The sequence below is a fragment of the Methylobacterium sp. BI1 genome (assembly GCF_056680125.1).
In genome coordinates this window covers 2,862,501-2,916,564 of the sequence record NZ_CM155267.1, presented here as the reverse complement: position 1 = coordinate 2,916,564, position 54,064 = coordinate 2,862,501, and the positions used below count along the sequence as shown (strand labels likewise).

At 69.2% G+C, this 54,064-nt stretch carries 51 protein-coding genes and 1 tRNA gene (1 of these 52 running past the window's edge); 27 read left to right on the top strand and 25 right to left on the bottom strand.

From position 1 onward, the window contains the following. Positions 1–1,302, bottom strand: the 5' portion of a protein-coding gene (gene glmU, locus AC1MGR_RS13750) for a bifunctional UDP-N-acetylglucosamine diphosphorylase/glucosamine-1-phosphate N-acetyltransferase GlmU (protein ID WP_480231953.1). 84 nt of this gene lie to the left of the window's left edge; only the first 1,302 of its 1,386 coding nucleotides appear in the window; the start codon lies at positions 1,300–1,302; its stop codon lies beyond the left edge, outside the window. A 363-nt stretch (positions 1,303–1,665) separates the two neighbouring features. On the opposite strand from glmU, the gene AC1MGR_RS13745 reads away from it, so the two are divergent. The 4 genes from AC1MGR_RS13745 (at position 1,666) to AC1MGR_RS13730 (ending at position 6,386) form a co-directional block, all read left to right on the top strand. Beyond that, complete coding sequence (locus tag AC1MGR_RS13745) at positions 1,666–3,240, top strand: OpgD/OpgG family glucan biosynthesis protein (RefSeq protein WP_480231952.1); 1,575 nt, start codon at positions 1,666–1,668, stop codon at positions 3,238–3,240. 95 nt (positions 3,241–3,335) lie between these two features. Continuing rightward, positions 3,336–5,426 carry a glucans biosynthesis glucosyltransferase MdoH gene (gene mdoH, locus AC1MGR_RS13740; RefSeq protein ID WP_480234796.1) on the top strand — a complete coding sequence of 697 codons (2,091 nt, stop codon included), beginning with the start codon at positions 3,336–3,338 and terminating at the stop codon, positions 5,424–5,426. Between the two features lie 239 nt (positions 5,427–5,665). After that, positions 5,666–5,797 carry a hypothetical protein gene (locus tag AC1MGR_RS13735; protein ID WP_480231951.1) on the top strand — a complete coding sequence of 44 codons (132 nt, stop codon included), beginning with the start codon at positions 5,666–5,668 and terminating at the stop codon, positions 5,795–5,797. A gap of 382 nt (positions 5,798–6,179) precedes the next feature. Continuing rightward, the gene (locus AC1MGR_RS13730; protein WP_480231950.1) at positions 6,180–6,386 is read left to right on the top strand and encodes a hypothetical protein; all 207 of its coding nucleotides are present in this window, start codon (positions 6,180–6,182) and stop codon (positions 6,384–6,386) included. A gap of 205 nt (positions 6,387–6,591) precedes the next feature. Here the strand turns inward: AC1MGR_RS13730 and AC1MGR_RS13725 are convergent, their stop codons facing one another. Then, entirely contained in the window at positions 6,592–6,915 is a 324-nt protein-coding gene (locus tag AC1MGR_RS13725) for a hypothetical protein (RefSeq protein ID WP_480231949.1), read from the bottom strand. 666 nt (positions 6,916–7,581) lie between these two features. Here AC1MGR_RS13725 and AC1MGR_RS13720 point away from each other — a divergent pair. The 4 genes from AC1MGR_RS13720 (at position 7,582) to AC1MGR_RS13705 (ending at position 10,605) form a co-directional block, all read left to right on the top strand. Next, positions 7,582–7,773: a ribbon-helix-helix protein, CopG family gene (locus tag AC1MGR_RS13720; RefSeq protein WP_480231948.1), complete on the top strand. Its 192-nt coding sequence runs from the start codon at positions 7,582–7,584 to the stop codon at positions 7,771–7,773. Positions 7,774–8,023: 250 nt separating this feature from the next. Then, positions 8,024–8,704 carry a hypothetical protein gene (locus AC1MGR_RS13715; RefSeq protein WP_480231947.1) on the top strand — a complete coding sequence of 227 codons (681 nt, stop codon included), beginning with the start codon at positions 8,024–8,026 and terminating at the stop codon, positions 8,702–8,704. A gap of 1 nt (position 8,705) precedes the next feature. Beyond that, the gene (locus AC1MGR_RS13710) at positions 8,706–9,581 is read left to right on the top strand and encodes a hypothetical protein (protein WP_480231946.1); all 876 of its coding nucleotides are present in this window, start codon (positions 8,706–8,708) and stop codon (positions 9,579–9,581) included. A 28-nt stretch (positions 9,582–9,609) separates the two neighbouring features. Continuing rightward, positions 9,610–10,605, top strand: coding sequence for a metallophosphoesterase family protein (locus tag AC1MGR_RS13705; RefSeq protein ID WP_480231945.1), 996 nt, complete (start codon positions 9,610–9,612; stop codon positions 10,603–10,605). 60 nt (positions 10,606–10,665) lie between these two features. On the opposite strand, the gene AC1MGR_RS13700 is transcribed toward AC1MGR_RS13705, so the two are convergent. Genes AC1MGR_RS13700 through AC1MGR_RS13680 form a run of 5 tightly spaced genes read right to left on the bottom strand, consistent with a single transcriptional unit; the run spans position 10,666 to position 15,283 of the window. Continuing rightward, a complete protein-coding gene (locus tag AC1MGR_RS13700) occupies positions 10,666–12,810 on the bottom strand; it encodes a lysozyme family protein (protein ID WP_480231944.1) in 2,145 nt (714 codons plus the stop codon). 9 nt (positions 12,811–12,819) lie between these two features. After that, entirely contained in the window at positions 12,820–13,269 is a 450-nt protein-coding gene (locus tag AC1MGR_RS13695; protein WP_480231943.1) for a hypothetical protein, read from the bottom strand. Positions 13,270–13,291: 22 nt separating this feature from the next. Beyond that, positions 13,292–13,615, bottom strand: a complete 324-nt coding sequence (locus AC1MGR_RS13690) for a hypothetical protein (protein WP_480231942.1) — start codon at positions 13,613–13,615, stop codon at positions 13,292–13,294. 1 nt (position 13,616) lies between these two features. Next, positions 13,617–14,228: an ATP-dependent Clp protease proteolytic subunit gene (locus AC1MGR_RS13685; RefSeq protein WP_480231941.1), complete on the bottom strand. Its 612-nt coding sequence runs from the start codon at positions 14,226–14,228 to the stop codon at positions 13,617–13,619. After that, positions 14,225–15,283, bottom strand: a complete 1,059-nt coding sequence (locus AC1MGR_RS13680) for a hypothetical protein (RefSeq protein WP_480231940.1) — start codon at positions 15,281–15,283, stop codon at positions 14,225–14,227. Before AC1MGR_RS13680 ends, AC1MGR_RS13685 begins: the two co-directional genes overlap by 4 nt. A 506-nt stretch (positions 15,284–15,789) precedes the next feature. Here AC1MGR_RS13680 and AC1MGR_RS13675 point away from each other — a divergent pair. Next, positions 15,790–16,344: a hypothetical protein gene (locus tag AC1MGR_RS13675; protein WP_480231939.1), complete on the top strand. Its 555-nt coding sequence runs from the start codon at positions 15,790–15,792 to the stop codon at positions 16,342–16,344. Positions 16,345–16,672: 328 nt separating this feature from the next. Continuing rightward, on the top strand, positions 16,673–17,323 hold the full coding sequence (locus tag AC1MGR_RS13670; RefSeq protein ID WP_480231938.1) for a hypothetical protein: 651 nt from the start codon (positions 16,673–16,675) through the stop codon (positions 17,321–17,323). Between the two features lie 21 nt (positions 17,324–17,344). On the opposite strand, the gene AC1MGR_RS13665 is transcribed toward AC1MGR_RS13670, so the two are convergent. From AC1MGR_RS13665 to AC1MGR_RS13640, 6 genes are all read right to left on the bottom strand, one after another. After that, a complete protein-coding gene (locus AC1MGR_RS13665; RefSeq protein ID WP_480231937.1) occupies positions 17,345–17,620 on the bottom strand; it encodes a hypothetical protein in 276 nt (91 codons plus the stop codon). A gap of 412 nt (positions 17,621–18,032) precedes the next feature. Continuing rightward, a complete protein-coding gene (locus AC1MGR_RS13660) occupies positions 18,033–18,935 on the bottom strand; it encodes a DUF1376 domain-containing protein (RefSeq protein WP_480231936.1) in 903 nt (300 codons plus the stop codon). Then, positions 18,935–20,344: a replicative DNA helicase gene (locus AC1MGR_RS13655; RefSeq protein WP_480231935.1), complete on the bottom strand. Its 1,410-nt coding sequence runs from the start codon at positions 20,342–20,344 to the stop codon at positions 18,935–18,937. Before AC1MGR_RS13655 ends, AC1MGR_RS13660 begins: the two co-directional genes overlap by 1 nt. Continuing rightward, positions 20,341–20,571, bottom strand: coding sequence for a hypothetical protein (locus AC1MGR_RS13650; RefSeq protein ID WP_480231934.1), 231 nt, complete (start codon positions 20,569–20,571; stop codon positions 20,341–20,343). The genes AC1MGR_RS13655 and AC1MGR_RS13650 overlap by 4 nt, the downstream gene beginning before the upstream one ends. Further along, positions 20,571–20,774, bottom strand: a complete 204-nt coding sequence (locus tag AC1MGR_RS13645; RefSeq protein ID WP_480231933.1) for a hypothetical protein — start codon at positions 20,772–20,774, stop codon at positions 20,571–20,573. Before AC1MGR_RS13645 ends, AC1MGR_RS13650 begins: the two co-directional genes overlap by 1 nt. 4 nt (positions 20,775–20,778) lie before the next feature. After that, positions 20,779–20,991, bottom strand: coding sequence for a helix-turn-helix domain-containing protein (locus tag AC1MGR_RS13640; RefSeq protein WP_480231932.1), 213 nt, complete (start codon positions 20,989–20,991; stop codon positions 20,779–20,781). 745 nt (positions 20,992–21,736) lie between these two features. Between AC1MGR_RS13640 and AC1MGR_RS13635 the strand changes: the two genes are divergently transcribed. Both AC1MGR_RS13635 and AC1MGR_RS13630 read left to right on the top strand, forming a co-directional pair. Beyond that, a complete protein-coding gene (locus AC1MGR_RS13635) occupies positions 21,737–22,894 on the top strand; it encodes a tyrosine-type recombinase/integrase (protein WP_480231931.1) in 1,158 nt (385 codons plus the stop codon). A 78-nt stretch (positions 22,895–22,972) separates the two neighbouring features. Continuing rightward, positions 22,973–23,062, top strand: a tRNA-Ser gene (locus AC1MGR_RS13630). 242 nt (positions 23,063–23,304) lie between these two features. Here AC1MGR_RS13630 and AC1MGR_RS13625 read toward each other — a convergent pair. The 3 genes from AC1MGR_RS13625 to AC1MGR_RS13615 all read right to left on the bottom strand — a co-directional run bounded on the left by AC1MGR_RS13625 (position 23,305) and on the right by AC1MGR_RS13615 (position 24,356). After that, positions 23,305–23,508 carry a hypothetical protein gene (locus AC1MGR_RS13625; RefSeq protein WP_108036314.1) on the bottom strand — a complete coding sequence of 68 codons (204 nt, stop codon included), beginning with the start codon at positions 23,506–23,508 and terminating at the stop codon, positions 23,305–23,307. 170 nt (positions 23,509–23,678) lie between these two features. Then, entirely contained in the window at positions 23,679–23,855 is a 177-nt protein-coding gene (locus tag AC1MGR_RS13620) for a hypothetical protein (RefSeq protein WP_181259655.1), read from the bottom strand. Positions 23,856–24,095: 240 nt separating this feature from the next. After that, complete coding sequence (locus tag AC1MGR_RS13615) at positions 24,096–24,356, bottom strand: hypothetical protein (RefSeq protein ID WP_146180473.1); 261 nt, start codon at positions 24,354–24,356, stop codon at positions 24,096–24,098. A gap of 333 nt (positions 24,357–24,689) precedes the next feature. On the opposite strand from AC1MGR_RS13615, the gene AC1MGR_RS13610 reads away from it, so the two are divergent. From AC1MGR_RS13610 to AC1MGR_RS13600, 3 genes are all read left to right on the top strand, one after another. Beyond that, the gene (locus AC1MGR_RS13610) at positions 24,690–24,938 is read left to right on the top strand and encodes a hypothetical protein (RefSeq protein ID WP_480231930.1); all 249 of its coding nucleotides are present in this window, start codon (positions 24,690–24,692) and stop codon (positions 24,936–24,938) included. A 166-nt stretch (positions 24,939–25,104) separates the two neighbouring features. After that, positions 25,105–25,407, top strand: a complete 303-nt coding sequence (locus AC1MGR_RS13605) for a DUF6894 family protein (RefSeq protein ID WP_480231929.1) — start codon at positions 25,105–25,107, stop codon at positions 25,405–25,407. Between the two features lie 109 nt (positions 25,408–25,516). Then, positions 25,517–28,003, top strand: coding sequence for a DNA topoisomerase (locus AC1MGR_RS13600; protein WP_480231928.1), 2,487 nt, complete (start codon positions 25,517–25,519; stop codon positions 28,001–28,003). A 27-nt stretch (positions 28,004–28,030) separates the two neighbouring features. On the opposite strand, the gene AC1MGR_RS13595 is transcribed toward AC1MGR_RS13600, so the two are convergent. Further along, positions 28,031–28,156, bottom strand: coding sequence for a hypothetical protein (locus AC1MGR_RS13595; RefSeq protein WP_480231927.1), 126 nt, complete (start codon positions 28,154–28,156; stop codon positions 28,031–28,033). A gap of 471 nt (positions 28,157–28,627) precedes the next feature. Between AC1MGR_RS13595 and rocF the strand changes: the two genes are divergently transcribed. Continuing rightward, positions 28,628–29,557 (top strand): arginase, encoded by a 930-nt coding sequence (rocF, locus tag AC1MGR_RS13590; protein WP_108036320.1) that lies wholly within the window; start codon positions 28,628–28,630, stop codon positions 29,555–29,557. A gap of 12 nt (positions 29,558–29,569) precedes the next feature. Here rocF and AC1MGR_RS13585 read toward each other — a convergent pair whose 3' ends face one another. After that, positions 29,570–30,052, bottom strand: coding sequence for a hypothetical protein (locus AC1MGR_RS13585; protein WP_480231926.1), 483 nt, complete (start codon positions 30,050–30,052; stop codon positions 29,570–29,572). Positions 30,053–30,274: 222 nt separating this feature from the next. Between AC1MGR_RS13585 and AC1MGR_RS13580 the strand changes: the two genes are divergently transcribed. Continuing rightward, complete coding sequence (locus AC1MGR_RS13580) at positions 30,275–30,421, top strand: hypothetical protein (protein WP_181259656.1); 147 nt, start codon at positions 30,275–30,277, stop codon at positions 30,419–30,421. A gap of 42 nt (positions 30,422–30,463) precedes the next feature. Here the strand turns inward: AC1MGR_RS13580 and AC1MGR_RS13575 are convergent, their stop codons facing one another. Beyond that, positions 30,464–31,480, bottom strand: a complete 1,017-nt coding sequence (locus AC1MGR_RS13575) for a PAS domain-containing protein (protein WP_108036326.1) — start codon at positions 31,478–31,480, stop codon at positions 30,464–30,466. 247 nt (positions 31,481–31,727) lie between these two features. On the opposite strand from AC1MGR_RS13575, the gene putA reads away from it, so the two are divergent. From putA to AC1MGR_RS13560, 3 genes are all read left to right on the top strand, one after another. Beyond that, a complete protein-coding gene (gene putA / locus AC1MGR_RS13570) occupies positions 31,728–35,435 on the top strand; it encodes a bifunctional proline dehydrogenase/L-glutamate gamma-semialdehyde dehydrogenase PutA (protein WP_480231925.1) in 3,708 nt (1,235 codons plus the stop codon). A 144-nt stretch (positions 35,436–35,579) separates the two neighbouring features. Further along, a complete protein-coding gene (locus AC1MGR_RS13565; RefSeq protein WP_480231924.1) occupies positions 35,580–36,830 on the top strand; it encodes a metallophosphoesterase family protein in 1,251 nt (416 codons plus the stop codon). A 97-nt stretch (positions 36,831–36,927) separates the two neighbouring features. Next, complete coding sequence (locus tag AC1MGR_RS13560) at positions 36,928–40,380, top strand: AAA family ATPase (protein WP_480231923.1); 3,453 nt, start codon at positions 36,928–36,930, stop codon at positions 40,378–40,380. A gap of 31 nt (positions 40,381–40,411) precedes the next feature. Here the strand turns inward: AC1MGR_RS13560 and AC1MGR_RS13555 are convergent, their stop codons facing one another. Beyond that, a complete protein-coding gene (locus AC1MGR_RS13555) occupies positions 40,412–41,101 on the bottom strand; it encodes an OmpW family outer membrane protein (protein WP_181259657.1) in 690 nt (229 codons plus the stop codon). Between the two features lie 448 nt (positions 41,102–41,549). Here AC1MGR_RS13555 and AC1MGR_RS13550 point away from each other — a divergent pair, with 448 nt between their 5' ends. Then, positions 41,550–42,740, top strand: coding sequence for a GGDEF domain-containing protein (locus AC1MGR_RS13550; RefSeq protein ID WP_480231922.1), 1,191 nt, complete (start codon positions 41,550–41,552; stop codon positions 42,738–42,740). Positions 42,741–42,802: 62 nt separating this feature from the next. Here the strand turns inward: AC1MGR_RS13550 and AC1MGR_RS13545 are convergent, their stop codons facing one another. Together AC1MGR_RS13545 and AC1MGR_RS13540 are read right to left on the bottom strand one after the other, a co-directional pair. Then, on the bottom strand, positions 42,803–43,948 hold the full coding sequence (locus tag AC1MGR_RS13545) for a hypothetical protein (RefSeq protein WP_480231921.1): 1,146 nt from the start codon (positions 43,946–43,948) through the stop codon (positions 42,803–42,805). Positions 43,949–44,019: 71 nt separating this feature from the next. Next, a complete protein-coding gene (locus AC1MGR_RS13540; RefSeq protein WP_108036340.1) occupies positions 44,020–44,928 on the bottom strand; it encodes a LysR family transcriptional regulator in 909 nt (302 codons plus the stop codon). 126 nt (positions 44,929–45,054) lie between these two features. Between AC1MGR_RS13540 and AC1MGR_RS13535 the strand changes: the two genes are divergently transcribed. From AC1MGR_RS13535 to AC1MGR_RS13515, 5 genes are all read left to right on the top strand, one after another. Continuing rightward, positions 45,055–46,014, top strand: coding sequence for an NrtA/SsuA/CpmA family ABC transporter substrate-binding protein (locus AC1MGR_RS13535; protein WP_108036342.1), 960 nt, complete (start codon positions 45,055–45,057; stop codon positions 46,012–46,014). Further along, positions 46,011–46,865, top strand: coding sequence for an ABC transporter permease (locus tag AC1MGR_RS13530; RefSeq protein ID WP_480231920.1), 855 nt, complete (start codon positions 46,011–46,013; stop codon positions 46,863–46,865). The genes AC1MGR_RS13535 and AC1MGR_RS13530 overlap by 4 nt, the downstream gene beginning before the upstream one ends. A gap of 38 nt (positions 46,866–46,903) precedes the next feature. Next, a complete protein-coding gene (locus tag AC1MGR_RS13525; protein ID WP_108036346.1) occupies positions 46,904–47,683 on the top strand; it encodes an ABC transporter ATP-binding protein in 780 nt (259 codons plus the stop codon). A gap of 144 nt (positions 47,684–47,827) precedes the next feature. Continuing rightward, positions 47,828–48,745 carry a polysaccharide deacetylase family protein gene (locus AC1MGR_RS13520; protein WP_480231919.1) on the top strand — a complete coding sequence of 306 codons (918 nt, stop codon included), beginning with the start codon at positions 47,828–47,830 and terminating at the stop codon, positions 48,743–48,745. Next, positions 48,735–49,607: an alpha/beta hydrolase gene (locus AC1MGR_RS13515; protein ID WP_480231918.1), complete on the top strand. Its 873-nt coding sequence runs from the start codon at positions 48,735–48,737 to the stop codon at positions 49,605–49,607. The genes AC1MGR_RS13520 and AC1MGR_RS13515 overlap by 11 nt, the downstream gene beginning before the upstream one ends. Before the next feature lie 260 nt (positions 49,608–49,867). On the opposite strand, the gene AC1MGR_RS13510 is transcribed toward AC1MGR_RS13515, so the two are convergent. Beyond that, a complete protein-coding gene (locus tag AC1MGR_RS13510) occupies positions 49,868–50,089 on the bottom strand; it encodes a DUF6894 family protein (RefSeq protein WP_108036352.1) in 222 nt (73 codons plus the stop codon). Positions 50,090–50,430: 341 nt separating this feature from the next. Between AC1MGR_RS13510 and AC1MGR_RS13505 the strand changes: the two genes are divergently transcribed. Beyond that, on the top strand, positions 50,431–50,577 hold the full coding sequence (locus tag AC1MGR_RS13505) for a hypothetical protein (protein WP_480231917.1): 147 nt from the start codon (positions 50,431–50,433) through the stop codon (positions 50,575–50,577). A gap of 139 nt (positions 50,578–50,716) precedes the next feature. Here the strand turns inward: AC1MGR_RS13505 and AC1MGR_RS13500 are convergent, their stop codons facing one another. After that, positions 50,717–52,066 (bottom strand): HlyD family type I secretion periplasmic adaptor subunit, encoded by a 1,350-nt coding sequence (locus tag AC1MGR_RS13500; RefSeq protein WP_108036354.1) that lies wholly within the window; start codon positions 52,064–52,066, stop codon positions 50,717–50,719. Then, positions 52,066–53,823 carry a type I secretion system permease/ATPase gene (locus AC1MGR_RS13495; protein ID WP_480234795.1) on the bottom strand — a complete coding sequence of 586 codons (1,758 nt, stop codon included), beginning with the start codon at positions 53,821–53,823 and terminating at the stop codon, positions 52,066–52,068. Before AC1MGR_RS13495 ends, AC1MGR_RS13500 begins: the two co-directional genes overlap by 1 nt. Positions 53,824–54,064: the final 241 nt, after the last annotated feature.

The window sequence follows — 54,064 nt, the reverse complement described above, 5'->3', positions numbered from 1 at the left end:
GGCCCGGGAGACCGCCAGGGCGTCGTCCGGCACCGCGCCGGCGATCACCGAGCCGGCGCCCACGATGGCGCCCGCGCCGACGCTGACGGGGGCGACCAGGGCGGTGTTCGAGCCGATGAAGGCCCCCGCCCCGATCTGCGTCCGGTGCTTGTTCACCCCGTCGTAGTTGCAGGTGATGGTGCCGGCCCCGAGGTTGGCCCCCGCCCCGACCTCGGCGTCGCCCACGTAGGTCAGGTGGTTGGCCTTGGCGCCCGCCCCCATCCGGGCGTTCTTGACCTCGACGAAGTTGCCGATGCGCGCCCCCGTCTCCAGCACGGCGCCGGGGCGCAGGCGGGCATAGGGGCCGATCTGCACGCCGGCCGCCAGGGTGGCGCCCTCCAGGTGCGAGAAGCCGTGCACCACGCAGCCGTCGCCCACCGTCACGCCGGGCCCGAACACCACGTGAGGTTCCACGAGAACGTCCCGGCCCAACACCGTGTCGACACTGAAGAAAACCGTTTCGGGCGCGATCAGCGTGGCGCCCGCCGCCTGGGCCGCCCGGCGCAGGCGGCCCTGGATCTCGGCCTCCGCGACCGAGAGCTGGATCCGGTCGTTGACCCCCTGCGCCTCGGCCTCCGAGACCGGCACCACCGTCACGGGCAGGCCGTCCGCCACCGCCAGGGCGACGGCGTCGGGCAGGTAGTACTCGCCCGCCGCGTTGGCATTGCCGATGCGGTCGAGGAGGGCGAGGGCGCGGGCGCCCGACAGGGCCATCAGCCCGGCATTGCACAGGGTGACTTCGCGCTCCGCGGCGCTGGCATCCTTCTCCTCGCGGATCGCCAGCACGCGGTCGCCCTCGGTCAGCACCCGGCCGTAGCCGGCGGGCTGCGGCGTCTCGAAGGCGAGCACCACGACGGCCGCCCCCTCGGCCAGGGGCGCGCGCAAGCGCGCCAGGGTCGCGGCGGTGACGAGGGGCGTGTCGCCGAAGGCGATCACCACGTCGTCGTCCCCCGCCTCCAGGGCGGCGCGGGCGGCCAGCACCGCGTGCGCGGTGCCGAGGCGCTCGGCCTGGGGGTAGACGGCCGCGCCGGGCGCCAGGGCGGCGATCTCGCGGGCGACCGCGTCCTGGCCCGGCTCCACCACCACGGCGATGCGGCCGGCCCCGGCCCCCTGCGCCGCGGCGAGCACGTGTCCCAGCATGGTCCGTCCGGCGACCCGGTGCAGCACCTTCGGCAGGTCCGAGCGCATGCGCGTGCCCTTCCCGGCGGCGAGCACGATGGCGGTGAGGCTGCGCCCCGTCTGGCTGGTCGTCTGGTCCGTCATCGCGCGTTCCGCCGCTGGCCGAGTTCTGCTTCGAGCGAGTGCTCCCGGGCGGGCTAAAGCGCGGACGGGGCCGTTTCAAGTCCGGGACCCCGTCACGGCAAGTCCGGGTCCCGGTTCCGCCAAGTCCCAGACCCCTTCATGGCAAGTCCGGGACCCCTTCATGGCAAGTCCGGGACCCCGTCACAGCAAGTCCGGGACCCCGTCACGCAAGCTTTCACCGGGTCCGTGCGAACGGTCCGGAGCCCTTCGGCGTTGACCGCGACGATTCGGGACGGCTTAACCACCGGTTCAGGGCCCCGCATGGTAGACCGACCGTAGCCCCACGCCTTCTCCGCGCGTCCCCGCGCCGACCCGACGGACCCGATGACCCCGCCGAAACCGGATTTTCCCGACGACTCGTCCGCCGCCGGACCTTGCCGCCGCACCGTGCTGTGGCAGGTGGGCCTCGCGGTTTTTGCCGGCGGGCTCGCCGCCCTGCCGGGCGCCGCCGCCGCCGACGAGGCCCCGGCCCTGCCCGCCGACGGCACCCCGTTCCAGCCCGGCCTCGTCGCCGATCTCGCCCGAGCCCTGGCCAAGCGCCCCTACGCGGCCCCCCGCATCGACGACCTGCCGGACGCCCTGACCGGCCTCAACCGCGAGCAATACGCCGCGATCCGGACCCGGCCCGGCAGCGCGGTCTGGGCCGAGGCGGGCTTGGGCTTCACCCTGGAGCCCCTGCATCGAGGCTCGGTCTTCCGCTCCCGCGTGGCGCTCGCCCTGGTGGAGGACGGCGTCGTGCGCGCCCTGCCCTACGATCCGGCCCGGTTCGAGACGGAGGGCGTCGCCCTCCCGGCCTTCAAGGACGACCCCGGCTATTCGGGCTTTCGCATCCGCGCCCGCTTCCGCGGCGGGGACCTCAGCGACTTCGCGATGTTCCAGGGCGCATCGTTCTTCCGCCTCCTGGCCACCGGCCAGGGCTTCGGCGTCACGGCCCGGGCCCTGACCCTGCGCCCGGCCGACGCCAAGGGCGAGGAATTCCCCGAGTTCCGCGCGATCTGGATCGAGCGGCCCGGCCCCGGCGGCCCCCTCGTCCTGCACGCCCTGGTGGATTCGCCCTCCGCGGCGGCGGCCCTGCGCATGAGCCTGCGCCCCGGCGACGCCTCCCTGTGCGACGTCGAGGGCACGGTCTTCGCCCGCGCGGCCATCGACCATCTCGGCCTCGGCGGCATGACCACGAGCTACCTGTTCGGGCCCCACGACCGGCGCGGGTCGGACGACGCCCGGGCGGGCGCCTATGCCAGCGGCGGCCTGCAGATCCGCACCGGGTTCGGCGAGGCGATCTGGCGCCCGGTGCGCAACCCGGAGACCCTGCAGATCTCCTCCTTCGTGGACGAGAACCCGAAGGGCTTCGGACTGATGCAGCGGGCGCGCGACTACGCCGCCTTCCAGGACGACGTGCAGCACTGGGAGTGGCGCCCCTCCCTCTGGCTCGAGCCGCTCGGCGCCTGGGGGCCGGGCGCGGTGACGCTCCTGGAGATCCCGAGCGATTCCGAGTTCAACGAGAACGTGCTCGCCTATTGGCGCCCCAAGGCGACCCTGGCGGCCGGGGCCGAGATGCCCTTCAGCTACCGCCAGCACTGGTGCTGGCAGCCCCCCGAGCCGCCGCGCGTCGCCGTGGTCTCGGGCACCCGCAGCGGGCGCGGCGGCGACAACCGCCGCCTGTTCCTGGTGGACTTCACCGGCGCGGGCGTGGCGGCGCCGGGCGACCTCCAGACCCAGCTCAGCGCGGCCTCCGGGGCGATCCCGTCGCGCACCCTCTACCGCTACCCCGAGCGCGACACCCTGCGGGTGGCCTTCGAGCTCGATCCGAAGGGCGAGAAGTCCTGCGAATTGCGGCTCGCCCTGCAGCGCGACGGCGTGCCCCTCACCGAAACCTGGCTCTACCGTTGGACCCCGTGACCGCATCCACGCTCTCCCCCGACGCGCCGGCTCCGGCCCAGGCCGCGCCCCCGGCCCAGGCCGCGCCCCCGGCCCCCCGGCCCTTCGCCCCCGCGATGCCCCCCGAGGCGCCGCTGCCGATGCCCGTGCAGGACCTGGAGCGCTGGGACCCGGCCGACGGCCACCGCCCGGCGTCGCGCCACGCCAGGCCCTGGCTCGCCCGCGCCTTCGTCTTCGGCGGGGCGGCGCTGCTCACCGCCTACGGCGCCCTGCAGATGTACGAGGTGGTGGCGGTCTCGGGCGGCACCACGGCGCTGCAGTACGTGCTGCTCGCCCTCTTCACCCTGAACTTCTCCTGGATCGCCCTGGCCTTCACGGGCGCGATCCTGGGCTTCCTCGTGCTCCTGCGCGGGCTGAAGACCCCCGCCCTGCCGGAGCGCCTGACCGCCCGCACCGCGGTGGTGATGCCGGTCTACAACGAGGCCACCGCCCGCACCTTCGCGGGGGTCGAGGCGATGCGGGCCGAGATCGACGCCACCGGCCACGGCGCGGCCTTCGACTACTTCGTGCTGTCGGATTCGACGCAAGGGGACGCCTGGATCGCCGAGGAGCGCGCCTTCCTCGAACTCCGGGCCCGCTGGGGCGGCGCGCAGGCGCGGCTCTACTACCGCCATCGCGCCAAGAACCACCACCGCAAGGCCGGCAACATCGGCGACTTCGTCTCCCGCTGGGGCGGCGCCTACGACCACATGCTGGTCCTCGACGCCGACAGCCTGATGACCGGCCCCTGCGTGGTGCATCTCGCCGCCGCCATGGAGGCGGACCCGGATGCCGGCATCATCCAGTCGCTGCCGCTCATCATCAACCGCAACACCCTGTTCGCCCGGGTCCAGCAATTCGCCGCGCGGATCTACGGGCCGGTGATCGCCACCGGCCTCTCCGTCTGGTCGGGCCGCGACGGCAATTACTGGGGCCACAACGCCATCATCCGCACCCGCGCCTTCGCGGCGGCCTGCGGCCTGCCCGACCTGAAGGGCAAGCCGCCCTTCGGCGGCCACGTGCTCAGCCACGACTTCGTGGAGGCGGCCCTGATCCGGCGGGCCGGCTGGAGCGTGACCATGCTGCCGGCGCTGCCCGGCTCCTACGAGGAGAGCCCGCCCTCGCTCATCGACGTCGCCGTGCGCGACCGGCGCTGGGCGCAGGGCAACCTGCAGCACAGCCGCATCATCGGCACGGCGGGCCTGGCGCTCGCCTCCCGCCAGCACTTCGCCACCGGCATCGCCGGCTACGTCGCCTCGCCCCTGTGGCTGGCCCAGCTCGTGGTCGGTATCGCCCTCGTGTTCCAGACCGCCTACGTGCGGCCGGAATACTTCACCTCCGAGTTCGGGCTCTACCCGGTCTGGCCGCGCTTCGATCCCGTGCGCGCGCTCCAGCTCTTCGGCCTGACCATGGGCATCCTGCTCGCCCCGAAGGGTCTCGGCCTGATCCTGGCGCTGATCGACGGGCCGGTGCGCCGGGCCTGCGGCGGCGCGATCCGCCTCGTCCTGTCGAGCCTGATCGAGATCCTGCTCTCGGCGCTGATCGCCCCGATCGCGATGCTGATCCAGTCCGGCTCGGTGTTCCAGATCCTGCTCGGGCGCGACACCGGCTGGAACCCTCAGCGGCGCGACGACGGCTCGATCCCCTGGTCCGACATCGTGCGCCGCCACCGCTGGCACATGGCGCTGGGGCTGGTCACGGGGGTGGCGGCCTTCGCCATCGCCACCTCGCTGTTCCTCTGGATGTCGCCCACCATCCTGGGCCTGGTGCTGGCGATTCCGATCTCCTGGGCCAGCGGCCAGCTCGGCCTCGGCTTGGCCCTGCGGCGGCTCGGCCTGCTGATGACCCCGGAGGAGCGCACGCCCCCGGCCATCGCCACCCAGGCCGGCGCCCTGAGCCGGCGCAACGCCGAGGCCGGCCTCGACGACGCGGATGCGCTCGCCGCCCTCCACGCCGATGCGGACCTCGCCGCGGCCCACGCGGCGATGCTGCCCGAGACCGCGCCGCGCCCGCGCGGGGTCATCGACCCCGACCGGGCCCTGGCCCAGGCCAAGGTGGTGGAGGCGGAGGCCCTCGGCGAGGCCCGGGCCTGGCTGACGCCGAAGGAGCGCATGGCGCTCCTGCACGACCGCGCCCTCCTCGACCGCCTCGGCCGGCTGGCGCCCTAAGACCCACCGCGGGCCCGGCGCTGGCGTGCCGCCGGGCCCGCGGTGGGGTTTTCGTTTCAATCCCGGCCGCTCGTCACCGCGACCGGGTCCCCACACCTTTGCCTCTGGCATACCAAATGAGAGGATGGGGCGTTCCACCCAGGAACACCGAGGAACACCTTCCCCCGCCCGGCCCAGCCGCGGCGGGTTTTTCGTGCGCCGCGTTCGCGGGCGGGGCCGGCGGCGACGCGCGCATCGGGGTGCTCAACGGCATCGGGGCGCTCAACAGCATCGGGGCGCTCAACAGCATCGGAGCGTTCGACGGCGAGACGCGGCTGGGCGATGCCCGGATCGAGCCGAAGCCCGAGGCCGGCCCCCGCGGCGACGGTTGACGCCGCCCCGCGGGCGGCCATAGACAGGGTCGCCGATTGCTGAGGTCGTAGATCGGTCGCAACGGGCCATGTCCCGCTGCTTCGGCGGAGGCACGTTCGTCAGCCTCTGCAAGGGTTTGGAAGGGTGGCCGAGTGGTTTAAGGCAGCGGTCTTGAAATTCGCTCCCGGCCATCCCGCCCAATCCCAGGCAGCCAGGTAACGTGTTGTCTTGATTGCCTAAATCGGACCGCAGGCGTTCTCTCATCGTTCTCTGTCCCTGCTCGTATCAATGAGTTGGGTAGCAAAAGCGGTAGCAACCGCCCTGCCCCGTCGAACCTGCAACCAGACCGTTATGAGCGGTCGGCTCAGGCGCACATTTGATCGCTTCGACGGTTAGCCCTCCATGAGCCTCGGCTGGCTCACGCGAGGTGATCTGATGGCACCCCGAACTGCAGCTATCGTCGCTGGTGCAGGGTGCGCTCTGATCGGGCCGCTGGCGGCGTACGCCTTCACCAAGAACCCAGCGGATCAGCTCATCCTGTCCCTGTTTATCGCCGGGTCGGTCGTGGTGACGGTCCTCATCCTCGGCCTTCGATCCCAGGATGATTGAGCCGGTGTCCTCCGGCGCGGCATCTGATCGCCTCATCGAACGAACAGCCGCGACGGTGCTTTCCTAGAAGTCGGTCTGAGGATCGACCGTCCACGCCCCTATGCCCGGCTTCTCCCCCGTTTCTGGGTGGGCGTGGACGACATCGTTTGATGAGCGGATCCTGGGAGCGCCGAGCTCGTCACTGCTCGGGCGAGCCATGCAGAGATCAGGCGCATAGGTCTTCGTCTGCGAGTAGACACATGCGGCTGATGGCCGAGGCATGGCCGCTGAAGCGAGCCTCGATGTAGGCCTCACGGGCGATTGCTCGTGCCATGATTCGGTCTTCGCGGCCCGAGGCCAGCCAAGCGGCTTCTAAGACAACCTCAGCAGCCTTCGCCTGCGCCTCCAACCTTTCGGCCTCCCTGCGGACCAGGGCGAGCAATCTCCGAAGGCGAGCCACCTCTGTGGAGGGTTCTGCGGCCAGACGCTTGGCCTTGGTCGTCCGGCCAACCCGGCGCCCGTCTTTTGTGGCGAGCTTGAGATAGGCCATCACAGGCTCCCCTCTCGCCAATTGCAGCCGACTGCACTCAGAACGAGAGCGGCACGTGTCGACGGCTGTGGCAACTCCTGCCATCGAACCGGATGCATTGGGAGATGAAAGTCCGAGGCCCCGGTGTTGCAGGGCACGAAACGCTCGGCATCCTTGAAGCCTGGAAAGAGCTCCATGCAGAGCAGCCGTCGCTCCATGAAGAGCCACTCGTTGTAGGCGGTAAGCGCTGCTTCTGTGGTTGGCTCGGCCACCGCCTCGGGGCTGCCGATGAGAGCCACACTGCCGCCGATCAACGGAAGCGAGGCTAAGCCGGAGAGGAAGCCCCGGCGGGATGCTGGACCGGTCATACGCCTGCCCTCTCGAGCAAGGCGCCATCGGCAGCAAACTGCTCAGCGATGCGGCCACGAAGGGCGATGAGAGCGCGACGCTCCTCCTGATGCTGAGCCGCAAGCACATCGGAGGCGGGATTGGCGCGGTACCGCACCGCGCGAATGGCCAGACTCACCGGGCCGAGGTGTGGTTTACGCAGGCGAGCGCGTTCACCGGCACAGGCCGGTGTGATAGGGGCTTGGGTAGCCATTTTCGTTCCTCAGAAACGGGTATGGTCAGGGCCGTGAGGGAAGTTGTCGCTTCCCTCCGGCCTGTTTTACGGTTAAACCTAAAAGCATGCTGATGTCAATTCCGGTTGAACCGAAAAAGCGAGGCAGGCCGGCAACCGGGAGGGATCCGCTGGTTGGGTTTCGTGCACCTCCTGAGCTGCTTGCTCAGCTGGAGGCCTATGCGGACCGAGAGAACTTGGCTCGCTCTGAAGCCATCCGCCGCCTCGTTGAGGAGGCCCTAAAGGCCAAGCGGTCATAAGCTCTCTGGTCCGGTCGGCGCTGCTGCACGGGGCCCATAGCTACGGCTGCAGTAAGGATCTCGATCATGCTGCAGGCGATGCAAGCCACGTCAGCCCCCTCGGTGCGAGAGAGACCCCCAATTATCTCAGCGCGTAGGCAGGTGACAGTCGCGGATGCGCAGCCCATATTTCCGTGGATTTTGAAAAAAACTGGGGATAACCCTGCTACGATCAGGTGCGCCCCTTGCGCCCATCAGGCTCAATGAATCCATGCCGGAAAAATTCGACCCAGTCTTTCTTCCATCGTCCCTTGAAGAAGTGGTTGCGCAGATCGCTGCGCTTCCCCTGAACGCGTATGACGTACTGCGAAGTGAAGTGAGAAGCATTCGCGGGTTCGAAGCCGATAAAATTCGCTGCGACACACTGGCAGAAAAACTACCTCTTTCGGCAGAAAACATAGCTATAGTTTTGAGTGCTCTTTCATTTTTATACACAAGATTAAATTCAATTTCTAAAGAATCTAATATCGACGTTACTATTAGCAGAATGCTTGAAGATTTCAATCTTGAGGGATTCGATTCGAAGGTTAAGGCTGACGCAGCTTACAGATTGAAGCAGCTCCTGGCGGCAAGTCCAGACATTGATCGTTCGAGAAAAATCCGAAGATTAAAGAATGGATTCGTTAAAAACGCTACTGCGTTCGCATCCTTCATTGATGCTCGACCAGATTTTGATGATTCAAACGACACGATACGAGGCTTCGTAAGCATGGCGCAGTTTCGGATCAGTACCGACTCACAAATCGAGTCTGAAAAGGAGTTCGTATTCCAGATCGATGAAGCGGGCTTAGCATCTATGAAGGCCGCGATTGAAGACGCCGAAAAGAAGCTTCAAACGATTTGCCGTGCAGACGCTCTTGTTGCGCCGCTTTACAAAAATAAGTTGATTTGAAATGGACAACTTCGAGGAGATGCTCTCAGACGATGCCGCCAGCTACACTTCAGATGTAAGTACTGAGCATTATACCCCTTCGGGTTGGAGCTCCGAAGTTTTACAAACGGCGCGTGCGACTGCTGAAATAAGAGGAACACATAGATCCTCTTGGTGGCTAAATGACCAAAACGTTAACCCTATCTCTAAATGGCTGAAAGTCGGCCGTAAAGTGTTCGTGAGTGCCGTTGCCGAGCGCGGTACTGGCTTCATCCTAAACACAAAAGAGGACCATTCAATAAGAATCGTTACTACACATCATGCGCTGGAAAAATTTGGCCTTGATCCCGGAGTTCATCAGTACTCTTTTGATTTCTTTAATCCTTTAATTATTGATGCGGCAGACATTCTCTACGGCACCGCTTCGAGCGTAAAAGTCTTTGAGGGGCAAACCTGCTTCTATCCATCAAATTCATTAGTTGAAATGTGGTTTGATGGACTTTCAAGTTACATCGGAAAATCGCGCCGCGCTGAAAAGATAAGGTCTATTCTCCATGAGCCGTCCCCTGAAGAACTAATCCAGACGTTTGCTGCCAAATTTCAGCGCATGGTCTCGAGTATCGCTTGGCTTCAAGTGGCTGGCGATGCCGACGTAGAGGTGTGGTCGAACGGATCTGAATTTTGTTTTGATGTGCGCCACGCTTTAATGGAACGATTTCATGTTGATCCAAATACGCAATCTAAGTTCCTATTTTTGTTACATTTAGAATTAAAAGATTACTTGATAGGAGGTGGAAAACTAGAAGGCGCCTGGGGCAGCTTAGTGTTAGAAGAGCCAAAAATCAAGCTTTGCCCCAATAGGAATAACGCAACAAAACTTCCGGCACTGGATTTTTAGGTATTGGCCTTAATAACGGTGCTTTGGAATGCAATATCTTCGTCTTCTTCATATTTCAGATACACATTTTAGTGAGTATCCAAATAGGATGAATGTACGAAAGATATGGTCAGACCCTGCCTCTTTATCTGTATCTAGACCTAACCGAAAACTTTCCCTTACAGCGTTTCCTTCAAGTTTTGATATAGACTTAGCTAGAGGTCTCGCTTCATTTATTCATGACGTAGGTTCAAATTTAGATCTGATAATCCACAGTGGAGATTTAGCCACAACTGGGATACCGAGAGATTTAGATGCGGCCTTTTCTTTCATTGATGCAAAGCCCGACAATTCGTATATGGCCAACGGGCGCCCAACTATTGGGCGACATTCAGGTAAATTGTTCATTTGCCCTGGAAACCATGATAGATACAAAGATAATTTTGCCGATCCATGGTGCCTTAACTTCGATCTAAAATTTGGCAAATACTGGAAAACCGCGACCTTCGATATAGTCCACAAAATAATTCCGGAAGACAAGCCCTTGGTTTGTCTGATAGCGATTGATTTTTGTCTTCGATCTTCTGCCGATGCAGAGAGTCCAGTGCATATCAATCGATATGGAAGAGGCCGAGCATACTCTGATACTATCAGTCGGCTAGACGATTTAACAAAAAACTTGAAAGAAACTTATGGATCAATAAAATTTATCTGGGTTGTGCACTTCCCACCTTTCCCTGAATGCCACAGCTATGAGTTACTGATTGATTATGATCATGTTGTTGAGTGCGCTCACAAACATGATGTGAGCATGCTTTTGTGTGGCCATCTACATAAAGAAGGTTTTTCTAAAACTAAATATGGCACACCAGTAATATGCGCCGGATCAGCATGTGCGGTGGAAGAGGCTCCTAATTGTTGGGTCCATCTTTTGGACTTGAAAATATCCGATGCCGGGGACTTAACTTTACGCCGAACTGATTATCGCTGGAATGATCTGGACGGCCAGTTCCAAAGCTTAGGACCAAATATAATTATTTCCTAAGATATTATATTTGACTAGTTGATAGTGGAGACACAAAGGCAAGATGGAATATAGCGATATTTAAAGGCTAGTCGTATCCATTTGCCGACTTTTCGAGACGTTCACCTCCTTGAAGAGGTCGTCCATGGAGGCGCGGGGCTTCGTGCCGGCCGGGAAGCCGTGAAGGGTGATGTCGAGGGAGCCCTTGCCGGCACCAACACTGCCGGTTTGTGGCGCGTGGAACTCCTGAGCACGACGCATCATCTTGTCGCCTACCCGCTCACCAGATCCGACTGCATCCGAAATTTCGGCCGCCGCAACTCGGCTCCCTGGCATCGTCGAAGCGCGTGGATCGACCTGGCTCATCAGCTCGACGGCACGTGCGAGACGCTGTCCACGCAGGGATGCCCACTCCTGCCCTAAGCCAGTGGCGTTCGCGCCTCGGCCACGAGCCAGCTCCGCACCCATGCGGTCCTGCATCTTCTCATCGAAGAGCTCGTCACCCTTCAGACCCATCCTCCGCATCAGGCCGCGCATGGTCTGCCCAACGATCTGGTAGCGGCCGAGCGCTGAGGAGTTCGGATTTCCTGGCTGCCGGCGCATGTAGTTGCCGAGGACGCTGATCTGATCGAGCGTCATGCTCGTGAGGTTCTGCTCCTGGCGCCCAGGGAGGTACCGTCCATAGCCGAGCGAGGTGTTGTAGCCGCCACCAGCTCTATGAGCCGTCCCTTCTGACTGGGCGATGTGATCTAGTACATCCTTGTAGGCGCCTGGGTTCGCAGTGACAGCCGGGCCGCCGCCCAGCGTGGGGATCGGTGCCGCTGGCGAAATAGCGGAAGCACCATAGCCGCGACCAGAACCGCCTCCGGTGACGTTAGGGTTGCCGCTGCCCGATCCGCCTCCGCCCCCATATCCGCCGCCAAGCGTCGGCAGCGGTCCGCCGAACCCGCCAAGGCCGGGACTTCCGCCGCCACCACCAAGGCCTCCCAAGGCGGTCTTGTGGATTAAGGCTCCACCTCCGCCGGCGACGCCACCGTAGGCAGAGGGTTGCGCTGTTGCCCCACCGCCGGACCGAAGCTTCTCGAGCTCGTCGCCGACGCGCTTCAGCTCCTCTGTCATTCGGTCGCGCTTGCGCTGGTAGTCAGGCGCGCTCGGGTTGGCGTCCAGAAGCCGACGCTGCTGCTCAATGGAGTCGCGTCGGCCCTCAAGCTGCTGCCGGTTGGCTCCACCACCGCTACCGAGGAGCGGGGTGAACTCCTTGTTCTTCGACGGATCGCCGAGACCAACGAACTCCTTGAACTTCTCGTAGGTGCGGACGATCGCTTCGAACTCCTGCACCGTGGTGCGGGCGAACTTCCCGATCTCCTCCAGCTGCTTCGAGAAAGCCGCGATGGCATCGGCAGAGCTGAACTTCTCGACCAGCCTGGAAAGCTCTTCGAGAAGTGGAGCCAGCGCCTGGGTGCGGAGGCCATCCATGTTCTCGCGCACTCGGCTGAGGGCGTCCTCGAAGCGCTGCGCAGCCTTCACCTGTGCGTCGGTTGTTGTGCCCTGAGCCTTGAGGATCTCGTCCATCACCTGTCGGTAGCGGCCGGTCAGCTGGCCAGCGACAGCAGCGATCTGGTCCGAGCCGAGCACCATCTCGACCACCTTCCGGCGCTTCACCGGGTCGCCGATCTGCGAAACCCGTTCCATGAAGCCGTCGAGCGCGGCCTTCATGTTGGGGGCGTTCACCAGTTGCTCGACCAAGTCACCGAGCCCCATGTTCTGCAGCGCGATGTAGTTCTCGCCATAACGCTTGCGCATCATGCTCATCTCGTCCGAGAACTTGCGTACCCCAGCCTGCATCGTCTCAGCCGAGACGCCGAAGCGTTCGCCGAGGGCTCCGAAGGCGCGAAGTTGGTCGACTGCCAGTCCTGTCTCCTTCGACATGATGGCGAGTTGCTGCGTGCCCTTGGAGAAGCCGCCGAGGGCTGCCGTGATGGCCCCTAGAGACACACCGGTAGCGAGGCCAGCCACTCCCAGCCCCGACAGCACTGGCGTCATGCTCTGCAATGCCGTGTTGGCCTTGCCGATCGAGCCGTGGAAGCCGTCGAAGTCCTTCTTCAGATCCTTGCCGGCCTGGGTGCCTGTACGGGCGGCACGACCCAGCGCCGTCTCCAGCTTCCCGAGCGGACCCGTGAACTGGTCTTGGACTTCCGCGACAAGGCGCAGGCGGTCATCGGCCATCAGGATGTCCTATCGAATGGAGACGGTGCCGGCGCTCGCCAGCGTGCGAGGCGACTGCTTGGCGCGAGCATCCGTGACGGGCACCACCTGGTCGAAAAGTCCGGAGTTGTCCGTCGGCAGAAAGGTCGGATCCGAGGCCCATTTGTCCGCTCGGGACGTCCCGGTGCCGACGAAGAACTTGGTCGGGTCGGACTGGCTGAGGGCCGCTGCGTTGAGCGATGCGGCGTCCTCAGCCGCGATCGGCACCCAAGCTTGCCGGACGATGGCGCCCCAGATGCGCCGGCCGGTCACGTACTCATTCGGCAGTCGGATGCTGCTCGCAGAGTTGGAGCCCAACGGAGCGCCAAGGTAGGTCCAGGCCGCGATCGGGACGTCCTTCACGCGGACGAGGCTGCCGTCGCCCTTGGCTGCGAGTGCAGCCAGGTCGGCAAAGGTGTCGGTGGGCCAGTTCTCAGCCATGGATTGGCTCCTCGGTTCAGGATCAGGCCGGCATCCAGGCGACGCGGTCGCCGGAGGCGCAGACGATGTTGCGGTTTTCACCGGCACGGATCAGCATCCGGGGTCCGGCGTTGGCGTCCGGGTTGGCACCGATCGCGACGAAGGAGTCGGTAGATGGCGCGATCTCGATGCAGGGCTTCTCGCCGCCGGGGTTGCTGCCGGGAGCGGCGTTGCTGGTGACGCCGGCCTGGGTCAGCGTCTCGGACCAGAGGATGCGACCACTCAGGATGCCGGCACCGCCGGAGAGCCCGACGCGCCCCGCAAGCTCGATTTGGACGCACGCGATGTGGATGCCGTTCAAGGCCATGTCAGTTCTCCTCTGAGTTGGGGATCACGGTATCGGCGAAGCCGACCTCGACGGCCTCGTGGCCGATGAAGGCGCGCTCTCGGTGCATCTGCTCGGCAAGCCATCCGCGGGAGCACTTGCAGCGGGTGCCGAGGATGTCGCGGATCTGCGCATCGCCTTCGGCAAGGGTCTCGGCCATGACCTGCAGCCGCGCCGACGTCAGCGGCCAGCCCTTCGTGTCGGTGATGCGGGAGTCGTGGATCTCGAACCGCGCCGACTCGGCGATCTCGATGCGGTCACCGGCGCAGGCGATGATGGATGCCGCCGAGGCCGCAAGCCGCGGTATACGCAGGGTGACGTGCCGCGGATCGCACTTCAGGGCTAGGTACATCGCGATACCCTCGGCAAGGCTGCCGCCGGTGCTATCGATCTCGACGACAAGAGGGGCGGTGCGCGGCCACTCGGCGAGAGCGGAGCGCAGGCTGCGCGCGTTGCAGCTGCTGCCTGGGTCGATGGTGCCGCCGATGCGGATCACGCCGTCCTGCAGCAACGTGGCAGGTGCCGGCTTAGCGAGCGGCGCCCAATCCATCCGGATAGTGCCGTCAGCCTCCTCAACGCGGCGAGCGGTGATCATGCCGTCACCTGCAAGCCAGAGAGGTGTGCACGCTCGGCTGTCAGCCAATCGTACAGGCTGATGCCGAGGTCGACCCGCTCGCGCGCTGGTCTTGCATCCTCATCCCCATCCCGGCGGATAGGGATGCGGCGGATCTCGCCAGTGTCAGCATCACGCTCGATACCCTGCCCAGGCGAGGCCGAGAGGAGTCGGGAGATGATGCCAGCCTCTCGGCTGCCTTCTCGGTACGCCAGCTTCAGCTCTACAGCGCGGTCAGCAACCGGAGCAGGAAGCACGTGCCCGCCGGCTTCGATCTCGACCCTGACGTTGTCGACGCCATTGTAGGCGATCGGCTGCAGGACGAAGACGATAGCCTCGGCGATGCGGATCGGGACCGGCGGAGCCGGGTGCGGGATCGGCATCGACGCTGGCAGAGTACCGGTCCGAATGCCCTCAATGCGCGCTCGGAGCGCGGCGATCATGGGGGCCGCGGCATCGGCCGGGGTTGTCACCCGGTAACGCCCAGCGGCAACGTCCAGGTGCCCGACCGGAGGATTGTAGAGGTCGGGAAAGACGACATGCTGAACGAGGGCGGCGACCTGGCTCACAAAGCTGCCGGGTCCGCTCAGCGGGTCGGGATCAATTCCGACGAAGGCTTCAGCGCGCATTTCGCCGTACGCTACGGCGAGTGCGTGTGATGCCGCATCCACCTTGGCGACGGCAGCCTCAATCCGGTCGACCTGCTTCGCACGCTCTACCGCCACACGCTCACGCTCGATCCGGTCCCGTTCGGCTGTGACCTTCGCCTGAGCCTCGACGACCATCTCGGCGAGCACCCGAGCAGCGTCCTCCAGCGCCGCCTGGTCGTCTGCCGTCTTGCGGCAGACCTCGCCAGCACGCTTCAGCACCGCGGCGTCGGCGCCATCGGTCTCGATCAGCAGGCGGCGCTGGTCGGCTGCGGCAGCCCCCGCCTTGGCGGTGGCATCGGTGAGCCGTCGCAGAACGCCCTCCCGACGGTTCGTCAGGCTGGCAAGGTCGGCTTCCGCCACCTTGATCGGGTCGCGGCGAAAAGCCATGCGAATGGGCTCCAACGAGGGGACAAGGGAACGGCGCCGGCTAGGTGGAGAACCCTTGCCGGCGCCGCCACGCTGCTCGACCGGCACATGACCAGGACCGGGAGCGGCATCTGAAATGGGAGAAGTTTGCGTATCCATGCCCTGGAGTGTCAGAGCAGAGCGCCAGCCGATCACCTGGGAAAAACAAGAAAATCAGGACGCAAACGCGACTGAGCGTTGTTCAGCGTTTCTGGGCGCGTTGAAGGATGCACGTTACCTGGTAACGGCAGAGGAAACGCTGAAACGCCTAAGGGGTAACACTTCAGCCTCTGAGCAGGGTAACGGTTTTTAGCAGCTATCACAGATGCTTAGCTGTTTTTCGCACCGTCAACCGTAAACTGCGTTACCGGGTTTTGGCGGCAGAAACCTACAGAGAGGCCCAGGTCGCGCTTACCCTCGATAGGTGGGGGCCCTTAGAAGGACCCCAAGAACGCGGTATTCACGCCTATCTGCTGTATGCTCTGAGTATGACGCCAGCGACCTACGTTTCTTCAATCGTCGTTCCAACCTTGCAGGAGGCGCTTGCGGCTCGCGGCGAGCGTCGGCGGGTCTATCTCGCCTGCATCGCAGTCTTCCACGTCATTGATTACATCGCAGCGGCTCGTGGAGTGAGTACGAGAGTGGTCCGTGAGCGGGTGAAAGCAGCATGTGGCGTGGACTTCGTACTCGTCCAAGGTGTTAGCAACGGATCGAAGCACGCTGGCGGTGACAAGGGGCAATGGATAGCGCCAGGCTCAGAGCGCGACGTTAGACCCTTTGGTTTTGGTCCTGAATGTGCTGGCTTAGACGAAGGTCGGTGGGACCATCCTGGTCTTGCGGTCTCTCACGATGGGAGTGAGTATTTTCTAGATCAGGCAGTGCAAGTCTTGCTGCTCAAGATGTGCGCCTTGTTCCCGGCAGAGATCGGGGCGACGGACGTGTCGTTCATAGACCCAGGCATCACCTATTTCCCGCTGGCGCTTGAGGAAGGCAACAGGAATTCGCTGCTTGATGGCAACGGCGAGCTGCCGGCTGCGGATTGAGGCTGCCCCCCCCTTACCTTGTGACATGGCCGCGGCTCCCGACACCTTGTCCCTACCTTCACTTGTAAGGTGAGTAGGCATTCACCAAAGTGGTGCTTCGGCAACGCATCGAGGGGTCACCGTGAGTTCAGAACGTCCCATTGGACAGCGTTTCTCGCACGTGTATCTCACTCCTCAAGCCGCCCTGCCAGACAGCCAACGAATGCGAATAAGGCTCGTCACGCTTCTATGCGACTTTGCCTACGTGGATTTCGCCAAAACGCTAACTAGAGAGCTTGGGGTTACTGTACCTGGAGCGGGCCTACGGGATTGGTATTGGCGCGAATTCATGGTCGACGCCGATCTAAGAGATGTGCTTGACTTAATAACGATCAGATTTCGCTCTTTCAAACGTGTAGAGGATGTTGTCCGAAGCCCAAACCCGTCATCTGCTAGATGGATATCCGAAGTAAGACGCATATTTTCTGAGGAAAAACTGCACTATACAATTGATGATTCCGCAGGAGTACACTATTCCGTAGATGTTGAATTTGCCCGTAATCAGACTTCCGCAATTGCTGCACTTCAGTCGGCTCGGTACAGCAATGCCCGCGATGCGTTTCAAAACGCTATGACAGCTTTTGATTCAATACCCCCTGATGGGAAGTCGGCCGTCCGATCTGTCTTCTTTTCCGCTGAGGGTCTTTTCAAACTGATGTTTCCAAAGGCAAACTTGCTGGGAGGCGCCACGGTGGATACTTACTTAATTCCACAAATAAAAGAGATTTACGCGGGAGATGCGGCGGCTTCGATTAGCGCAACGGCAATGGCGCGAAGCTTCCGAGAGTGGATCATATCCGCGCACAACTATCGACATGAGCCTGGCACTGAAGAACCGGCGCAGGTTCCAATCAACCTCGCGATTCTCTTAGTCAGCCAGGGAGCTGGCTTCATTAGATGGCTTGCCGAGATCGATTTGCATCGGTCTACGGCCGGCTGATTGATACGCGACCTTTGTAATCTAACGTAGAGCCTCGCGATGCACCCACCAGCGGCCTGCGCCACGCTTTGTCACCCACTCGGGATGCTCGCGAGCTAGCCGTTTCACCTTCTTCCGGGCCGCGTCCTCAGTGATGCCCCACGCTGCTGCTGCGATCTTGAGCGAGACGAAGACGTCACGTGAGATCGGCGGCAGAGGATGGATGTCTGCTCCAGCCAGGATTGCGGCGATTGTGGATGCCTTCGAGAGATGTGTTGCGAGGTCATCCTGAAGGGCTTGGCGCTCGGCGTCAGTCATGGCTGCGCCTCCGATGGTAAGCACCTCACTCGCCGTGTTGCATGGCGTGAAGGTTCCGCCCCACCGTGGAGCGCGTCTTCGGTAAGCCCTTGATCCAGCACGACGCAATTTTGCGTTCTGCTCTCAAGTGGCTTGGCTGAGGGTTTCCGCCGGGTAGGGCGAAAACCCTGCTGACCGACAGATTTGCACCCGATCCGGTAGAAACCCCAAATCGGGGGAATCAATCGATGAGCTCCCCCGATTTGGGGAGCGCAGAACGTCGGTTCCCAAATTTGGGGACCGGACAGGTTGGCTGTAAGCCATTGATCCTGCTGGGCTGAAACTTCAGCCAGGCTGCAGATGCCTAACCCATTGATTTCGTTCGGCACGGAAGCGTGCTGACCGTGAAGGCCTGAAAAGTCATGGCTCGACATCAGCCAGCCCTCGCCAGGAGGGTCGTGTCACCCAACTCGGCCAGCAGATGCGCTGGGACTTTGGTCGCCGGATCGTCCGGAGGCTTGGTGCGATTGGCCAAGGTCCACTGCCCGCCAGTGCTGTGCCAGCGGCGGAGGTGAGCGCGCCAGTCATCGTCCGACAGACCTGCGAGGTAGCTGTCGGGACCAGAGGGCTTCGCCTCGACGGGCTCTGGCTGGTAGTCGTTCCAGAGACGGTTCCGGAGCCAAACTTCGGCAGTTTTAACATAACCGGTGCCTGCTTTGCCGATGCGCGCCTGCTCGGCAGCATACGACTTAGCCGCGGCTATGATTTGGTCTGGATCTTCGCCTCGCTTCAGCGCTGCGAGCCACAGCTTCCGAGCTTGGGTCGGCTTGAACGGCACGTCTCGTGACGGGTAGGCAGCCCTGAACTCCTCGAACCGATCTGGGTCCGTCCCCTTGGGGACTACAGGGGTATATGTAGCTGTAGCTGTAGCTGGTTTCGGTTCGCTTTCGTTCTGCTTTCCGTTTTCAGAACCTGATGCTTTGCCCATGTCGTTATCTGGCAATGACTTAGGTCGTCCACCGAGCCTCCCGGCAGCACGCTTCTTCTCGATTTTACCCGTGACGAATTCGTGTTCGCGCGCGACCTGATCGTTGACCCAAGCGCCGTCTTTTAGGGTCCAGAGCGCCATCACCGGCGGCTTCAGCGTAGCCCAGCGCTTCAGGGAGATCCCGAGCATTCTGGCAAACTGGGCATCGTCATCAGGCAGGCAGCAGCCGGGCGAGCGCCAGGCGTAGATCTGCAGGCGGAAGTGCACGCCTTGCTGCTCTAGGGTCAGGTGGGCGGTGTCGGCCAAATAGCCGTCAACGCCCACCGGCATGGTCGGAAGCCGGTGCATCAGCGCGCCTCCGCCAGAACGTTGCAAGCGATGTCACAGAAGCACTCGATCCGGATCGTGGGCCCGGAGCGCTGCTTTAGGATCTCGATCTCCAGGGTGTTGAGGCAGCGGGCGAGACGATCCTCCTCCACGTCGCTGCGGTCGGGCTGGCGCTCCAAGTAATAGCTTTCCCGAAACAGGCCGAGCACGACGTCCGCATCTTGCTCGATTGATCCGCTGTCACGCAGATCCGAGAGCTGCGGGCGCTTGTCCGGTCGTTTCTCTACTTCTCTGTTGAGCTGGCTGAGGCCGAGCACCGGGATGCCGAGCTCCTTCGCCAACCCCTTCAGGCCAATGGTGATCTCCGTCATCTCCTGCACCCGATTGTTCGAGTGGCGCTTGGATGGCCGAATCAGCCCGATATGGTCGACGACGAGAGCCGTGAACGGGATGCCCAGCCGCTCGGCCTTCGCCTTCATCTGGCGGGCCCGTGCAGCGATCTGACTGAGCGTCAGGCCAGGCTGCTGCTCGATCCAAATCGGCAGATCGGCGCAGACTCGCTGCGCCTCGCGAAGTCGTACTATTGCCGCCTCGGACAGCCCGCTTGCCTCGGCGATCGCCCGATAGCTGATCTGGCTCCACTCTCGCGGATTGTAGGCCAAAGCTGAGAGTACACGCTCGGACAGCTCCTCGGCGTTCATCTCAAGCGAGATCATGCCAAGCGCGCCACGGTGGCACGCTGCTGCCAGCGCTATGTGAAGCGCGACGCAGGTTTTGCCCATGCCTGGCCGGCCGGCCAACACGACAAACTGACCGGGACGCATGCCGAGGGTCGCGTTGTCGAGCTTAGGTATGCCGTAGGGCACACCCAGGACGCCCTTGCCCCGCCGGGTCTGGTCCACCCGCGCAAGCACGCTGGCAACGCCATCGCTCAGGCTGACCCGACGCGCACTTTCACTGAGGCCAGCGCTGGCAACCTCGTCCAGGGCCTCGATCATGCCGCTGGCATACGCGGTCGGGTTGTGCACGCCCCCAGCTGCCATCTCAGCCGCAGCAGCCTGGGAGATCTCCAGCACCCGGCGCATCCGTGCTGCATGAGCAATCATACGAGCGTAGTCGGCTGCGCCGCTCACCGTGGTTGATTCGGAGAACAGCTTGATCAGGTAGGCCCGGACCGTGGTGCCGCCGATATCTGCGTTGCCGAGCGCTGCATTCATCATCAGCAGACTGATGAGCTCGCCGGCATCCCGGCGCTCGCACATCACGCGGAAGATGTGCTGGTGCACGGGATCGCAGAAGTCCCCAGCGCTGACATGCTCCAGAGCTCGCTCCAGCGCGTCCGGGCTCTGAAGGATGGCGCCGAGGAGGCCTTGCTCGGTCTCAAAGGCATTCGGGGGCACCACGTCGGGCGCCATGGTGGACCCCGTCATGGCGTCACCTCGCGCGCTGCGGCCTGCAGGGCCAGGATGAGCTCGGGCAACTTGGCCCGGGTGAGGCAGATGCCGGCCTTGGTAGCCACGGGCTCGCCCCGGCTGGTGCGTGGCGCCGAGAACACCCGCATGTCGACCAAGGCGTAGCCATCATGGATGGCGACGCTAACCCGGATCTCCTCCGAGTTGTTCTTCCTGATGCTGGCGATGGTGCGAAGGTCGTTCATCAGCAGCTCCCCGTGTTGGAGGAGCCATAGGCGTGCACGGCAATCGCTTCTGCTACCGCCGGGCTGAGTTTGTAGCGGCTCAACAGGCGCCGCTTCTGGATTTCGATGGGCTTCTGTGCCATCTGGAAGCTGTCAGCGCCCAAGCAGACATTTTCCAGAGCCCTCGCCATTCCCGTGGCGGGGGTTCTGTCGTTCTGGGCCATCTCGTTACGCGGCTCCCTGCTGGGAGAGCGTGGGCTGATCAAGCAGCCGATCAAACGCCACCGTCGGTACCAGCAGGCGGCGCCCGATCTTGATCGTCGGGATCTCGCCCCGGCTGGCTGCCTGGTAGGCCGTGTTGCGGCTGAGGCCCAAGCGCCGGCCTGCCTCCTCGACGCTGATTGTCCGACGCTCAGACTGAACGGGCTCACTCGGCTTCATGATCGTGCTCCAAACCATATTACGATATGAAAGATGATAGTCGCCCATCCTTGACCGTCGCAATCCGTCGTCCTACGATTTGTAAGATAGTTTTGACGGAGGGATTGATGGGTAAGCGAGGGCCGGCGCCAAAAGGGGACTACGTTGGGCAGACCGCTGTGCTCTCGACCCGAATCACTCCGGAGTTGCGCTCGCGCTTGGAAGCCGAAGTAGCCAAGAGCCCAAAGAAGACAATTTCGAGTGAGATTGAGTATCGCTTGCGTCGATCGTTCACTGAAGACGATCAGATATGTGAAGCTTTCGGGAGTAGGCACAATTACGCTCTGATGAGAGCTATCTCGATGGTGTTGGAGATCTGGCATAACCCTGCTGATCCCCTCGCTGATTGGAGAGATGATCCAGTCGCCTACGATCTTATGTGCAGGAAGGTCGAAGGTGTGCTGAAGGCAATGCGTCCTGCTGGGGAAGGTAGGACGCTGTCAGAACTTGAGCAGGTGCTTGCCGATGCCTCTGTCAGAGGGCATCCGGCCCAAGTGCTGCAGGCGGTGCAGAACGCTAAATCTGCCCTCCCCTTGGCCGGACCTCGCCGAGACCAGGTGCTCTCGCGGATCAAGACCGACTTGGGGCCCCTGATTGACCGGCCGCGAATCTTCGAGGGAACTGCTGACCAGCTTCGTGCTGAGGCTGATCGTTTGGAGCAGCCGGCGCCGAGCCCGAAGAAGCTGAGAGCGAGGAAGGCAGCCAAATGAAGGGTCACATCCGCGAGCGTTCGCCTGGCCGGTGGGCCATCATTCTTGATGCCGCGGATCAGGAAACTGGGAAGCGCCGGCGGAAGTGGCACTCGTTCACCGGGACGAAACGGGAGGCGCAGAAGGAGTGTGCCCGGCTGATCACCGAGATGCAGGGCGGCGACTACGTCGAGTCCGGCAAGGAAACCCTGGCCAAGTTCCTCGACAGGTGGCTCGACCACATGCGCTCCCAGGTCTCTCCGCGAAGCCACGAGCGCTACACCGAGTTGGCTCGAAAGAACGTCGTTCCCCTCCTCGGCAGCGTGGTCCTCACGAAGCTGCGGCCGGAGCAGATTTCGGCCGCATACTCCAAGGCCCTCGTGAGTGGCCGGCGTGATGGTTCTGGCGGTCTTTCGCCTCGTACCGTCCACCACATGCACCGCATCCTGCGACAGGCGCTGAGCCAGGCCGTGAAGTGGCGGATCCTTGGCCGCAACCCAGCCGACGCAGTCGGAGGGCCCAAGGTCGAGAAAACAAAGATGCGGGCGCTGGACGCCCATGAGACGGCTCAGCTGCTCGCTCACTTCCGGCCGACGCGGATGTTTACGCCAGTGCTGCTGGGTGCACTCTGTGGCCTGCGCCGTGGAGAGGTGACCGCACTGCGCTGGAGAGCTATCGACTTCGCAGCCGGGCAGCTCGCGATCGTCGAGAGCACCGAGCAGACCCATCGCGGCACCCGGGCGAAGGAGACGAAGAGCGGGCGGTCCCGGCGAGTCGCCCTCCCCTCGATTGTCGTCGACGAGCTCCGCCGTCAGCGCATCCGGCAGGCCGAGGAGCTTTTGAAGCTCGGCATTCGCCTGTCGGATGATGACCATGTTTTCGCACAAGCCGACGGGATGCCGGTGCAGCCCAACAGCCTGACCCACGAGTTCACGCGCATCCTGGCTCAGTCGAGCGCCCTGCCCCGGATCCGCTTCCACGATCTGAGGCACAGCCATGCGACACAGATGCTTGCCAGCGGCATCCACCCGAAGATCGCGCAGGAGCGCCTTGGACACTCCAGCATCGGCATCACGCTCGACCTGTACTCCCACGTGATGCCGGGGATGCAGGAGGACGCCGCAGCGAAGGTTGACGCCGCCATGCGGGCGGCCATAGACAGGGTTGCCGGTTGATTGGGTAGCAAATCGGTAGCAACGGGCCATTTCCCGGTGCTTCGGCAGAGGCAAAAAGTTCAGCTTCTGCAAGGGCTTGGAAGGGTGGCCGAGTGGTTTAAGGCAGCGGTCTTGAAAACCGCCGTGGGGGCAACTCCACCGTGGGTTCGAATCCCACCCCTTCCGCCAAGCACATGAGACACTGGGGCGGACCTCACGTTTCTTCCGAGGCTCCGACGCCGCCTTCCCTGTGCCGATCTTCGTGCCGACCTTGGCCATGGTGTCGCGCAGCCTCACCGTTCGGCGGATCGGGAGTCGGCTGGCCGATCGATGGTGTCCCGGGCCGTCGTGCGTTCGCCTGTCGGCTTCGCCTGCGAAAACAAAAAAGGCCAGCCCGAAGGCTGGCCCCTGACGGACGGCGGTGTGGCCGCTTACTCGGCCGCCGACATCTCGGGCGTGAAGTGTCCGCACCAGTCGCTGGTGGCGACCACCGGCCAGAGGCCCTTCGACTCGGGGGCGGGCTGGGTCACCGGCGGGTTGTAGCGGCACAGGCCCTCTTCGCCGGACGCCTGGGCGCCGTTCACCTTGTGCTCGTCGAAGAACTTGCAGCTGTCGCAATGCGCGTGGCCGGCCATGGGAGCTCCTTGGGATCTGCGCAACTTCGAGGGCCGCGCTCAGTTGCGAATTAGAGCAATTCCAATCTGGCTGTCAACGGCTGGGCCGGGCGCCGGTTCCCGTCCGTTCCGCGAAGGCTGCCCCGCCGACCGGGACGCTGCAGGGCACCAGGGGCGCCCCGGTCGCGTCGTCAGTGCTCGGTGCCCGGCATGTTCTCCCGGGGCGGGCCGCCGTGGTCGCGCACGAAGTTCGATCGCTTCGGATCGTTCTTCAGGTCGGCGACCTGCTTGCGGGCCCCGAGGGCGAGGAAACCGATGCCGCCGAGGGTTCCCAGGGCGAGGATCAAAAGTGGATAGCCGGCACTCATCCGTCACACTCCGTTTGACCCCGTTCGGACGATTGGGGCGAGTATGCATAATGCTGCAGGATGTGAGGAAGTTGCGCAGGAAATTTCCGAATCATAGCGCGGCTGGGGCGTATGCCCGGCCATGAGGGTGATCGGGTGGGGGATCCTGTGCCCGTTGCGCCTGGACGGGCCTTCGCTGTGCGCCGCGCTCGCTCGATGCTGCTCGCGCGGCTTCGCCGGCAAGGCATGGGGTCTCGGCCCCTACGCTTCGGTCTTCCCGGTCTTCCCCTGCGGCAGCGGACGGGGCGCCGTGTCCCACAGCCAGGATGTGGCGAGATAGGAGATCTCCACCGCCGCCAGCATCAGCACGGCCGTGCCGAGCACGGAGGCCAGGTCCCGCTGGTTGAGGGCGCCTTCGAGGCCGATGGCGACCGCCAGGAGCGAGACGATCGCGAGCAGCCCCGGAAGCCGGAACGCGCGGCTGGCTGCAGCGCCAAGCAAAAGGAAGAACAAGTACAACATGGCGTCACCGAAGGTAGACCCGTTCAGACTACCTACGGTCCGCGAAGGAACAAGTTCCACCGATAGGCTAGTTTGTGCTCTGCGGTATTACCCGTGCATTGCAAAAAAGCATGATGATAAAAGTGTTGTCCGATCGAGATCGGTGCAAATCAGGAAGACACTTTGGTGGAGAGTGGAGACGAGGCCCCTGACGCCCCGGCGCGCGCCGGGGGCGCACTGACGGGCCGCGGCGCCCATGTCCGGGTGGGACGGGACGTGGTAGAGGCGAGGGACACCAAGCCCCCGCCCCGGACCAGGCCCCCGCCCCGGACCAACCCCGCCCCGGACCACGCGATGCCCCGCCTCTCCCACGCCGTCCTCCGCCTGGCGCTCGTCGCGCTTCCCCTGGGGCTGACCGGCCCGGCCGCGGCGCAGAGCCCCGCGAAGGACTACCTGTTCCAGGAGAAGCGCTTCAGCCGGGCCTGCCGGCCTCCGCTCAAATACGCCGCCGGCGCCTGTGTCCGGCGCTGCCCGGCGGGCTTCGAGGATATGGGCCGCACCTGCCGGCAGCGGAGCATGCGGGGCGGCGGCGGCGGGCGTTAGCGTCCGACGGACCCGATAGACGAGACGCGGCCCGAGGCTCCGGCGCGCGTGCGGGGTTGCGCGCGCGCCCACCCCCTTGCCATCCCGGCGCCCTTGCGCTCATATGAGAACAGAGAGTGAACTCACCCCGCGTCCCGGCGCGGGGCGACGGGGGAGTCCGCGCAGCATGGCCCGCTACCGCTTCCACTGCACCAACGGTCGCGAATGCGTCTTCGACGCGGTCGGGAACGACATCCGGGCGCCCCATCGCCTGGTGCGCCGGGCCGAGGCGGTGGCGCGGGACGTGATGCGCAGCCTCGGCGCGGGCGGAGACTGGGCGGAGTGGCATGTCACCGTCCACGACCTGCGCGGACGGCGCGTCCTCGTCCGGCCCTTCCTGTCCGTCGATCCCCCGGCGGAGGGCCGGGACCGGCCCGGACGGACGGTGCCGCGGTTCCGGGACGGAGACGGGCTCGGGCAGGCCGCCTGAGCCCGGCGCGCCCGTTTCCATGTCCCTTGCCCCGCTCAGGTCCCTTGCCCCGCTCAGGTCCCCTGCCCCGCCCGGCCGCACGCTGTTCTTCTTCGAGAAGCCGTCGGCGATGCGTCAGCTCCAGCGATACTTCCGCTCGCCCGGCACCGTCTGCGTCGCGGCCGAGGGGCACCTGCTCGCGGCCGAGGAACCGGGCCGGATCCGGCCGGACTGGAAGGCCTGGCAGTTCGAGACCCTGCCGATCGTCCTCGACACCCTGCCGGTGATCTGCGGCACCGGCCGGTCCGGCCAGTCGCATGCGGGCAAGCTCGCGGCGATCGGCCAGGCCCTGCGGGGCGTCGAGCGCGTCATCATCGCCACCGATCCGGGGCGGGAGGGCTCGATGATCGCCTGGGAGGTGCTGGAGCATCTCGGCTGGCGCGGCCGGGTCGACCGCCTGAAGCTCGGCGCCCTCGACGACGTCTCCGTCCGGCGGGCCTTCGCCACCCTGGCCCGGGAGCCGGATTCCGGCGAGCGGGACTACGCCGCCTACCTGGAGGCGCTGTGCCGGCAATACGAGGACTACCATCTCGGCCTCAACGGCACCCGCGCGATCTCCCTGCGCCTGCGCCCGCCCGCCTTCCGCGAGCCCTGGCGCTTCGGCGGGGTGCAGACGCCGACGCTGGCCATCCTGGCGGATCTCGAGTCGCGCATCCGGGCCTTCGTGCCGCAGGACTTCTTCAAGGTGGCGCTGCACGCCGAGACCGGCACGGGGGCGGCCCTGACCCTGTGGCACCTGCCGAAGGAGCGGATCTTCGAGCGCGCCGCGGCCGAGACCATCCGGGCGGCGGCGGCCGCGTGGTCCGGCCCCCTCGGGGTGACGCAGCGGGACGTGCGCCGGGCACCGCCGCGGCTGTTCTCGAAGGACACCCTGGCCCGCCGCTGCGCCAAGCGCTTCGGCTGGGACCCGCAGCACACGGCGCGGCTGGCGCAGGATCTCTACGACCAGGGCTATCTCAGCTATCCGCGCACCGAGTCGGACGCCCTGCCCGAGGGACAGGCCGGGGATGCCGGCGCGGTGCTGGCCGCCATCGCCACCGTGCTGCCGGACGTCGGCGCCCTGCTCACCGCGGCGCCGCCCGTCATCCGGCGCGGGGCGCGGGGGCACTACGTCAAGGATCCGGGCGAGCACCACGCCATCGTGCCCCTGCGCAAGGTGCCGGAGCGCGGGCGCCTCGCGGCCGACCTCGGCCGCCTCTGGGAGCTCGTCGCCAAGGCCTACGGCGCCGCCCACCTGCCCGACGGCATCGATGCGCGCACCGAGGTCGTGGCCGAGGTGGCGACGCCCCTCGGCGCGAAGCGCTTCGCGGTCACGGGGCGCGTCGTGCGCGCGCCGGGCTGGCGCGCCCTTTACGGGGCGGAGGCCGAAGCCGATCCCGAGGCCCAGGCCGATCCCGTCCCGGGCAAGGCCCGGCCCGAGGACGAGGCGCGCGCCACCCGCCTGCCCGCCTTGCGCGACGGGGAGGCGGCCAAGGCCGCCGGCGCCGCGATCGCCGAGGCCGTGACGGAGCCGCCCCGGCGCATCACCCGGGGCGAGCTTCCCGTGGTGATGGGCCGCCTGATCGACCAGGTGGACGACCCCGCGGCGAAGCGGGCCCTGGAGAATCCGGTCAACCCGAACGAGCCGAAGGGGCTCGGCACGGCCGCGACCCGGGACAGCATCCTGCCCAAGCTCCTGAAGAGCCACTACCTCGCCCTCGGGGACGGCAAGGATCCGGCCCTCACGGTGACCGAGGTGGGGCTCGCCTTCATCGCGGCGGTGCGGCGGGTGTTCCCGGCCTATGGCGACCCGGTGGGCCGGGCGACGTTCGAGGCGGACCTCGCCGAGATCGGCCGGGCGCCCACGCGGGTCGAGGCGCAGGCGCGGGCGGAGGCCTTCCGGCAGCGCACCCGCACCCGCCTCGACGGCCTGATCGCCGCCATCGCGCAGGCGGAGGTGGTCAGCCTGGACCCGGGCCTGATCCCGCCGTCGCGAGGACGCGGACCCGCGGGGGGCGGCGATCGCCCGCCGACGCCGGCCATGGTCGCCTTCGCGGTGGCGCTGGCGGCCCGCAAGGGCGTCCCGCTGCCCCGCGGCTGCAAGAGCAGCCTCGCCCGTTGCCGGGCCTTCCTGGATGCCGAGGCCGGTCCCGCCGCGTCACGAACGGCGGGCCCTGGCGCGGATGCCGGGCCGCGGCCCCCCAGCGCGGCGATGCTGCGCTATGCCCGGACCCTCGCGGCGGAGCGCGGCCTGGATTGCCCGCCCGAGATCGAGACGCAGTTCGAGGCCTGCCGCCGGTTCCTCGACGCCCACGCGGCGCCGACGCGGACGGGACCCGGCGCCCGCCAGGCGCGGCCGGGGCCGGTCAAGCCGACGCCCGGCAAGGGGATCGCGCGGACGGCCGGCCAGGGAGCGGGCAAGGCGGCTGTCAAGGGCGTGGACGGGGCGGCCGGCCAGGGAGCGGGCAAGGCGGCTGTCAAGGGCGTGGACGGGGCGGCCCGCAAGGGCGCGGGCAAGGGCGCGGGCAAGGGTGCAGGTCGGCCGCGCCGGACGGCGGCCGGGCGCGGCGCCGGCTGAGCGGGATCCGCCCGCGGGGGCCCGGGTTCAGGTGGCGGGACGGCCGCGCAGGAGGCCGCCGAAGCTGTGGAACGGCAACCAGAGGAGCTTCAGGAACGCCCGGATCGTCAGGACGGCGGCGACGGTGAAGAGCGCCAGCAGCGTTTTGATCATAGGAGAGACTCCTTGTGCGGGGTCTTGCGGGGAGTCGTGGCCGCTGCGTGATCCAGGGCCCCGACCCGCCCCAGTGGGCTCGGAGAAACGGGCGGGATTAAGGAGGCGCCGCCGAATTCGGGACGGATCGGCGAGGCCGTCATCCGGTCCGCCGGCCGCGCCCCGGCGCCGGACGAATGCCGGCACGCTGCGGCCGGAATGGTTAACAAAGCATGGCGGCCGGGATTCGGAGCCCCGCCCGGGGTGACGGAGACGGGCGGGAGGAGGATGACCTGCGGGGTGATGAAGACCTGCGAGGTGATGAAGACCTGTGGCGTCCCGCCCGGAACGAGCGTCACGGGGATCGCCTATCCTCCGCGGGGCCGGACGGATCGCGCCGGGCCCCGCCGCGGCACGGGCCTGGCAAGGCCGGGTCGGCCCCGCGGCCCCGCGAGGGGCCGCCCGACCGGCGCTGCGGAGCGAGACCCGACCATGACGAACCGACGCTGCATCCTTCTCGGCGCCCGCGTGCAGGAGGGCGCCGGCCGCCTCGGCTGCGACATGGGGCCGAGCGCCTACCGGGCCGCGGGCCTCGCCGAGACCCTCGGGGGCCTCGGCCTCACCATCGTCGATGCGGGCGACCTCGCGCCGGCCGTCGCCGTGGAGCGGGTCCATCCCAACGGGGCCCTGCGCCACCTCGGCGCCTTCGCGGCCTGGACCGAGGTCCTGGCCGAGGCCGCTTACCGGCACAGCGCCGAGGGCATCCCGATCTTCCTCGGCGGCGATCACAGCCTGTCGGCCGGCACCCTGTCGGGCCTCGGGCGCCGGGCGGCGCAGGAGGGCCGGCCCCTGTTCGTGCTCTGGCTCGATGCGCACGCGGATTTCCACACCCTGGACACCACCACGAGCGGCAACCTCCACGGCGTCCCCCTCGCCTACGCCACCGGCCGGCGCGGCTTTTCCGGCTACCTGCCGGCTCCCGCCGCCCCGATCGACCCGCGCAACGTCTGCCTGATGGGCACCCGCAGCCTCGACCCGGCGGAGCGCGTGGCGGTGCTCGAGGCCGGCGTGCTCATCCACGACATGCGCAGCATCGACGAGGCCGGCGTCGTCGCGCCCCTGCGGGCGTTCCTCGGGCAGGTCGCCGCGGCCGGCGGGCGGCTGCACGTCAGCCTCGACGTGGATTTCCTGGACCCCGGCATCGCGCCGGGCGTCGGCACCACGGTGCCGGGGGGCGCCACCTTCCGCGAGGCGCACCTGATCATGGAGATGCTCCACGATTCCCGCCGCGTCGGCAGCCTCGACCTCGTCGAGCTGAACCCGTTCCTCGACGAGCGCGGACGGACGGCCCTCCTCATGGTGGATCTCGCCGCCAGCCTGATGGGCCGGACGGTGCTCGACCGGCCGACCCAGAGCTACTGAGGCGTCCCGCCTTCAGTCGCCGGCGCGGGGTGGACGCCGCTGCGCCCAGTCCCGGTCCCGGGCGGCCTGGGCTTCGCGGACCTCGCCGGACCAGCGCTCCCAGTCGGGATCGGCGGCCTGCGGGCGCCGGCGGGCTCGCGTTGCCGCCGTCTTGCGCCGCGCCTCGTCGGCCGCCTTCTGCCGCAGCACCTCCTCCACCGTCACCGGCTCCGGGGCGGGCCTGGGCGTCGCCCAGGCGTAGGCCCGCCCGGCGGCCCGGCGCGGCCGGGCGCGGTCCGGGCCGGTGTTCGGGCCGGTGTTCGGGCCAGTGTTCGGGCCGGTGTCCGGGCGACGGGCATCCGCCAGGACGATCGCGTCGGCGAGGCTGAGACCGGCGGCGGCGGCCACCCGGGTCGCGGCTGCGCGTCCGGCCGCGCGCTCGCCGGGCGTGGCCCCGCGCTCCATCAGTGCCCGACACTTCGCGAACCGGTCGCGATCCAGGATTCCTGCAGCCATGGTCCACCCGAACGATGGGCCACCCTAGCGCCAACGGCGACGGCGTGCCCCGGTCGCGCGCGGCCGTCCACAGCGCGGGCCGGGTGCGCCTCGGCACCGCGGAACCGGCCGGATCGTTCCATGGAGGAACCGGGCCCCAGGCCCGCAGCCATCGCAGGTGACGATCCGATCCCAATCCGCCGATCCCAACCCGCCGATCCCAGCCCGGTCGAGGAGATTCCGATGATTGCCGCAGGTCCGTTTCGCTGGCTCCTGACCCTCGTCGCGATGGTTTCGCCCGTCTTCGCCGCTGCGACCTGCAGCGCCGCCGAGCGGAGCGGCCTTCAGCCGGACGCCGAGACCCACGTGGTGTATCGCCACTTCCTGTAGGTCCCGGCCACCTTTAGGTCCCGGGCGGAGCCGGGAGGGCGTTCAGGCCGCGCCGGCCTTGCCGACGACGATGGTGGACCCCTCGATCAGCGAGAACAGGATCCCGGCCGCGCGCAGCGCGGCGACGGCCCGGTGCCGGCTGGACGAGCCGAGGGTCTCCGCGCCCCCCTCCAGGCGCCGGATCGTCGAGAAGGAGAGCCCGCTGGCCCGGGACAGGTCGGTCATGGACCAGTCGAGAAGGGCGCGCGCGGCGCGGATGTGATGCCCTTCGAGGCGCTGCTCCAGCCCCTCCAGCAGCGGGCCCGAGGCCCGCACCGGCAATCCGGCCGGGCCGATGTAGTTGGTCCAGTGCTCGAGCGCGCCCTGCCGATCGAGGACCGGGATCATGACCATGCGGTACGGGACGGTCTCGCCGTTGGCCAGGGTCAGGGTCGGCATCGTGTGGACGATCTGGTGTGTCTGGTAGAGCTCGCGGCCGTAGTCGCGCCAGTGACGCCGCTCGGCCGCGACGACGGGCCGGGTCGGTTCGCCGAGCAGCTCGTCCTCGGGAAGCCCCACCAATTCCAGCCATTCCGGCGAGAAGGTCTGGAAGGGGTAGATCGCGGTGGTCGAGGTGAAGGCCCGCACCCGCTCGAAGATGGCGCGCTCGCGCCGACGCTGCGCCGCATGGGCCCGGGCCAGAACCTCGCGGTCGCTGACGTCGATCAGCACCCCGTGGGCCCGCAGGGGCCGGCCCGTGGGGGAGACGATGATCTCGCCGCGGCTCATGACGGTGCGCAGGGTCGAGTCCGGCCTCAGGATCCGGAAGGTCTGCTCGGTCAGGGTGCCGGCGTGTTCGATGGCGGCGGGACTCATCGTCGGCGGGCGGTCCGCCGGGTGGATCAGGCTGTGGAGAAGGCGGTAATCGGCCCGGACGGTGCCGCTGGGCACGCCCAGGATGGTGAAGAGCCCCGGGGACCAGGTGTGCTCGTTCTCGGCGAATCCCCAGGTCCAGGATCCCGTCAGGCCGAAGCCTTCGAGCAGGCGCAGGGTCTCGGCGGAGGAAAGTGGGGGAACCATGGGGTCTCGGGGACGGACGTCCAGGCGCAGGTCGATCGTTCGAGCTGGGAAAAGCTTACGAGGTCTGTGCCGGATTGTCCAGTTTACGCAAAGCCTATACTGGTCTTCTCGTGACGTCTGTTCTTGCCTAAAGCTGGAGAAAAAGGCTCGGCGCATCCCCTCGGCGGACGGGGCCTCGACTCCCGGGGCGCTGCGTCCCATCCTCCCCGGGCGAGGCGGCGTCACCGCCCGAGACCATGAGCCCGCGATGCGCCCTGCCGATCCGGCACCGTCGTCCGCCCGTCCCTTCGGAGCGTTCCTGGCGCCGCGTGCCGCGCCGACGCCCCTGCGTCGCCGCCTGACCGCGGAGACCTGCGCGCCCGAGCCCGCCTGCGTCGCCGCCTGCCTGGAGGCGGTGACGACGGATCCCGAGGCCGCGGCGGCGACCGCGCGCCTCGTGCACGACCTCGTCGGGCGCCTGCGCGCCCAGGGCCCGGTGGGCGGGGTCCAGGGCCTGCTGCGGGAATACAGCCTCTCGACGGAGGAGGGCGTGGCCCTGATGTGCCTCGCCGAGGCGCTGCTGCGCATTCCCGATCCGGAGACCCGCGACGCGCTGATCCGCGACACGATCGGGCACGGGGACTGGGCGGCCCATCTCGGGCACAGCCCCTCGCTCTTCGTGAACGCCGCCACCTGGGGGCTGGTGCTCACCGGGCGCCTCGCCCAGGCCGCGGAGGGCCCCGCGGCGGGGCTGTCCGGCACCCTCGCCCGGGTCGTCGCCCGGGGCGGCGAGCCCCTGGTCCGCGAGGGCGTCGACCGCGCCATGCGGCTCATGGGCGGCCAGTACGTCACCGGCGAGACCATCGCGCAGGCCCTGCGCCAGGCCCGCCAGCAGGAGGCGCGCGGCTTCACCCACTCCTTCGACATGCTCGGCGAGGCGGCGATGACCGCGGCCGATGCCGCGCGCTACGCGGCCGACTACACCCACGCCATCCACGCCATCGGGGCGGCCTCGGCGGGGCGCGGCCTCTTCGCCGGCCCCGGCATCTCGATCAAGCTCTCGGCCCTGCATCCGCGCTACGTCCGCGCCCAGCGCGACCGGGTGATGGCCGAGCTCCTGCCCCGCGTCGCCGCCCTGGCGCGTCTCGCCCGCCACTACGACATCGGCCTCAACATCGACGCCGAGGAGGCCGACCGCGCCGACCTCTCCCTCGACATCCTGGAGGCCCTCTGCGCCGACCCGGACCTCGCCGGCTGGAACGGCCTCGGCTTCGTGGTGCAGGCCTACCAGAAGCGGGCGCTGACGCTGATCGCGGTCCTCGTCGACCTGGCCCGCCGCTCCGGGCGCCGCCTCATGGTCCGCCTCGTCAAGGGCGCCTACTGGGACACCGAGATCAAGCGGGCGCAGGTGGCGGGCCTGGAGGACTTCCCCGTCTTCACCCGCAAGGTCCACACCGACCTGTCGTACCGTGCCTGCGCGGAGCGGATGCTCGCCGCCCCCGACGCGATCTTTCCGCAATTCGCCACCCACAACGCCCAGACCCTGGCCGCCCTCCACATCCTGGCGGGGCCCGACTTCCAGCTCGGGCGCTACGAGTTCCAGTGCCTGCACGGCATGGGCGAGGCCCTCTACGACGCGGTGGTGGGACCGGACGGCCTCGACCGGCCCTGCCGGATCTACGCGCCGGTGGGGAGCCACGAGACGCTGCTCGCCTACCTCGTGCGCCGCCTCCTCGAGAACGGCGCCAATTCCTCCTTCGTCCACCGGGTCACGGATGCGCGCGTGGCCGTGGCCGACCTCGCCGCCGACCCGGTCGCGACGGTGCGGGCCGCGCAGCCCCTCGGCGCGCCCCACCCGGCGATCCGGAAGCCCCGCGACCTCTTCCCCGACCGGGCCGCGGCCGCCGGCCTCGACCTGTCCGACGAGCAGGCCCTGGCCGATCTCGCCGGCCAACTGGCGGCGGAGGGCGCGCGTCCCTGGCGCGCGGTGCCGATGCTGGCCGAGGCCGACCGCACCGGGCCGGCCCGGGACGTCCGCAACCCGGCCGACCGGGCGGACCGCGTCGGCACCGTGGTGGAGGCCGGGCCGGACTGCGTGGGGGAGGCCCTGGCCCAGGCCGGGACCGGCGCGGCGGCCTGGGCCGCGCGGCCGGGGGCGGCCCGGGCGGCGATCCTCGAGGCGGCGGCCGATGCGCTCGACGCGCGCCGGACCGCGCTGATCGGCCTCCTCGTCCGCGAGGCGGGCAAGTCGGCCGCCAACGCGCTGGCGGAGGTGCGGGAGGCGGTGGACTTCCTGCGCTACTACGCCGGCCAGGCCCGGGACTTCGCCCCCGCCACGCACCGGCCCCTCGGGGTCGTCGCCTGCATCAGCCCCTGGAACTTCCCCCTGGCGATCTTCACCGGCCAGGTGGCGGCGGCGCTCGCCGCGGGCAACGGCGTCCTGGCCAAGCCGGCCGAGGAGACCCCGCTGGTCGCCGCCGAGGCGGTGCGGATCCTGCGCGCGGCCGGGGTGCCGGCGGGCGCCCTGCAGCTCCTGCCCGGCGACGGCGAGACCGGGGCCGCCCTCGTCGCCGACCCGCGCGTGAACGGCGTCCTGTTCACCGGCTCCACCGCGGTGGCGGCGGGCATCCAGGGGATCCTCGCGCGGCGCCTGAACCCGGATGGCCAGCCCGTGCCCCTGGTGGCCGAGACCGGGGGGCTGAACGCCCTGGTCGTCGATTCCTCGGCCCTCACCGAGCAGGTGGTGGCCGACACCCTGGTCTCGGCCTTCGATTCCGCGGGCCAGCGCTGCTCGGCCCTGCGCCTGCTGGCGCTGCAGGCGGAGATCGCCGACCGGACGCTGACCATGCTGAAGGGGGCGCTCGCCGAGTGGCGCGTCGGCAACCCGGACCGGCTCGCCACCGATATCGGCCCGGTGATCGGCGCGGAGGCGCGCGACGCCATCGAGGCCCATGTCGCGGCGATGCGCGCCGCCGGATACCCCGTGCACCGGGCGCCCCTGCCGGACGGCTGCGACCGGGGCACCTTCGTCGCCCCGACCGTGATCGAGATCCCCTCCGTCGCCGCCCTCACCCGCGAGGTCTTCGGCCCGGTGCTGCACGTGGTGCGCTTCGCGCGCGCCGCCTTCGCGGCGACGATCGCGGCCGTCGACGCCACCGGCTACGGCCTGACCTTCGGGGTCCAGAGCCGCCTCGACACCGCGATCGCACGGGCCTGCGCCCTGAGCGCGGCGGGCAACCTCTACGTGAACCGCAACCTCGTCGGGGCCGTGGTCGGGGTGCAGCCCTTCGGCGGGCACGGCCTCTCCGGCACCGGCCCCAAGGCCGGCGGCCCGCTCATCCTGCGGCGCCTCCTCGCCGCCGCCCCGGCCGGAACCGGCCTGCCCCCCGGGCCGCCCGCCCCGGCGGCCGAGGCCTGGGTCCGGTGGCTGCGCGACCAGGGCCGGCCCGGGGAGGCCGAGAGCGCCGCGGAGCTGATCGCCCGAAGCCCGGTGGGCGGCGGGCTCCTGCTGCCGAGGCCGGTGGGGGAGGAGAACCGCTACGACCTGCAGCCCCGCGGCACGATCCTGTGCCGGGCGGACACCGGGCCGGGCCTCGCGACCCAGATCGGCGCGGCGCTCGCCACCGGCAACCGGGTCGTCCTCGATCCCACCGCGCCGGCCCGGGCGCTCCTCGCCGCCCTGCCCCATGATACCGTTCACGATCGAGCTCATGACCTGGCGGCGTTCATCCGGGGCGCCGATCCGGAGACCGTGGCCGACGCGGTGCTGTGGGAGGGCGGGTCCGAAGCCCTGACGGCCTTCGCCGCGGCCCTGGCCGCCCGGCCCGGGCCCCTGGTGGCGATCCACCGGCCCCGGCCCGACCCGGCCGCCGGCACCGGGGCCTACCCGGTGGAGGGCCTGGTCCGCGAGCGCGTGGTCAGCCTCAACACGGCGGCCGCCGGCGGCAATGCCAGCCTGATGACCCTGGAGGCGTGAGGTCGAAACCCGTGGGATCGCGCGGGCGCGTGGGCGGCCAGGGCCTCGGGTTTGGCGCCCACGTTGCAATCGGGCGCCAAACCCGCGACCCTGGCCGCCCGCATCCCCGCCCCGGACGCCTCTCAAGGCCCTCATCCGCACAGCATGTCCGCGTTCACCTTCATCCATGCCGCCGACCTGCATCTCGGCAGCCCGCTCAGCGGCCTCGCCCTCAAGGACCCCGACATCGCCCGGCGCTTCGCCTCGGCCGGGCGCCGGGCCTTCGAGGATCTCGTCACCCTGGCGATCGAGCGGGGCGTCGCCTTCCTGATCGTGGCCGGCGACGTCTATGACGGCGACTGGTCCGACAACACCATCGGGCTGTTCTTCGCCCGGCAGGTCGCCCGCCTCGACCGGGCCGGCATCCCCGTCATCCTGGTGCGCGGCAACCACGACGCCGAGAGCGTCATCACCCGCGCGATCACCCTGCCGGATTCCGTGCGCAGCTTCCCGGCGACCCGGGCCGAGACCCACCGCCTCGAGGCCTTCAAGGTGGCGCTGCACGGGCGCAGCTTCCCCAACCGGGCGGTGGAGGAGAACTACGCCCTCACCTATCCGGCCGCCCTGCCGGGCTGGTTCAACATCGGCATCCTGCACACCTCCTGCACCGGCCACGCGGCCCACGCCACCTACGCCCCCTGCTCGGTGGCGGACCTGGCGGGGCGGGGCTACGCCTACTGGGCGCTGGGCCACGTGCACGACTACGCCGAGCTCTCCCGCGATCCCTGGATCGTGTTTCCGGGCAACCTCCAGGGCCGCAGCATCCGCGAATCCGGGGCGAAGGGCGCCGTCGCGGTGTCCGTCGCCGACGGGCGGGTGCAGGGCGTCGAGCGCCTCATCGTCGACCAGGCCCGCTTCCATCCCCTCGAGGTCGATCTCTCCGGCGTCCCGGACGAGCGCGCGGCGGTCGCCCTGGTCGAGGCGGCCCTGCGCCCCCTGGCGGAGGCCGCCGCGGCGCGCCTCATCGCCGTGCGGGTGCGCCTGCGGGGGGAGACCCCCGCCCATGATCGCCTTGCGGCCGACCGCGACGGGCTCACCGCCGAGATCCAGGCCGCCGCCCACCGCATCCACGAGGACATCTGGCTGGAGCGCCTGAAGATCGAGACCGCCCGCCCGCGCCGGCCCGTCGCGGAGGCCCGCCCGGACGCCTTCGCGGCCATCGACCCCGCCACCCTGCTGGCAGTCGTGGACCACGAGCCGGACTTCCGCGCCCGCGCCCGGGCGGCGCTCGCCGAGATCGCCGCCAAGATGCCGGCCGGCCTCGCCGCCGAGGACGACCTCGCCGCCGATCTCGAGGCCCTGTGCGCGGAGGCCGAGGCGGTGATCCTCGGGCGCCTGTCCGGGCGGAGCTGCTGACCGCGCGCCGTCGAACGCCCTTCCGCCGGCACGCGGTCCCCCGAGGTTCCCGAAGTCCCTCCCCAAACCCTTCCAAAAACCTCTCCCCAAGGTTCCGATGCGTCTCCTCTCCCTCGCCCTCGAACGCTACGGCCCCTTCACGGACCGCACCGTCACGTTCCGCGAGGACGCGCGCCTGCACGTGGTGCTGGGGGCCAACGAGGCCGGCAAGAGCTCGGCGCTCAGCGCCGTCACGGACCTCCTCTTCGGCATCGAGACGCGGACCCGCTACGACTTCCTGCACGACATGCCGCAGATGCGGATCGGCGCCGAGATCCGCGCCGCCGACGGGCGCCGCCTCGGCTTCCGGCGGCGCAAGGGCAACCGGAACACCCTCGTGGACGCCGCCGACGCGGCCTTGCCCGAGGATGCCCTGGCGCCCTTCCTCGGCGGGCTGTCGCGGGAGGTGTTCTGCCGCGCCTTCGGCCTCGACGCCCGCGCTCTGCGGGCGGGTGCGGCCGAGATGATGGATGCCGAGGGCGAGGTCGGCGCCAGCCTGTTCGCGGCGGCCTCGGGCCTGCGCGGCTACAGCGGCCTCCAGGCCGAGCTCGAGACCGAGGCCGCCGGCATCTTCATGCCGCGCGCCGCCCAGAGCCGGACCTTCTACCAGGCGCTCCAGCGCTACGACGAGGCCCGCAAGGCGATCCGGGCCGGCGAGCTCAGGGCCGGCGACTGGCGCGACCTCAACGGCGAGATCGAGGGCGCCGGGGCGACCCTCGTCGCCCTCAAGGCCGAGCGGGCGCGCATCGCCGCCGAGCAGGCCCGGCTCACCCGCCTGCGCCGGGTCGGCCCGCTTCTCCAGGCCATCGATGCGGCCGCCGCCCGCGCCGAGACCGAGCCCGGCCTGATCGCGGTGCCGGAGGCCTGGATCGACCGCCTCGGCCAGGCCCTGGCGGCCCTGCGCACCACGGCGGAGGCCGCGTCCCGTACCCGGGCCGCCGCCGCGGAGGCGGCCCTCGCCCTGGAACAGGTGCCGGTGGAGGAGGGCGTGCTCGCCCGGGCCGACGAGATCCTGGAGGCGTTCCGCGGCACCGACCGCTTCGACAAGGGCGGCATCGACCTGCCCCGCATCCAGGGGGAGGCCGATGCCTTCGCGCGCGAGCTCGCCCAGCTCGCGGCCCGGATCGGCCTGCCGGATGCCGAGGCCCTGCGCGCCCGCCAGCCCTCCGACGCGGCCCGCACCCGCATCGAGGGCCTGATCCGCGCCGGCCGCGAGGACGCCGCCACGATCGCCCGGCTGCGCCAGGACCTCGCCGCCCGCGAGGCCGAGCGGGACCGCCTCGCCGCCGCCACGGCGGGCGCGGGCGCCCTCGCCGATCCGGCGCCCCTGCGGGCCGACCTGAAGGCCTTCGCGGGCCTGCGCCGCGACCTCGACCGGCGCGACGACCTCGACGCCGCCCTCACCCGCGAGGCCGCCTCGATCCGGACCCAGGCCGGCCGGCTCAGCCCGCCGATCCCCGATCTCGACGCCTACGCCGCCGGGCGCCCGCCCTCGGCCGAAGCGGTGGCGCGCTACCGGCGCAGCCTCGACGGGGCTCTGCGCGAGCGCGACCGGGCGGCCGACCGCCTGGCGGCGGCGCAGGCGGCGGTGGCCCAGCGCCGCGCCCGCCTGGAGGCCCGCGCCGCCGGCCGGCCGATCCCGAGCCTGGCGGATCTCCTGGCCCTGCGGGCCCGCCGCGACGCCCTCCTGGCCGACCTGCCCGGGGGTGCCCCCGACCTCCTCGCCCGCTTCGGCGCGGCCCTCGCCGCCGCCGACCGGGCGGCCGACGACCTCGTGAGCGACGCCGCCCGGGTCGCCGAGCAGGGGGCCGACACCCGCAGCCTCGCGGCCGAGCAGGCCGAGGCCGCCGCGGCGGACGAGGCCCTCGCCGCCTGCGAGGCGCGCCTCGCCGAGGGCGCCGCCGCTTGGCAGGCGGCCTGGGCCCCCTGCGGGATCGCGCCCGCCCCCCCGGCCGAGATGGCCGCCTGGCTCACGGAGGTCGAGACCCTGCAGGATTCCGCGCAGGGGCTGGAGACCACCCGGCTGGAACAGGCCCGCATGGCCGCCCGGGTCGAGGCCTGCCGGGCACCCCTGGCCGCGCTCAGCCGCCGGGCCGGCCTGCCCGACCTCGACGGCCTCGATCTCGGCCGGATGCTCGCCCGGCTCGAGGACCGGGTCGGCGAGCTGGCCCTGCGCTGGGAGGCGGTGCGCGAGGCCAAGACCCGCGCCGAGACCGCCGCCGAGCAGATCGCCCGTACGGCGGCGGCCCTCGCCGAGGCCCGGGCCCGCGAGGCCGCCTGGCGCACGGCCTGGGGCCCCGCCCTCGCCGATCTCGGCCTGGCGGCCGAGGCCACGCCGGACGAGGCCGAGGCGGCGCTGGTCGCCTGGCGGGCGGTGCCGGCGGCCCTGTCCGAGCGCGACAACCGCCTCGGCCGGGTCAACGGCATCGCGCGCGACATCGGGGTCTATCGCGAGGCGGTGGCGTGCCTGACCGCGGCGGTGGCGCCCGATCTCGCCGCCCTGCCCCCCACCGCCGCCATGAAGGCGCTGCACACCCGCCTGCAGGATGCCCTCCGGGGCGAGACCCGCCGGGCCGAGCTGGCCCGCCAGCGCGATGCCGCCGGGGCGGCCCAGGCGCAGGCGGCCCGGGCGGCGCAGGCCGCGGCGGCCGACATGGCCGCCCTCATGGCCGAGGGGCCGGCGGCCGGGCTGCCCCCCGGCACCGACCCGGAGGCCCTCCACGGGCGCCTCACCGACCGCCGGGCCTGCCAGGCCGAGCTGGCCGAGCGCCGGGCCGAGCTGGCCCGGGCGGCCGACGGCCTCGCCGAGGCGGATCTCCGGGCGGACCTCGCCGCCCTCACGGGCGACGACATCGAGGGCGCGCTCGCCAACCTGGCGGCGGAGGCCGAGGACCTGGATCAGCGCGGACAGCGCGCCTTCGCCGATCGCGACCGGCACGAGCGCCGCCGGGCCGAGCTCGAGGGCGGCATCGGGGCCGAGCTGGCGCTCGCCCAGCGCAAGGCGGCGGAGGCCGAACTCCAGGCCAATGCCCGGCACTGGGCGGTGCTGAAGCTCGCGAGCCTGATGCTCGGCACGGCCATCGGCCGCCACCGGGCCGGCCAGCAGGACCCGCTGCTCACCCGGTCCGGCGCCCTGTTCGGCGCGCTGACGGGAGGCGCCTTCGCGGGCCTCGCCCAGGATTACGACGCCGCCGACACCCCCCGCCTCGCGGGGCGCCGGGCCTCGGGCGAGCTCGTGCCCGTGGAGGGCCTGAGCGAGGGCACCCGCGACCAGCTCTACCTCGCCCTGCGGCTGGCCTACCTGGAGGACTACGCCGCCCGCGCCGAGCCCGCCCCCTTCATCGGCGACGACCTGTTCCTCACCTTCGACGACGCCCGCACCGCCCACGGCCTCGAGGCTCTGGCGGCGGTGGGCGACACGATCCAGCCGATCCTGTTCACCCACCACCGCCACGTGGCGGACCTGGCCCGGGCGCGCCTGGGGGATGCGGTGGACGTGCTCGACCTGTGAGGGCCGACGCCCCGCTTCGGGCGCGGCGCGCTCAGAACCGGTAGCCGAGGCCCGCGCCGACGATGAGCATGTCCAGGTCGGCCGACACCCGCACGCCGGCGATCGTGTAGGACTGGCGCGGCACGAAGACGTACTTCACCGCGACGTTCCCGAACCAGTTGCCGCCGAGGTGATAATCCAGGCCCGCCTGGAGCACGGGGCTGACCAGCGACTCGAGGGTGAAATTCGGAATTTTCTGCTCGGGGTCGATCGCGATGGGCGTGGTCACGGCGACGCCGACCCCGAAATAGGGATTGAGACGCGCGCCGGGCAGGACGTGATACTGCACGGTCGCCACGGCGCCGGCGTTCCAGACCGATCCGATCGCGATGTCGCCGACCCGCGAGTTCCGGATCTTCGGGCGGGTCCGGATCGGGCCCGCCTGACCCTCGATGGCGATGTGATCCGTCAGGAAATACGCGATGTCGCCGTCCGGCAGGAGGGCGGTGGGCGTCTTGCTCTGTCCGCCGATCACGGTGATGCGGGAGCTTTGCTCGGTGGGAACGCTACCCGAGATGCGACCGCGCACGAGCCAGTCCCCGGCCCGCAAGCCGCGATCGACGCCGACGGGCTCCGCCGCCGGAGATCCGGGCGGCTCTGCCGCCCGTGCCAGGCCAGCACCGGCCGCACTCGCGAGGACGACGACCAGGACCGAACCGAGGGACGAGGCGAGCGTCGACATGGGGCGTGCTTTCGAAGGTCCGGACCGCACGACGATCCCGGGCACCGGGGCCTGGGCGGCGAACCGTGCGGACAGGTCTCGCGCGGCACACCCGGTCGCCGGACTGCCTCGGAACATTGAACGGATCGACTGAAAAAACTCTTAAGCATGCTGCTTGCAACGTCTTTAAACTTCTCACTCTACAATATTGAGAATGGCTCAGTTTGAGCTGTATTTGTTCATTCGTCGGAGTGTGTTCAGTCTTCACCTTTATGCGGCGGCGCGCAAACGGGTTGTGTCCGTAGATGTATGAAACGAAAAGTTTTAAGGCCGGCGCCTGCAGAGGCCGGATTTGTCTTGAGGACGGTGGCGTTGTGTCTGGAGGCGAAGGTCCGTGATACTTGATATTCACACGCTTCACTTTGCCAGTGCTGCAAGCCGGTGCGCCTACGTCGTCGTCTTCCTTGTGATGGCCCTCAGCCAGCGCCAGCAGACCTATCTCTGGCAATGGATGGGTGCCATGGGCACGTCGATGCTGGGCTCGCTCATCATGATGCACGTCCCATCGGCGGATTCATCGCCCGTCTGGATCACGATCGTGGCCTACTGGCTCTATGCCGCGAGTCTGGTCCTGTCCTGGACGGGCCTGCGCAGCTTCTTCGGCCGTCCCGTTCGGATCGATGTCGGGATCTGTCTCGTCGCCCTCCCGGGCGTCCTCTACCCCACCCTGCTCTCGGCCGGCGTCGCCAACCGGCTGGCGCTCGCGTCCGTCTTCGCCTCCTGCCTCGGGCTCGCTCTCCTGGCGGCCTACGAAACCCTGCGCCTCGCGCCGGGCGTCGAACGACTGTGGTCGCAATCCATCGAGACCGTGGCCTTCGCGTCCTATTCGCTGATCTTCCTTGTCTCCATCGGGATCCTCGTCGGCACCGATTGGCCGATGGCCTCGTCCGAGAGCGAACGCACGTCCATGGTCGTGGATCAGGTCATGGGGGTCTTCATCTATTTCGGCTACATCGCGATGGCGGCCGAGCGTGCCAATCGCAGGCTGCTGCGTCAGGCCGAGACCGACCCGCTCACGGGCCTGTCCAACCGCCGCGGCCTGCAGAAGATGCTGCGCCGTCGCTTCCCGGTCCCGGGCCGGCAGTCCCTGGGCAGCGTCCTCATCCTGGACATCGATCACTTCAAGGCGATCAACGACGGCCACGGCCACGAAAGCGGGGACCTCGTCCTGGCGACGTTCGCGGCCCGGTTGCAGGCGACGCTCCGGGCCACGGACCTGATCGCCCGATGGGGCGGCGAGGAATTTCTCGTCGTCCTCCCGCGCACCGAACCGCAGGACCTTCGCCTGATCGCCGAACGCCTGAGGTCGGCGGTCGCCGAAGAGCCCTTTCCGCTCCCCTCCGGTGTCCTGACGGTCACCGTGAGTATCGGCGCCGCCAGGATGGGGCTGGACGAGGCGAGCTTCGAGGAAGCGACGCGACAGGCCGACACCGCGCTCTACCGGGCGAAGGCCGAGGGGCGGAACCGCGTCTGCTTCGAGGCCCAGCCTCCGCCGACGCCCGGCGTGGCGGCGCAAGCCGCCGATCCGGCGTTCGCCGGCCAACCTTGCGCCGGCCACCCCTTCGCCGACTTGCCCCCCGCCGACCTGCGCGTAGCCTAGGACGGGTCGGGACCGGGCCGCGTCCCTCGGGTGTCGTCCGGGAACGGCGTCGGCGGCCCTGGTCACGGGTCCGTTCCGGCGGCGAGCCGGTCGAAGCCGTCGCGGGGGCCGGACGCGGGCGCCCGGCGCCTGCGCCACAAGGCACGGCCGAGGAGCAGGCCGAGCCGCCGGCAGAACAGCGTGAGACCCAGGCACCAGGCCAGGCCCGCCAGCAGGGCGCTCGCGAGGGCCGTGAGGCCGGCACCGAGGGCCAGGGCGCCGCGGCCGAGGAGCGCGAGGGCGGCGCGGGTGCGGGGGCCGAGGCGCTCGCTGAGGCGGACCGCGCGGGCGACGTCGGTGGGGTCCCGGGCGAGGCCGAGCACCTGCATCACCCCGCGCTGGCCGGTGCGCCGGCCGAGGGCGAGGGAATCGGTGGCGAGGGTCGTCAGGCGCGCCACCGTGCCGGGGCGGACGGCGAGGCCCGCGGCCGTCCGGGCCCCGGCGAAGTCGAGGCGGGCGGAGGCGCCGACCGCCCGGGCCAGGGCCTCCCCGTCGAGGCCCGCCCGCACCGTGCGCCCGAGGCTCGCCGCCAGGGCGGGCGAGAGCCGGCCGCCGCGCCGCGCCGCCTTCAGCACGGTCATGCCGGCGCGCGGGGCCGCCCCCGCCCCGGCCGTCCAGGTGGCGGCGGTGAGCGGCAGGCCGACCAGGGCCATCCCGAGGAGGAGCGGGTCATAGGGCTCGGAGCGGGCGTAGCGGCCGCCTTCGCGCAGGAGGTCGCGCAGGTCGCCGATGCCGGTGACGTCGGCCGCGAGGGAGCCGGCGAGGCCCGCCGTCCCCTCCGCGTTGCCCGAGAGCGCCCCGGCCGCGAAGTCCCGGGCGGCGCGGCCCATCCGGCCCTGCGCCAGGGCCTCCGCGCGGGCCCGGCGGGCCGGATCGACGGGCAGGCCGCGCGCCTCGGCCAGGGCCAGGAAGCTCGAGGCCAGATCCTCGTCCTCCGCCGCCACCGCGGCATCGAGGCCGGCCTCCAGGCGCTCTTGCGTCGCCGCGCGCTCCAGGCGGATCTCCGCCAGGGCGCCGGGATCCTCGGCCGCCGCGAGGAGACGGCCCGCGAGGTAGGCCGGCGCAAGCACGGGCGCCGCCGCGACCGCCAGGACCGCCCCGCTCGCCAGGAGGCCGATCCAGCCCGTCAGGAGGCCGATCCAGCTCGCGGCCGCGCGTATCCGCTTCATCTGCGCCTCCGTCCCGATCGCCCGGGCTCAAGTGGGGACGCGGCGCGGCGCGCGCAGCCCCGCCTCCGCCGTCAGGAGGCCTCGACGCCGTAGCGCTGGTGCAGGCTGCTGGCGAAGCGGTCGGCGAACTTGGCGGTGGCGACCGGGAGGGTGCGGCCGCGCAGCTGCGCCAGGATCAGCGCCATCGGGGCGAGGTCGCGCGCGTCGATGGGGCGGGAGCGCAGGCGGGGATCGTCGGGGATGCCGCTCGGGACCTGCAGGCTGACCGCGTCCTCGCGCAGGACGAGGTTGCGCAGGAACTCCAGGGAGCTCGACTCGATGACCGCGTTCACCGGCGCGCCCCGCCGGGCGAGGGCATCGTCGAAATGGTGGCGGATGGCGAGCGAGCGGTCCGGCAGCGCCATCGGGTGGGCGAGGCAGTCGCGCAGGCGCACCGGACCGGTCTGCGCCGCCAGCGGATGCTCGGCCCGCATCAGGGCGCACAGGGTCTGGCGGCAGGAGAACAGCACCTGCATGTCGGCCGAGGGCGGCGGCTGCAGCACGAGGGCGAGATCGGCCTCGAACTGCGCCAGCGCCGCCACCGCCTGGACGTGGTCGCGGACCTGCACGGTGAAGGTCACCTGCGGGAACTGCGCCCGGTAGGCCTCGACCTCGTCCGGCACCACGTGGTTGACGAAGGCCTGGCTGCAGGCCAGCGCCACGTGCCCGCGCCGGACCCCGGACAGGTCGGCGATCTGCGAGCGCACCCGCTCCAGGTCGGCGCGCTGGTCGCGGATGTGACGCACCAGCAATTCGCCGGCCGCGTTGAGGCGCATGCCCTGGGCCACCCGCTCGAAGATCGGCGTGCCGAGCTCGTATTCGAGGTCCTGGATCTGCCGGGTCAGGGCGGACGGCGTGATGTTCAGCCGCTCCGCCGCCCGGCGGATCGCCCCGTGGCGCGCCACTTCCGCCACGTAGGTGAGGATGCGTAGGTGCTTCATGGTCCGGGTCCGCCGCTCCCGCCTGTGTTGCCTGAAGCGCAACGGGCCAGTCAAGAAACAGCACTCGCGTGCAACACCGGCCGGTTCTAGCGTCGGTGGAGAGAATCGCTGTCCGGAGCCCTGCTCATGATCCGCCGTCGCACCCTCCTGGCCGGCCTCGGCGCCGGTCTCCTGGCAGCGCCCCTCGGCCTTCCCCGTCCGGCCCGGGCGCAGGCCCCCACGGTGATCCGGATGGGCTCCCTGAAGCTGATCCACTCGATCGCGCCGCACTTCTACGAGCAGTTCACCCCGGCGGGCTTCAAGGTCGAGGTCGTGCCCTTCGAGAGCCCCACCGAGTGCAAGAACGCGGTGGTGACGAAGTCGGTGGATTTCGGGACCTTCGGCATCGCCGCCGGCACCCTAGGGGCCGCCGCCGGCGAGCCCCTCGTCATCATCGCCTCCACCTGCAACCGCGGCATGGCGATCATCGCCAGGAAGGATGCGGGCATCGCCACGCTCAAGGACCTCAAGGGCAAGCGCGTCGCCCTGTGGCCCGGCTCGACCCAGGAGGTCTTCGCCCTGGAGCGCCTGCGCCAGGAGGGGATGAGCGTGAAGGACATCACCCCGGTGCGGATCTCGTTCTCGGAGATGCACATCGCCCTCGCGCGCGGCGACGTCGACGCCTATGTGGGCGCCGAGCCGGCCCCGGGCGTGAGTCTCGCCAGCGGCGTCGGCAGCCTCGTCGAGTATCCCTACGGCACCGAGATGGGCGCCCTCAACATGGTGTTCGGCGCCCATGCCGACACCACGGCGCAGCGGCCGGAGATCGTCCGCACCATGCTGGAGATCCACCGCAAGGCCACGGACTACGCGCAGGGCAACCGGGAGGCGATGATCGCCATGGCGGTGGCCAAGCTCGGGCAGAAGCGCGAGGCGCTGGAACTCTCCGCCCCGAATGTCGAGCTGAAATGGAAGCTCGGTGAGACCGAGATCGCCCAGGCCAAGGTCTATGCCGACCGCATGCTGGCGCTGAAGCAGATCAAGCGCCTCCCCGATTTCGCGACCTTCATCGACACCCGCTTCGTCGATGCCATGAGGGACGCGTGAGCGCCGCCCCGGCCGCCGTCGCGGCGGCGCCCGTGCCGAGCGCCCCGACGCGCCCGCGCCTCGCGGTGCCGTGGGGGCGCCTGCGCGCGGCGGCCCTGGCCCTGGCGATCCCCGCCGGGCTCGCAGTCGTTTGGCACCTCCTGACGACGGGGCGGCCCTACAGCCTGATCCCGCCGCCCGCGGAGGTCTGGACGGCGCTGGTCGACCTCGCCGTGGGGGGCATCAACGACGACGCCTTCAGCGCCACCCTGCTCACCCATCTGGGCGCCTCGCTCGCGCGGGTCTACGGGGGCTTCGCCCTGGCGGTTCTCTTCGCCCTGCCCCTCGGCCTCCTCATCGGCCGGGTGCCGCTGATGCGCCAACTCCTCGACCCGACCTTCCAGATCCTGCGGCCCGTGCCGGTCACCGCCTGGCTGCCGCTGGCCATGATCCTGTTCGGGCTCGGGCCGCGCTCGGCCTACTTCCTCGTCTTCCTCGGGGCGTTCTACCCGATCCTCGTCAACACCATCTTCGGGGTGCGCTCGGTGGAGCCGCGCCTGTTCGAGGCGGCCAGCATGCTCGGCTGCCGGGGCTCGGCCCAGTTCGCCCGGGTGGTCCTGCCCGCCGCCCTGCCGTCGATCTTCACCGGCCTGCGCCTCGGCCTCGGCTTCGCCTGGGTGGTCATCGTGGTCGGCGAGATGACCGGCGTGCAGACGGGTCTCGGCGCCATCATCATGGAGGCGCGCCAGCTCTCGCGCACCGAGATCGTCATCTGCGGCATGATCGTCATCGGCGTCGCGGGCTTCCTGTCGGACCGGATCGTGATGGAGATCGGCCGCCGGCTCCTCTCCTGGAGCCCGTCCCATGGGTGAGGTGCCGCGTGGTTTGGGGTTTGTGACTGAGGTGTCCCGTGGCTGAACCCACTCTCCCGATCCTCGAGATCCGCGACGTCGGCAAGACCTTCGCGGTGCAGGGCAAGACGGTGACGGCCTTGAAGGGGGCCAACCTCACGGTGAAGCGCGGCGCGTTCGTGTGCCTGCTGGGCGCCTCGGGCTGCGGCAAGTCCACCCTGCTGCGCATCGCCGCCGGCTTCGAGGCGCCCTCCTCCGGCGAGGCACTGATGTGGGGCCGGCCCATCGCGGGCCCCGACCCGTCGCGCGGCATGGTCTTCCAGGATTACGGCCTGTTCCCCTGGCTGAGCGTGCGCGACAACATCGGCTTCGGCCCGAAATCCCGCGGGCGTCCGGCGCCCGAGATCCGCGACACGGTGGCCCGCTACATCGACCTCGTGGGCCTCGGCCCCTTCGCGGACGCGCATCCCCACCAGCTCTCGGGCGGCATGAAGCAGCGCGTCGCCATCGCCCGGGTGCTCGCCAACGAGGCCGAGGTCGTGCTGATGGACGAGCCCTTCGGGGCGCTGGACGCCATGACCCGCGAGCGCCTGCAGGACGAACTCCTCGAGCTCTGGAGCCGCACCGGCCTCACCGTGCTGTTCGTCACCCACGCCATCGAGGAGGCGATCTTCCTGGCCGACCGCGTCGTGGTGATGTCGCCGAGCCCCGGCCGGATCGACGCCGTGCACGACATCGCCCTGCCCCGGCGCCGCGACGTCTCGAGCCCGGCCTTCAACGACATCCGCCGGATGCTCTCGGCCCAGCTCCACAGCCACCACGGCCGCGTCGCCGCGTGAGGCCCTGACGTCCGGAACGGACCCCTCTCCCGGCGACGGGGGGGAACGGGCGGCGCACGTCGCGCTCCGAGCTTCCACCCCAGGGTGCCGCACCGAACCCGCCATGCCCGGACCCCATGCCCGAATTCCCATGATCGAATCCCCATGACCGAACCGGATTTCTCGGATTCCCGCCGCCCCGAGCGGCGCCTCGCCTACCGCGCCGCCATCGACCGGCCGCGCCTCGTCCTGCCGGCGGGCAAGCACGTGGCGATCTGGCCGGTGGTGAACGTCGAGCACTGGCTCATCGACCACCCGATGCCGCGCCAGATCCTGGTGGCGCCGACCGGCGCGCCCCTGCTGCCCGACCTCGCCAACTGGGGCTGGCACGAATACGGGATGCGGGTCGGGTTCTGGCGTTTCCTGGCGGCGTTCCAGGTGCGGGGGATCCGCCCGACCCTGTCGATCAACGGCTCGGTCTGCGAGGCCTATCCCCGCCTGGCGCAGGAAGCCCACGCAGCCGGCTGGGAATTCATGGGCCACGGCTTCCACCAGGTCCCGACCCACCGCATCGCGGACGAGCCCGCGATGATCGCCCGGACCCTGGCGGCGATCCGCGCCGTGACGGGGGCGAACCCGCGCGGCTGGCTCGGCCCCGGCCTGACCGAGACCCTCGACACGCCGGACCACCTCGCCGCCGCTGGCCTCGACTATGTGGGCGACTGGGTGGTGGACGGCCGGCCCAGCCGCATCGCCACGGCGACGCGCCCGCTCATCGCCCTGCCCTACTCGGTGGAGCTCAACGACATCCCCCTGCTGGCGATCCAGCATCACCGCGCCGGCGAGTTCGTGGACCGGGCGCTGGCCCAGGTCGCGCGCCTCGCCGCGGAAGCGGCCGGCGACGGGCCGCTGGGCGGTGCCAAGGTGATGGGGTTCGCCATCCACCCCTACATCACCGGCGTGCCCCACCGCATCGGGCAGCTGGAACGGCTCCTCGACGCGCTGCTCGCCCGCGACGATGTCTGGTTCGCCCAAGGCGGCGACCTCGTGGACTGGTACCGGGGCACCGGCGATGAGGCTTGAGACCGACGGGACATCGCCGACGGATTGGCGCGACCTCGACCGCGCCGCCCTGAGCCGGGCCTACGACAATGCGGGGGCGGTCGCCGACAGCGCCGCCCGCCTCGCCGACTGGCGGGCGCGCAGCGCGGCCCTCCGGGCCCGACCGGGCCACCGTCTCGACCTGCCCTACGACCCGGGTCCGTCCCACGCTGCCGGTCCCCGGAATCGGATAGACCTGTTCGGCTGCGGACGCCCCGGCGCGCCGCTCCTGGCCTTCATCCATGGCGGCTACTGGCAGCGCAACGCCAAGGAGGGTTTCGCCTGCCTGGCCGAGGGGCCGCTCGCCCTCGGCCTCGACGTGGCCCTGATCGGCTACACCCTGGCGCCCGAGGCCTCGCTGACCCGGATCGCGGACGAGATCCGGGCGGCCCTGCGCGCCCTGCGGGCCCGCGACGCGGCCGCCGGCCTCGGCCGACGCCGCCTCGTGGTCTCCGGCTGGTCCGCCGGCGGACATCTCGCCGCCCTGGCGCTGGACGGGCCGGAAGCCGATGCGGGCCTCGCGATCAGCGGGATTTACGACCTCGCGCCGATCCGCCGGACCTCCCTCGACGACGCGCTCCGACTCACTCCCGGAGAGGTCGAGGCGCTGTCGCCGATTCACCGGGTGCCCCGCCGCGACGCCCCCCTGGTCGTCGCCTACGGGACCGACGAGTTGCCCGAGCTCCGGCGCCAGTCCCGGGATTACGCCGCGGCGCGGGCGGCCGCGGATGCGGAGACCCGCTGCGTCGCGCTCGACGGTGCGGATCATTTCTCGATCCTCGAGGCCCTGGCGCATCCGGACGGGCGCCTGGCCCGCATCGCCGCCGCGTTGGGCGAGTCCTGAGCCGTCCCGGACGCGGATCCCTCCCGCTCGTCACCTCCGGCCACCTGCGCCGCCGCCCGGTGCCGTGACGGCGCCCCAAGGCCCCGACCGCCGGCAGGCCGGCCGATCCTCCGACCCGGCCGGGTCCGGGGTAGGCGCGTCATCGTGAGCCGCGGATGGACCGTTCTCATGGAAAGTTAATGCGCGGCCCCGTCGAAGCGGCGTAGCTTCGGTTTTGGCTTCGATCTCGGCTTCGGTTTCGGATGTACAGGCCGTCGCACTCACGCCGTCGGGACGACGGGGATGCGATGCAGGTCCCGCCCGTCCGCATCCCGGATCACGAGATCCCAGGCGCCCTCGACATGGACCAGTTCGCCGCCCCTGCGAAGTTCCTCGATGACCAGCGCGGCCTGGGCGATGGCCTCGGCGAGGTCGGCCGCTTCGGCGCCGCGCGCGTCGGGCATCGTGGTCCGGCCATCGGTGAGATCGAAATGAAAGTGCATCGGAAAAGGCCCTCGGGACGCAGGGACGGGCATGGGCCTGTCGCCCCCGCTGGCCTGCCGCCCGAATTGCCGCGCGTCCGTTCCCGACTGGAGGAAATCCAGGCCTCAGGGGTGGGGCGACGGGTCAGTCAAGCGAAGGCCGTGGCGTACTCGGTGACGGATGTCGTTGCTCAATCCCGATTAACTTCAGGTAGAATTAAGCGCCTTGTTCATCGAAGATGCAATTGGCGAACAGGATAGGCAATTGCGCTAGAAGCAGGTATTGACAATCGGTCTTGAATAATACTTTTTGTCTTTTGTGCACTGCAAAAACGTGTCGTGGCATTGAGGGGCGCCGACCGATGACTGTGTTCGACGGATATCTTGCCGTTTCCGAAAACGAGGCGGCCGGAGCCGAGACCCCGCCTGACGAGCAGGTCCTGGCGCTGCGCGCCCATATCCGGACCGTTCTCCGAAGCCTGGTGGCCGCGACCCTGCCGGCCTGCTGATCCCCCCGCCAGCGCGCGGGCCGTCGCCTGCTCAGGCGGGGAAGCCGTCGCGCAGGCCGCTCACAACGGTCTCCGGCGAAACGGACGTCTCCCGCCGGGCCACATTTTTCGCGCCAAGCCTTACTTTTCGCGCCAAGCCTTACTTTTCGCGCCAAGCCTTGGCGATCTGGTCGGTGAGCGGCTTGGTCAGGTAGCTGAGCACCGAGCGGTTGCCGAGCTGCATGAAGGTCTCGACCGGCATGCCCGGGACCAGGCGGGCGGTGCCGAGGCGCTCCTTCTGGTCCTCGGGCACCCGGATGCGGGCGGTGTAGTAGCTCATCCCGGTCTTGGGGTCGGAGGTGACGTCGGCCGAGACCCGCGACACCACCCCGTCGATCTCCGGCGTGGTGCGCTGGTTGAAGGCCGAGAAGCGCAGCACCGCCGCCTGGTCGAGGCGGACGTTGTCGATGTCCTGCGGCTGGATCTTCACCTCCACCGCGAGCTGGTCCGCCTCCGGCACGATCAGCATGGCGGGCTCGGAGGGCGTCACCAGCCCGCCGATCGTGTGCACCGTCATCTGGTGCACGGTGCCCGATTGCGGGGCGCGCATGTCGACGCGCTTGAGCTGGTCCTCGGCGGCGACGCGCTTCTCGACGTATTCCGACCATTTGCCCCGGATCTCGGCGAGATCCTTGCCGGTCTCGGTGCGCATGTCGCCGTCGATCTGCAGGATCTGCAGCTCGGTCTCGGCGATCTTGCCCCGGGCCGAGGCCGTCGAGGCCAGGAGCTGCCCGCGCTCGCCGTCGAGGCGCGCGGCGTCGCGCTCCAGGGCGTTGACCCGGGCCAGCGGCACGAGGTTCTTGGCGTAGAGTTCGCGCACGCCCTGCAGCTCGCCGGTGATGAAGCCGACCTCGCGGGCCTTGGCCGCGACCTGCTCGGTCAGGCCCTTGATCTCCTCGCGCAGCTGCTGGACGCGCTCGCGCAGCTGCGCCTTCTGGCCCTCGCGGCCGGCGACGCGGGACCGGAACAGCCGGGTCTCGCCCTCGAGCAGGTGGGCCACCGAGGGATCGCTGTCCTTGCGGGCCAGCAGGTCCGGCGGGAAGGTGATGGCGGCGGCGCCGTCGCGCTCGGCCTCGTCGCGGGCGCGACGGGCGGAGAGCTCGTCCAGGGCCTTCAGGATGATGTCGAGATTGGCCCGGGTCTGGGTCTCGTCCAGACGGATCAGGATGTCGCCGGCCTTGACGCGCATGCCGTCGCGCACCCGCAGCTCGCCGACGACGCCGCCGGTGGGGTGCTGTACCTTCTTCACGTCGGATTCGACCACGAGCTGGCCCGGCGCGATCACCGCACCGGAGATCTGCGTGAAGGTCGCCCAGCCGCCCACGCCCACCACCAGCACCGCGCCCAGGGCGACGCCGAGGGCGAGGTGGCGGCGGATCGAGCCCTGCGCGGTGGGACGCGGGGCCGTGAGGGCGGGATGCAGGTCGACGGGGCTGAGGGCGACGGACATCAGGCACTCTCCTGCAGGGCGCCGGGGCCGGCCTGCTTGTCCACGGGGCGGGCCTCAACGGGGACCGAGGCCGGGCGCAGCACGCGCTTGAGGACCTCGTCCTTCGGGCCGAAGGCCTGCGCCCGGCCTTCCGCCATCATCAGGATGAGGTCGACCGCCCCCAGCGCCGACGGCCGGTGGGCGATGACGATGCAGATGCCGCCGCGGCGGCGCACCCCGATGATCGCCTGGGTCAGGGCGTTCTCGCCCTCGGCGTCGAGATTGGCGTTGGGCTCGTCGAGGATGACCAGGAAGGGATCGCCGTAGAGGGCCCGCGCGAGGCCGACGCGCTGGCGCTGGCCGGCGGAGAGGCCGGCGCCGCCCTCGCCGATGCGGGTGTCGTAGCCCTCCGACAGGCGCAGGATCAGCTCGTGCACGCCGGCCGCGCGGGCGGCTGCGATCACCGCCTCGGAGGGGGCCTGCGGATCGAAGCGGGCGATGTTCTCCGCCACCGTGCCGGCGAACAGCTCCACCTCCTGGGGCAGGAAGCCGACATGGGGCCCGAGATCGTCGGCCGACCACTGGTCGAGGGCGGCACCGTCGAGGCGGACCTTGCCGCGCACGGCCGGCCAGACCCCGACGAGGGCGCGCACGAGGCTCGACTTGCCCGAGGCCGAGGGGCCGATGACGCCGAGGCCCTGGCCGGCCTGGAGGGCGAAGCTGACGTCCTGGACCACGAGGCGGGGGGTTCCGGGCGGGGCGACGCTGATGCTCTCGACCTGCAGCGAGCGGGATGGTGCCGGGAGCGCATGCGGCTGCGCGCCGGCGGGCATGCGGGCGAAGAGATCGGACAGGCGGGCCCAGGACTGGCGTGCCTGGACGAAGCCCTTCCAGTTGGCGATGGCGAGCTCCGCCGGGGCCAGGGCCCGGGCCACCAGGATCGAGGAGGCGATGATGATGCCGGCGGAGGCCAGGCCGTTGATCACCAGGTAGGCGCCCAGCGCCAGCACCCCGGACTGCAGGGCGGTGCGGAACACCTTGGAGCCGGCGCCGTAGCCGCCGGCGATGTCGGAGGCGCGCTGCTGGGACTGCATGTAGTCGCGGTTGGCCAGGGCCCAGCGGGTCCCGAAGCGTCCCTGCATGCCCATGGCGGCCAGCACCTCGGCGTTGCGGCGGCCGGCCTCGGCCAGGCCGTTCCGACGCAGGCCGTGGGCGGTGGCGGTCTGGGCCGGGTGCCGGGTGGCCCTATCGGTGAGAAGCCCAAGGGTGGCGAGGACGGCCGCGCCCACGAGGGCGGCGACGCCGATCAGCGGATGGAACAGGAAGCAGATCAGGAGATAGATCGGCATCCAGGGAAGGTCGAAGAAGGCGGAGGGGCCCGAGCCGCCGAGGAAGGCCCGCAGCTGGTCGAGGTCGCGCAGGGGCAGGAGGCCGTCGCCCGGGGCGGCCCCCTTCAGGGGCGCGCGCACCACGATGTCGAAGACCCGCCCGCTCAGGGATTCGTCCAGGGCCGCGCCGATGCGGGCCAGGATGCGCGAGCGCAGGGCTTCGAGCAGTCCCTGGAAGATGTAGAGCACGAGGGCCAGGATGCAGAGGCCGATCAGGGTCGGGACCGACCGGCTCGGAATCACCCGGTCGTAGACCTCGAGCATGAAGAACGAGCCGGTGAGATAGAGCACGTTGACGAGCCCGCTCATGGCGGCCACGCCGATGAAGGCCGTCCGGCACTGCGCCAGTGCCGAGGCCAGCTCGGCGGAATCCCGGGCCTGCGTCACGATCTGCTTCCTTCCCGGCGGCGCCGGTGCGGCCCGCCCCTCTCCACAACTGTATTTTGAGCGCGCCACTTAGTCGTTGCAAGTGTCTCCGCGCCCAGATGCCCACTCGTGCACGCGCGTAATCAATCGGGATTACATCCGATACCGAAGCCGAGCGCGCTGCGAGGTCGGGGCCGAGATCGGGGCGAAGACGTCCCGCGACGCGACCGCCGCGCATTCCATAGGCATGTGGCAATCGTGTGAA

What these genes read in the sequence shown, in the direction of transcription:
- AC1MGR_RS13520 (WP_480231919.1), top strand. Translation starts at nt 47,828, where the DNA reads ATGACCGAACCGGATTTCTCGGATTCCCGCCGCCCCGAGCGGCGCCTC.
- AC1MGR_RS13615 (WP_146180473.1), bottom strand. Translation starts at nt 24,356, where the DNA reads ATGTTGTACTTGTTCTTCCTTTTGCTTGGCGCTGCAGCCAGCCGCGCG.
- AC1MGR_RS13685 (WP_480231941.1), bottom strand. Translation starts at nt 14,228, where the DNA reads ATGATCACCGCTCGCCGCGTTGAGGAGGCTGACGGCACTATCCGGATG.
- AC1MGR_RS13585 (WP_480231926.1), bottom strand. Translation starts at nt 30,052, where the DNA reads ATGGCTGCAGGAATCCTGGATCGCGACCGGTTCGCGAAGTGTCGGGCA.
- AC1MGR_RS13500 (WP_108036354.1), bottom strand. Translation starts at nt 52,066, where the DNA reads ATGTCCGTCGCCCTCAGCCCCGTCGACCTGCATCCCGCCCTCACGGCC.
- AC1MGR_RS13635 (WP_480231931.1), top strand. Translation starts at nt 21,737, where the DNA reads ATGAAGGGTCACATCCGCGAGCGTTCGCCTGGCCGGTGGGCCATCATT.
- AC1MGR_RS13505 (WP_480231917.1), top strand. Translation starts at nt 50,431, where the DNA reads ATGACTGTGTTCGACGGATATCTTGCCGTTTCCGAAAACGAGGCGGCC.
- AC1MGR_RS13575 (WP_108036326.1), bottom strand. Translation starts at nt 31,480, where the DNA reads ATGGTTCCCCCACTTTCCTCCGCCGAGACCCTGCGCCTGCTCGAAGGC.
- AC1MGR_RS13595 (WP_480231927.1), bottom strand. Translation starts at nt 28,156, where the DNA reads ATGATCAAAACGCTGCTGGCGCTCTTCACCGTCGCCGCCGTCCTGACG.
- AC1MGR_RS13670 (WP_480231938.1), top strand. Translation starts at nt 16,673, where the DNA reads ATGGTCGACGCCGATCTAAGAGATGTGCTTGACTTAATAACGATCAGA.
- AC1MGR_RS13730 (WP_480231950.1), top strand. Translation starts at nt 6,180, where the DNA reads ATGAGCCTCGGCTGGCTCACGCGAGGTGATCTGATGGCACCCCGAACT.
- AC1MGR_RS13535 (WP_108036342.1), top strand. Translation starts at nt 45,055, where the DNA reads ATGATCCGCCGTCGCACCCTCCTGGCCGGCCTCGGCGCCGGTCTCCTG.
- AC1MGR_RS13580 (WP_181259656.1), top strand. Translation starts at nt 30,275, where the DNA reads ATGATTGCCGCAGGTCCGTTTCGCTGGCTCCTGACCCTCGTCGCGATG.
- AC1MGR_RS13665 (WP_480231937.1), bottom strand. Translation starts at nt 17,620, where the DNA reads ATGACTGACGCCGAGCGCCAAGCCCTTCAGGATGACCTCGCAACACAT.
- AC1MGR_RS13655 (WP_480231935.1), bottom strand. Translation starts at nt 20,344, where the DNA reads ATGACGGGGTCCACCATGGCGCCCGACGTGGTGCCCCCGAATGCCTTT.
- AC1MGR_RS13625 (WP_108036314.1), bottom strand. Translation starts at nt 23,508, where the DNA reads ATGGCCGGCCACGCGCATTGCGACAGCTGCAAGTTCTTCGACGAGCAC.
- AC1MGR_RS13555 (WP_181259657.1), bottom strand. Translation starts at nt 41,101, where the DNA reads ATGTCGACGCTCGCCTCGTCCCTCGGTTCGGTCCTGGTCGTCGTCCTC.
- AC1MGR_RS13690 (WP_480231942.1), bottom strand. Translation starts at nt 13,615, where the DNA reads ATGGCCTTGAACGGCATCCACATCGCGTGCGTCCAAATCGAGCTTGCG.
- AC1MGR_RS13515 (WP_480231918.1), top strand. Translation starts at nt 48,735, where the DNA reads ATGAGGCTTGAGACCGACGGGACATCGCCGACGGATTGGCGCGACCTC.
- AC1MGR_RS13745 (WP_480231952.1), top strand. Translation starts at nt 1,666, where the DNA reads ATGACCCCGCCGAAACCGGATTTTCCCGACGACTCGTCCGCCGCCGGA.
- AC1MGR_RS13715 (WP_480231947.1), top strand. Translation starts at nt 8,024, where the DNA reads ATGCCGGAAAAATTCGACCCAGTCTTTCTTCCATCGTCCCTTGAAGAA.
- AC1MGR_RS13645 (WP_480231933.1), bottom strand. Translation starts at nt 20,774, where the DNA reads ATGGCCCAGAACGACAGAACCCCCGCCACGGGAATGGCGAGGGCTCTG.
- AC1MGR_RS13680 (WP_480231940.1), bottom strand. Translation starts at nt 15,283, where the DNA reads ATGGCTTTTCGCCGCGACCCGATCAAGGTGGCGGAAGCCGACCTTGCC.
- AC1MGR_RS13565 (WP_480231924.1), top strand. Translation starts at nt 35,580, where the DNA reads ATGTCCGCGTTCACCTTCATCCATGCCGCCGACCTGCATCTCGGCAGC.
- AC1MGR_RS13610 (WP_480231930.1), top strand. Translation starts at nt 24,690, where the DNA reads ATGCCCCGCCTCTCCCACGCCGTCCTCCGCCTGGCGCTCGTCGCGCTT.
- putA (WP_480231925.1), top strand. Translation starts at nt 31,728, where the DNA reads ATGCGCCCTGCCGATCCGGCACCGTCGTCCGCCCGTCCCTTCGGAGCG.
- AC1MGR_RS13540 (WP_108036340.1), bottom strand. Translation starts at nt 44,928, where the DNA reads ATGAAGCACCTACGCATCCTCACCTACGTGGCGGAAGTGGCGCGCCAC.
- rocF (WP_108036320.1), top strand. Translation starts at nt 28,628, where the DNA reads ATGACGAACCGACGCTGCATCCTTCTCGGCGCCCGCGTGCAGGAGGGC.
- AC1MGR_RS13700 (WP_480231944.1), bottom strand. Translation starts at nt 12,810, where the DNA reads ATGGCCGATGACCGCCTGCGCCTTGTCGCGGAAGTCCAAGACCAGTTC.
- AC1MGR_RS13550 (WP_480231922.1), top strand. Translation starts at nt 41,550, where the DNA reads ATGGCCCTCAGCCAGCGCCAGCAGACCTATCTCTGGCAATGGATGGGT.
- AC1MGR_RS13695 (WP_480231943.1), bottom strand. Translation starts at nt 13,269, where the DNA reads ATGGCTGAGAACTGGCCCACCGACACCTTTGCCGACCTGGCTGCACTC.
- AC1MGR_RS13660 (WP_480231936.1), bottom strand. Translation starts at nt 18,935, where the DNA reads ATGCACCGGCTTCCGACCATGCCGGTGGGCGTTGACGGCTATTTGGCC.
- AC1MGR_RS13560 (WP_480231923.1), top strand. Translation starts at nt 36,928, where the DNA reads ATGCGTCTCCTCTCCCTCGCCCTCGAACGCTACGGCCCCTTCACGGAC.
- AC1MGR_RS13705 (WP_480231945.1), top strand. Translation starts at nt 9,610, where the DNA reads ATGCAATATCTTCGTCTTCTTCATATTTCAGATACACATTTTAGTGAG.
- AC1MGR_RS13725 (WP_480231949.1), bottom strand. Translation starts at nt 6,915, where the DNA reads ATGGCCTATCTCAAGCTCGCCACAAAAGACGGGCGCCGGGTTGGCCGG.
- AC1MGR_RS13510 (WP_108036352.1), bottom strand. Translation starts at nt 50,089, where the DNA reads ATGCACTTTCATTTCGATCTCACCGATGGCCGGACCACGATGCCCGAC.
- AC1MGR_RS13600 (WP_480231928.1), top strand. Translation starts at nt 25,517, where the DNA reads ATGCGTCAGCTCCAGCGATACTTCCGCTCGCCCGGCACCGTCTGCGTC.
- AC1MGR_RS13675 (WP_480231939.1), top strand. Translation starts at nt 15,790, where the DNA reads ATGACGCCAGCGACCTACGTTTCTTCAATCGTCGTTCCAACCTTGCAG.
- mdoH (WP_480234796.1), top strand. Translation starts at nt 3,336, where the DNA reads ATGCCCCCCGAGGCGCCGCTGCCGATGCCCGTGCAGGACCTGGAGCGC.
- AC1MGR_RS13545 (WP_480231921.1), bottom strand. Translation starts at nt 43,948, where the DNA reads ATGAAGCGGATACGCGCGGCCGCGAGCTGGATCGGCCTCCTGACGGGC.
- AC1MGR_RS13640 (WP_480231932.1), bottom strand. Translation starts at nt 20,991, where the DNA reads ATGAAGCCGAGTGAGCCCGTTCAGTCTGAGCGTCGGACAATCAGCGTC.
- AC1MGR_RS13605 (WP_480231929.1), top strand. Translation starts at nt 25,105, where the DNA reads ATGGCCCGCTACCGCTTCCACTGCACCAACGGTCGCGAATGCGTCTTC.
- AC1MGR_RS13620 (WP_181259655.1), bottom strand. Translation starts at nt 23,855, where the DNA reads ATGAGTGCCGGCTATCCACTTTTGATCCTCGCCCTGGGAACCCTCGGC.
- AC1MGR_RS13710 (WP_480231946.1), top strand. Translation starts at nt 8,706, where the DNA reads ATGGACAACTTCGAGGAGATGCTCTCAGACGATGCCGCCAGCTACACT.
- AC1MGR_RS13720 (WP_480231948.1), top strand. Translation starts at nt 7,582, where the DNA reads ATGCTGATGTCAATTCCGGTTGAACCGAAAAAGCGAGGCAGGCCGGCA.
- AC1MGR_RS13650 (WP_480231934.1), bottom strand. Translation starts at nt 20,571, where the DNA reads ATGAACGACCTTCGCACCATCGCCAGCATCAGGAAGAACAACTCGGAG.